Below are 57,671 nucleotides of genomic sequence, written 5' to 3'. Positions count from 1 at the left end.
CGTCGAGGTAGATGGCGCCCCCGCTGCCCCCGCCGGGAGAGCCGGAGCGGGCCGGGTTGGCGCCGCTGCCGATCGCCTTGTTGTCGCTGAACACGCTGTTGAGCACGACCCACGAGACGCCGATGCTGGACAGCGCCGCGCCGTTGGAGCACACCCCGCCCTGGAAGGTGCTGCCGACGACGTACACCGGCTGGCCGTTGAACTGGCTCAGCACCCGGATCGCCGCGCCGCCGAGGTCGGGGCCGGACGCGTCGCAGCGGTTGTCGGCGAACTTCGTGTTGACGGCCTTGAACCGACCACCGCGTACGAAGATGGCGCCGCCGCCACCGCCTTCGGTCTTGTCGCCCGTCGAGTTGCCGCCCGTGAACGTCAGGTTCTGCACGGTCAGCCGCGGGTGGTCCTGGTCCTGGCAGTGCGAGGTGGTGAAGCCCTGCGCCTCGTCGCACGTGTTCATGTAGAGGATCCGCCGCTTGCCGCCGCCGCTCAGCGTGACCTTGCCGCCGCCGTCGAGCACGATCTTCGGGCCGTTGGCGTTGCGGACCTTCGCGGTGGCGGTCATCGTGATGGTGACCGGGTCGGGGCCGCAGTCGAACGTGATCGTCCCGCCGGCGGCCACGGCCTTGACGACCGCGTCCGAGGTGCAACTGGCCTTCGTACCCGTGCCGATCTTCCGGGTCGGCCGGCTCGTGTTCTCCGCGCGGCCCTCGGCGGGCACCGCGGCCTTGCCGCCCGGGTTGCCGAAGCTCGCCGGCTTGGCCGGTGGCTTGGGCGTCGGGCCGCGGCCGATGCCCTCCTTGCCGGGTGCCGGGGTCGCCTGGTCGCTCGCCGGCGCGCTGGCTGTCTCGTCGGGCGTCCCGGCCGCGTTCGGCCCCGGCTGCTGACCCTGGCCACAAGCAGAGATCAACACCATGAGCAGCAGGGGTACGGCGGCCGCGCGGATCGTTCGCACCCGCACGACCTTAGGGCTTAGGCGTGGAAACGCGCGAGCCGCTCGCCTTCCGCGTGCAGCCGCTCGCGCTCGGTGGCGGTGAGCGGGCGGAACTCGTCGTAGGTGAGCGTGCCGTCGGCCGCCTTCCAGGTGCCGGCGACCGCGCCGTCGACGAGGAAGACCGGGAAGGACTGCGGTGCCCGGACGTGGAAGATCCGCTTGCGGAACTCCTCCGGCAGGATGCCCGACCGTCGTGCGTGGACCAGCAGGGCGGCGTCCCAGTTGGCGAGGAAGCGCGGGGGAGCGTCGGTGTCGCCGTCGACGATCGGCCCGCCGGCCAGGTCGACGAGCTCGGTGCCGGCCGTGTCGCGGTAGGTGACGGTGTCCAGCTCGGCGAGGGCCGTCTTCACGGTGGCGACCGGCAGGCCGGCCCAGTTGGCGATCTCCTTGCGGGCGGCCGGGCCGAAGCCGGTCAGGTACCGGCGGACGAGCTGGACCTGACCGTCCTCGACGGTGCCGTCCGGCGGGCCGACCCAGTCCTCGGCGAGGGTGTAGAGGTCGGCGCGGCGGCGTTCCCAGGTGCCGCTCGGCGGCTGGCGCACGAGGTCGAGCCAGAGCCCGATGCCGCGGCGCCGGTCGGCGCCGATCACCTCGTCGATCTCGCCCTGCTTGAGGGGGCCGTCGGCGAGGGCGGCCCGGAGGCTCTCGGCGGCCTGCTCCATCTCGTCGGCGGTCAGCGTGCCCTGCCAGGCGCGCAGGGCCTGGACGCGACGGTTTTCGCGAATGGCGAGTGCCCACGGCCAGTAGTCGCGCCGGCTGACGACGTGGATGGTCGACCGCAGCAGGGTGCCCTGGATGATCGCGCGATCGTGCAGCAGCTTCGTCACGGCGTCGCGTTCGATGCGCGCCGCGCGGGACCACAGGCCGATGTAGATCGCGGGGCTGTACTGCGCCTGGAGACCCGCCATCAGCTCCAGGACCTCGGGCGGATCGGCCTGGGAGCGTTCCAGCAGCAGCTGGCGGTGCAGGAGCGTCCGGTTGAGCTCCCGGTCGGTCAGGATGCGCTCCACGGGCTCCAGACTTTCATATCCGCCAGGTGGCTGATGTCTCGGTGGCGAGTTGCGTAGAGGCTGGTTTTCGTGCCAACCGGCCGCCCCACAAAACTGTGAGCGGCGGCAACCCTAGAGCGATCGGCCTCCGCAGGCGCCGATTCGATCAAAGGTTGCCGCCGCCCATGGTAGGGGTACGCCGGCCGTTTCCCCTGCCCGCAGACGTATTCAGCGGCTGGACCCCGTTGAATCCGTCACTGCCCGAGCCTTCCAGCGGGGGCTCGGGCGGGGCATCATTACATGTCGTGCCAAAGCTGACTGAAGCTGGAGGAGGCGCCAGCGGAAAAGTGTGACGCCGCAGAGCTTGCCGCAGAACCAGTGAAGATCGCCGCCGCGATTCCTACGATTGTGGCGCCTACGGCCAGGGCTCTGACCGCTAGTCTGTGTTTACGCGCAGGGTTCATCTTGGGCTCCTAAGTGGACGGTCAAGATACCCTGGCCAAGGGCCTAAAGTATCGAACACCTGCGCCGCTTAGTAAAGCGCAGTGTGACTGCATGGTCACAGCGTGTTGGCATTACGCCACCTGGCGGATCGTCACGTGGATGCCGGTTTTGGGTAAACTAGTTCGCGTTCTGCTTGCCTTACGGCATGCAATCTGCAACTTTCATGGCCGTAATTGCCAGAAACGTATGATTTATTGATTGCCGACTAACGGGCCGAAGTGACAGATTTCGATCGACGGCGCTGAGGAGGGAGTCGTGTCGTGACCGAGTCGCAGATTCCCTCGCGCCCGATCGGCCGTCATGCCGAGCGCGATCGTCTGCGCCGCCTGATCGGTGATCTCAGCGCCGGCCGCGGTCGCGCGATTCTCATCGAGGGCGAGCCGGGCATCGGCAAGACGTCACTCGTCCGCGCGGCGACCGCCGACGCACGCGGTGGCGGCGCCATCCGCGTCATCTGGGCGGTCTGCGACGAGCTGAGCCAGGCCTTCCCGTTGCTGCCACTGCTCGAGGCCCTCGACGGCTGCCCGGGTGTGCCCGAGGCCGAGCGGCAGCAGATCGTCCAGTTGCTACGGTCCGACATGGGCGTCGGCAACCGCGTCGACGTCATCCCGGCGGCGGCCGAGCAACTGCTCGCCCTGATCGACAACCTGTGCGCCGCGGCCCCGACGATGCTCGTCGTCGACGATCTCCAGTGGGCCGACCCGGCGACGGTGCTCACGATCGCCCGCCTGGTCCGCTGCCTCGACCAGCTGCCCCTGCTCATCGTCGGCCTGACCCGCACGATCCCGCGCCGCGACGACGTCGTCGCGCTGCGCCGGGCGATCGAGCCCGAGGTCGTACGCCTGGAGAACCTCGACGGCACCGAGGTCCAGGAGTTCGTGGGCGAGCTGGTCGGTGGCGCGCCGGGGCCGCGGCTGGCCGAGCTGGCCGCCGGTGCCGCGGGCAACCCGCTCTATCTCACCGAGCTCGTCGACGTGCTGGTCCGCGCCGGCGCCCTGGCCCACCTCGACGACTGCGTCGAGGCCGAGGAGACCTCGACGCCCGGCTCGCTCTCCGGCGCCATCTCCGACCGGCTCGAGTTCCTGCCGCCGCACGCCCGCGAGGTGCTCCGGGTCGCCGCCCTGCTCGGCATCGACTTCTCCGTGCGCGAGCTGGCCGTGGTGTCGGGCCGGCGGGTCCCGGAGCTGCTGCCCATCCTCGACGAGGCGATCCTGGCCGGGGTCGTCGTCGAAAACGGCAGTGAGATGGCCTTCCGCCACCCGCTGATCCGCGACTGCCTCTACGACAGCATGCCGGCCGCCGTCCGGGCCGCCTGGCACCGCGACGCCGCCCGGGCCCTCGCCGACGACGGCGCACCCGCCGAACGCGTGGCGCGCCAGCTCCGCCCGACGGTCGAGGAGGACGACACCGGCGGCACCGTCGACACCTGGGTCGTCGGCTGGCTCACCGAAAACGCGCCGCGGCTGGTCGGGCAGGCGCCCAAGGTGGCGATCCCGATGCTGCGCTGGGCGCTGAGCGGCACCCCGCCGGGCGCCGGCTCGCACGACGTGCTGGCCTCCCGGCTCGCCGACGCGCTCTACCGGGTGGGCGACCCGTCCGGCGCGGCCGAGGTCGCGACCGCGGCGCTGGTCGAGGTCAAGCGGCCCGACGCGCTCGTCGAGCTGCTCTGGACCTTGACGCAGTGCCAGGCGCTGGCCGGCCGCACGCAGGAGTCGCTCGACCCGCTCAAGCGCGCGCTCAAGATGCCCGGCATCGGCCTGCACCACCGGGCCCGCCTGCTCGTGCTGATCGCCCGCGCGCATCGCACGCTCGGCCGGGTCGACGCCGCCGCCAAGGTCGCCGAGGAGGCGCTGGCGACCGCCACCGAGGCCGGCGACCGGTGGGGGATGGGCTGGGCCCTGCTGGTGCAGACCATCGTGCACGGCATGCGCGGCGAGTCCCGCAAGGCGCTGCCGCTCTACGACCGCGCCCTGGCGGTCAGCGAGGGTGACCCGTCGCTGGCCGACCTGCGGCTGCTGCTGCAGATCAACCAGGCGATCGCCCTCGGCGTGCTCGACCGCTACGAGGAGGCGATCCAGGTGGCCGAGACGGTGCGCCAGTCGGCCGACCGCGCGGGCAACGTGTTCCGCCTCGCCCAGGCCCAGACCGCGCTGTCGGAGCTGCTGTTCGACAACGGCAAGTGGGACGACGCGCTGGTCGAGATCGACCTGGCCATCGGTGTCTCCAAGAACCCGCTGGTCGACTGCGCGCAGCACGGCCTGGCCGCCACGATCCAGCTGCACCGCGGCACCGGCGAGAGCGAACGCCACCTGCTGGCGGCTGACCACTTCAACGACCGGGTCGGTGGCCGCACGTGCCGGGCCTTCGCGATGGCCAAGAGTTTGCAGCGTGAACGCGAGGACGACCCGGCGGCCGCGCTGCAGGTGCTGCTCGACCTGCTGTCGAGCGTCCAGGACGACGAGGAGACGGTCGACCTGCTGGCCGACGCGGTGCGGCTGGCGATGACGGTCGACGACAAGCCCCTGGCGGCGACGATCGTCGCCCGGGCGGTCGCGTTCGGCGAGGGCTCACCGGTGCCCCACCGGCGTGCGGTAGCCCTGCACTGCCAGAGCCTGCTGGCCAACGACCCGGCTGGGTTGTTGGAGGCGGCCAACGGCTACCGCGCGGCGGGTCGCCCGCTGCCCCGCGCCCAGGCGCTCGAGGCGGCGGCGCTGGCCCTGGCCGAACGCGGCGCGCTCACCGAGGCGCGCAACCTGTTCACCGACGCTTACTCGCTCTACGCCAAGCTCGGCGCCGAATGGGACCTGCTGCGCACGCAGGCGCGGTTCCGCTCCTTCGGCATCCGCCGGGGCCCGCGCGTCCGCCACCGCCAGGCACGCCGCGGTTGGGACTCTCTGACGCCGACCGAGATCAAGGTCGCGGGCCTGGTAGCCCAGGGCATGTCCAACCCGGCGATCGCGGCGCAGCTGTTCCTGTCGCGGCGCACGGTGCAGACGCACGTCTCCCACATCCTCGCGAAGCTGGAGCTGGGCTCCCGCATCGACATCGCCCGCGAGGCAAGCCAACGCGCCCACACGGTCACCTGACCCATCCGCCACCTAGCGGACAACCGACCCACCCCACGCCGCCGCGGCTGGCGTAATGGCCCGTGACGCGGATGCCGGTCGACCGGTGCCGCCGAGGGAGTCATCGCGCGGTATCGCCCGCGAGGCGAGCCAAACGCGCCTACACGGTGACCTCACCCGTCCGCCACCTGGCGGACAAACCCTGCGCCGCCGCGGCTCGCTCGGCGTCATGGTCCGCGGCGCGCACGCCGGTCGGCCGGTGGCGCCGAGAAGGTCACCGCGCGCGAAAGAACCGCCACGCGTGCGCGAGATATCCGCCACCACGCGGCGCGGTTTTGGGTGCGCACATGGAGACGCCACATCGGGTGGAGGCGGCCCGATGTGGCGTCAGTTCCACGTCCGTGGAGTTGTCGAGTCGTGGAGGCGGTATGGCTACAGGGGTGGGGCGCCCCGTTGGCCAGGGATGCCTGGGCGGCCCGGGCGGCACGTGCATTCCCAGCCGGCGAACCGCCGGCGGGTGCGGTAGGCGCCCAGGCGCGGGGGGTTCGCTCCGCAGGCGCAGCGGCGGCACGCGCGGCCCGCCGTGGTGGATCGGCGCCGGCCGAGCCATCGCCCGACCGGCACCGATCCGTACCCGCGACCCAGGGTCGTCAGCCGGCGCGGCGACATGACCTGGTTGCGCTCGCCTCAGGGGTCGGCTTGGAGGCGCCGCGCTGCCGCGGGATGTAGGCGCGCGGCAGGTCGATCTGGTCGACCTCGTCGCGTCCGCCCATGGTGAGCAGGTGACGACCCAGGTGTGCGCGGAGGCTCGCCTCCCAGACGCCCTGCTCGATGTGTGGTGGCGCTACCCAGCGGTGTGAGGAGTCGCTGTAGTGCAGATGTTCGTCACCACGACCAAGGATGCTCATTACCTTCTCCGAAGGTCCGGCGCCGGCGGCCCCGGCGCTCACCAAAGAGCTTCGTCGGGGCGGGTGGCGGAGATAACGGCCAGCGGACCTACTTCTGGGTGCTGTCGCGGACCCCGAAATGGCGTACGTATGCAAATGGCCTTCCAGACATGCGCCACCTGGCGGATGTCCGGGTGGCGTTTGGGCGGCAGGCTCGATACAACCGAGCGCGAAGTCCTCGCCGGCGTACTGCCAAGGGGCTGCGGTGGTGAGAGACGAAGACAAGGGGACGTGACCGACCCCCCGACGGTCACGCCCCCTGCTCGGGAAGCCGTGAAGCGGCCCACACCCACCCCCACCAAGATCCGCACGGCAGTGCAGGATGGAGGAGGACAGGGTGAGGGGAGCGCATGGCAGGCCGGATCCGCGAGGAAGACATCGCGCTGGTTCGCGAGCGGACCGCGATCGCCGACGTCATCTCGGAGCACGTGACGCTCAAGAGCGCCGGCGGCGGCAACCTCAAGGGCCTGTGTCCGTTCCATGACGAGAAGACCCCTTCGTTCACCGTCGCCCCGGGCCGCAACGTCTTCTTCTGCCACGGCTGCGGCAAGGGCGGCGACGCGATCTCGTTCCTGATGGACGTCGACCACCTCACGTTCGTCGAGTCCGTCGAGCGGCTCGCCGGTCGCGCCGGCATCCAGCTCCGCTACGTCGAGGGCGGTCCGGCTCCGGCCCGCGCCCAGCAGCAGGGGGTCAAGCAGCGCCTGGTCGCCGCGCACGCGGCCGCCGCCGAGTTCTACGCCGGCCAGCTGACCACGCCGGGCGCCCGGCTGGCCCGCGAGTTCCTCGCCCAGCGCGGCTTCAACCGGGCCGCCGCACAGGACTTCGGCTGTGGGTTCGCGCCCGAAGGCTGGGACCCGCTCACCCGCCACCTGCGCCAACAGGGCTTCACCAGCCAGGAGCTCGTCACCGCGGGGCTGGCCCGCGAGGCCCGGTCCGGTTCGCTGATCGACCGGTTCCGGCGCCGCCTCGTCTGGCCGATCCGGGAGCTGTCCGGCGACATCATCGGGTTCGGCGCGCGCAAGCTGTTCGACGACGACGACGGCCCCAAATACCTCAACACGCCCGAAACGCCGCTCTACAAGAAGTCCCACGTGCTCTACGGGATCGAGCACGCCAAGCGGGAGATCGCCCGCCAGGGCCGCGCCGTGATCGTCGAGGGCTACACCGACGTGATGGCCTGCCACCTGGCCGGCGTCAAGACCGCGGTCGCGACCTGCGGCACCGCGTTCGGCGGCGACCACATCAGCGTGCTGCGCCGGCTGCTGATGGACACCGACGCGTTCGCCGGGGAGATCATCTTCACCTTCGACGGCGACGCGGCCGGGCAGAAGGCGGCGTTGCGGGCGTTCGACGAGGACCAGCGCTTCGTCGGCCGTACCTTCATCGCGGTCAGCCCCGACAACATGGACCCGTGCGACCTGCGCCTGGCCAAGGGTGACCTGGCCGTGCGCGACCTGGTCGCGCGCCGCGAGCCGATGGTCGACTTCGCGCTGCGGCAGATCCTCGGCAAGTTCGATCTCGACACCGTCGACGGCCGGGTCGAGGCGATGCGCCGGGCCGCGCCGCTGGTGGCCAAGATCAAGGACCGGGAGAAGCGTCCCGAGTACGTCCGGAAGCTGGCCGGCGATCTCGGCATGGAGATCGAGCCGGTGCAGCGGGCCGTGGCCAACGCGGGCGCGCCGGCGGCCACCGCGACGGCCGCCGCCAACGCCGCGACCGTTCGCGCCGACACCCCGCAGGCCCGGGTCGAGCGCGAGGCGCTCAAGCTGGCGATCCAGGTGCCGGTGCTGGCCGGGCCGATGTTCGACGCGATCGGTGACGAGGCCTACTCGACGGTCGAGCTGCGTACCGTGCGCGCCGCGATCGCCGAGGCCGGCGGTGCGGTCAGCGGCACGAGCGGCGCGGTCTGGATCGAGCGGGTACGCGACGCGTGCGGCGACCTGACCGGCAAGGCCCTGGTCGGCGAGCTGGCCGTCGAGCCGATGCTGCGGGACACCGAGCCCGATCCGCACTACGTCTCGGTGCTGCTCGCGCGGCTCCAGTGGGGCGCCACCGACGCCCGGATCCGCGACCTCAAGTCGAAGGTGCAGCGGATCAACCCGGTGACGAGCAAAGACCAATATCTCGCGCTGGCCGGCGAGCTGTTCTCCCTGGAGCAGCACGCGCGAGCCCTGCGCGAACAGGCGGCGGGTGGATTGTGACGAGCATCTGGGACGTGTTCCGCAGGCGGGTCAAGCTGCCGGCCGACGCCGGTGTGACGCTCGAGCCCGACGAGCGGGTGATCGCCTGGTCGCGCACCGAGGCCGGCCCGCTCGTGGTCGCCACCGACCGCGGCCTGCGCCTGCCCGACCGTGACCGGCTCGACTGGCACCGGATCCACAAGGCGGTCTGGTCCGGCCGTGAGTTGACCGTGACGCCGGCCGAGGTGGTCGAGGAGCGCGACGAGTACGAGGTGCTGGCCGACGCGACGCCGCAGTCGGTGCTGCTGCTCGAGCCGAAGGAGATCCCGCAGCAGGTGCGGGCCCGGGTGACCGGCTCCGTCTCCTACACCTCGCACCACGCGATCGACGGCGGCGGTGTGCGGGTGGTCGCCCGCAAGGTCCGTGGCCGCAACGGTCTGGCCTGGTCGGTGCGCTACGACCCCGGCACCGAGACGTCCACTCCGGAGGTCGTCGAGACCACCGGCGCGCTGGTGGCGGAGGCCCGCTCGGCGACCACCCCCAGGGACCTCTGACCGTTTTTCATCAGCGGCCGCCGATATCCGCTGTCTTCTGTCGTACCCCCTGGCTATGGTCCGCCTGTGACTGACGGCAGGCCGCTCATCGAGGCGACGGGGCTGGTGAAACGCTTCGGCGGGTTCACCGCCGTCGACGGCATCGACGTGTCCGTGCGGGCCGGCGAGGCCTTCGGCTTCCTCGGTCCCAACGGCGCGGGCAAGAGCTCGACGATGCGCATGATCGGCTGTGTGTCGCCGGTGACGGCGGGCCGGCTGCGGATCCTGGGCATGGATCCGGCCCGCGACGGCCCGGCGATCCGGGCGCGGCTCGGCGTCTGCCCGCAGACCGACAACCTCGACCCGGAGCTGACGGTCGCCGAAAACCTGACGACCTACGCGCGGTTCTTCGGCATCCCGCGCAAGGTGGCCCGGGCCCGCGCCGCCGAGCTGCTGCGGTTCGTCCAGCTCAGCGAGCGGGCGGGCAGCAAGGTCGACCCGCTCTCGGGCGGCATGAAACGCCGGCTGACGATCGCCCGCGCGCTGGTCAACGAGCCCGACGTGGTGCTGCTCGACGAGCCGACCACAGGCCTCGACCCGCAGGCCCGCCACCTCGTCTGGGAGCGGCTGTTCCGGCTCAAGCGGCAGGGCGTGACGCTCGTGCTGACCACGCACTACATGGACGAGGCCGAGCAGCTCTGCGACCGGCTCGTGGTGATGGACGGCGGCCGGATCGTGGCCGAGGGTTCGCCGCGCGAGCTGATCGAGCGCAACTCCACCCGCGAGGTGGTCGAGCTACGCTTCGCGGCCGACTCCCAGGAGGCGTTCGTCGACAAGCTGGCAGGCATCGGCGAGCGGATCGAGCCGCTGCCCGACCGGGTCCTGCTCTACGTCGACGACGGCGACGCGGCCGTGGCCGAGGTGCACGGGCGCGCGCTCGCGCCGGCCAGCGTGCTGGTCCGCCGCAGCACGCTCGAAGACGTCTTCCTGCACCTCACCGGCCGGACCCTGGTCGACTAGCGATGACCGGGCAACGGACGTCACGACGGAGTGCCGCGCTCCCGGCGACGGTGAGCGGCCGCCGAGGCCAGATAGCCGACCCCCAGCAGCACCGTGATCACCGCGAGCACGACCCGCGCGACCCAGAGCGCACCACCGTCGCCGCCGAAGGCCAGGGTGATCACCTGCCCGAGGCCGAGCACCGTCCAGATCCCGCCCAGGGCGAAGGCCATCGTCGGGGTCTCCGCCAGCATCCACCAAGGTTTGCCACGCGCGGCCATGCGGCGGGATCTACCCCACGAGCCGCGTCCGCACACCCGGTGACGGCGGCGCCGGGTTCGCGGTGGCCGGCGCGCCCGCGACCGCCCGCGCCGCGCTGTCGCCGGTCGACCTCGCACCGCGGCCGGACGATCCGGCATCAGGGGTGCCGCGCACGACCCCGAACGGGGGTGTGGGGGTGACCGCCACCGTGGCCGTTTTCGAATACCACCTGGTGGGCTATCGGCGCACCTGGCGCGGGTCGGTGTTCGGGTCGTTCCTGTTGCCACTGCTGACGATGCTGGGCTTCGGGGTCGGGGTGGGCGCCTACGTCGAAGGCGGCGTCGGCGGAGTGTCCTATCTCGACTGGGTCGTCCCCGGCCTGATCGCATCGGCGGCGTTGCAGGTCGGCGTCGGCGAGGCCACCTGGCCGGTGCTCGGCAACTTCGAGTGGCACAAGATCTATTTCGGCCAGGCCGCGGCACCGCTGCGGGTCGCCGACGTGCTCGGCGGCCACCTGGCGTTCGTGGTGTTCCGGGCACTGCTCTCGGCCGCCGCCTTCCTGCTGGTGGCCACGTTGTTCGGGGCGGTCCACTCCGTGTGGGCGCTGGCCACACTGCCCCTGGTCGTGCTGCTCGGCTGCGCGGTGGCGGCGCCGACCTTCGCCTACAGCGCGAGCATCACCTCCGACAGCTACCTCGCGCTGCTGTTCCGCTTCGCGGTGCTGCCGATGTCGCTGTTCGCGGGCGTCTTCTTCCCGGTCGAGGCGATGCCGGTCGGGCTGCGCTGGGTCGCCTACGCGACGCCGCTCTGGCACGGCGTCGACCTGTGCCGGGCCGCCACGCTCGGTGTCGCGCCGCAGTGGTCGGCCCTTGGCCATCTTGCCTACCTGGCGTTGTGGGCGGTCGGTGGTTGGTGGCTGGCGCACGCCCGGTTCCGGAAGCGGTTGGTGTTCTGATGGTCGCGCTGCTGCTGCCCCGGCTCGTCGCGTTCGAGGGCCCCGTCCGCCGCTCGGCCTCCGTAGCCGCACGCAACGCCGCCGCGCTGCGCTCCGCGTACTGGCTGGTGATGATCTCCGGTTTCGTCGAGCCGGTGGTCTACCTGCTCTCCATCGGCGTCGGCGTGGGCGGCCTGGTCGGCGACCTGACGCTGCCCGACGGCACGGTCGTCGGCTACGCGGCGTTCGTCGCGCCGGCGATGCTGGCCTCGGCGGCGATGAGCGGCGCGCTCGCCGAGACCACCTTCAACTTCTTCGGGAAGATGAAATACATGCGGCTGTACGAGGGGATGCTGGCCACCCCCGTGCGGCCCTTCGAGATCGCGCTCGGCGAGCTCGGCTGGGCGATGGTGCGCGGCTCGCTCTACTCCGCGGCGTTCCTGATCGTGATGGCCGCCCTCGACCTGATCTCCGTGGGTCGCGCGCTGCTGGCCTTCCCCGCGGCGGTCCTCGTCGGCTTCGCGTTCGGCGCGCTCGGCATGGCGCTGAGCACGTTCATGCGCAGCTGGCAGGACTTCGATCTGATGGGTTCCATCCAGTTCGCCCTGTTCCTGTTCTCCGGCACGTTCGTGCCCGCGGAGAGCTACCACCCGGCGCTGCGCTGGCTGGTCGAGGTGACGCCGCTCTACCGCGCGGTCGACCTGATCCGGGGCATATCGACCGGCGCCGACGAAGTCCTAGGCGGATTGATCGACGTCGGTTATCTTCTGCTCGTCACCGCCATCGGGCTGGTGGTCGCCGGCCGGCGCATGACGACCCTCCTATGTAAGTAGCGCGTCACCGCACGTCAGGGCGTTTTGACCGGACGAAACCGGCATCTCCGCAGCACTGCCGCGAAGATTCACTAGCCGTGCCAACAGCTTTTGTTCCTTCCAGCAAAAGTTATCGCCAAGAGATCCGAAGCTCTTTACACCTACAGCGGAAGCTCATACTGTGTCGTGCACAACACCCGGACGTTGCGCCGGTGTGAACGGGTCGACCAAAGGATGGGTGCCGTGCGGGCTGTTGAGCCACTGCACCTGCGGCTATTGCGGCTGCTGCGCGACAACGGTGCGGTCTCCCGCGCCGAGCTCGCCGACCGGCTGGAGATGCCGCGGCCGCGGCTGCTCGCCGAGCTCGAGCGGCTGGTCTCCCTGGGTTACGTCGCCGAGGCCGGCCTGGCCGCCTCCCGCGGCGGTCGTCGGTCCACATTGGTCGAGCTGAGCCCCGACCTGCGCTTCGCCGCCGTCGACCTCGGCGCCAGCTCGATCGACGTCGAGATCGTCAACGGGCGCCTCGAGCCGGTCAAGGCCTACGCCGAGCCGGCCGACATCCGCAGCGGCCCGAAGGGCACCCTGCTGCGGGTCAACGAGCTGCTGCACAAGGCCAAGGTGGACGGTGCCTACGAGCGGCTCGACGCCGTCGGCATCGGTGTCCCGGGGCCGGTCAGCTTCCGCGACGGCGTCCCCGTCTCCCCGCCGATCATGCCGGGCTGGGACCGTTTCCCGGTCCGCGAGCTGCTCACCCGCGAGCACGGCTGCCCGGCGGTGGTCGACAACGACGTCAACATCATGGCCATCGGCGAGCGGCACGGCGGTGTCGCCCACTCGGTCGACGACTTCCTGTTCGTGAAGATCGGCACCGGCGTCGGCTGCGGCATCTACCTGGGTGGCGAGGTCTACCGGGGCACCGACGGGTGCGCCGGCGACATCGGCCACATCCAGGTCGACTCGCACGGCCCGATGTGCTCGTGCGGCAACGTGGGCTGCCTGGAGGCGCTGTTCAGCGGCGCCGCGATCGCCAAGGACGCGACCGCCGCGGCCCGCGCCGGCGGTTCGCCCGCCCTGGCCGAGCGCCTCGCCGCCAACGGCCTGGTCACCGCCGTCGACGTCGCCGAGGGCGCGATCGAGGGCGACGTGGTCTGCATCCGCCTGATCCGCGACGGCGGCCGCCGCGTCGGCGGCGTGCTGGCCGGCCTGGTCAGCTTCGCCAACCCGTCGATGATCGTGATCGGCGGCGGCCTGGCCCAGCTCGGCCACATCCTGCTGGCCGAGATCCGCAGCGTCGTCTACCGGCGCTCCCTCCCGCTCGCCACCGGCAACCTGCCCGTGGTCCTCTCCGAACTCGGCAGCCGCGCGGGCGTGACCGGCGCGGCGGTGCTGGCCAGTGACATGGCCTTCATGGAGGCGTCATGACCGAGCGCACCGCCCCTGAAACCGGCACGCCACCCGGCGCTGCCGCCAACGAGAAACCAACCCCCAACGGCGCCGCCACCCCCGATCCCGCCGGCGCCGCTTCTGTAACCCCCGCTTTGCAAACGGACGCCGACGGCACCGCTTCGGCGGCCGTCACCCCGGAAGCGGGTGCGGCGGCCGTCGACGCCGACGGCTCCGCTTCCGCATCGAAGGTTGTTGCCACCGCGAAGGCGGACGGCACCGGGTCGGCTGCCCGCACCGCGGAGACCGGCGCGGCGGCCGCGAGGGCCGACGGCGCGGGTTCCGCAAGCTCCGCGGGCGAGTCGGAGGTTGCCGCCGCGAAGGCGGACGGCACCGGGTCGGCTGCCCGCACCGCGGAGACCGGCGCGGCGGCCGGGAAGGCTGACGGCGCGGGTTCCGCAACCGCTGCCGGCGAGTCCGAGGTTGCCGCCGCGAGGGCGGACGGCACCGCGCCGGCTGCCCACACCCCGGAAACCGACGCGGACGCTGCCAAGGCCGACGGCGCGCCCACATCCGGGGTTGCCGCCGCGACGGCGGGCGACAGCGACGCGGTCCCGGCGAAGGCCGACGGCGTGGGCGAGGGGAGTGCCGCTCGGGTGCCCGAGGCGCGGCACGCCGCTCCCGACGAGGTGGTGGACGCCGCCGACGGTGACGTGGGCACGGACGACGACGGCGACGCCGGCGCGGTCGACGACGACCGGACGGCGGCCGCCGGCCCCGTCGGGCCCGATGCCGACGCGGCCGCCGGTGACGGGGCCGAGCGCCCCGTCGTCCTGCGGCTGACGGACGTCGTCAAGACCTTCCCCGGCGTACGCGCGCTCGACGGCGTCCAGCTGGAGGTGCGCGCCGGTGAGGTGCACTGCCTCCTCGGCCAGAACGGCGCCGGGAAGTCGACGCTGATCAAGGTGCTCTCCGGCGCCCACCAGCCCGATTCCGGCACCGTCGAGTGGCTCGGCGAGGCCGTCCGGTTCGCCAACCCGCAAGCCGCCAACAAGGCCGGCATCGCCACCATCTACCAGGAGCTCGACCTCGTCGACGACCTGTCGATCGGCGAGAACGCGTTCCTCGGCCACGAGCCGCGGGTCGCCGGGTTCGTGCGCCGCGGCACCATCAACAAGCGCACCCGCGACATCCTCGCCCGGCTCGGACACGGCGAGATCGCGCCCAACCGGATGGTGCGGACCCTGCCCGCCGCGGGCAAGCAGGTGGTCAGCATGGCCCGCGCGCTGTCGCACGACGCCAAGCTGATCATCATGGACGAGCCGAGTGCCGTGCTCGCGCACGACGAGGTCGAGAACCTCTTCCGGATCATCCGGGAGTTGACGGCGCAGGGCATCGCGGTCATCTACATCTCGCATCGGCTCGAGGAGATCCGCGAGATCGGCGACCGGGTCACGGTCCTCAAGGACGGCCGGACCACCGCGGCCAACCTCGCGGCCCGCACGACGCCGACCCGCGAGCTGGTCAGCCGGATGACCGGCCGGACCATCGAGTACGTCTTCCCGGACCGCGCAGACAAGCCGCCGGTGGCCGACGAGCTGTTGCGGGTCGAAGGGCTCGGCCGCCCGGGCGAGTTCACCGACGTCTCGTTGACCGTCGGCAAGGGCGAGATCGTCGGCATCGCCGGCCTCGTCGGCTCCGGCCGGTCCGAGCTGCTGGAGACGATCTTCGGCGCGCGCCAGGCGCAGAGCGGCAAGATCTACGTCAACGGCAAGGCGTTGCGGCCGGGTGCGGTCGGCGCCGCCGTACGCGCCGGCATGGGCATGGCCCCCGAGGAGCGCAAGACCCAGGCGCTGCTGCTCGGCGAGCCGATCTACCGCAACATGACGCTCTCGACGTTCAGCCGGATCGCGAAGTTCGGCTTCACCGACGCGGGCAAGGAGCGGGTCGAGGCCGGCAAGGTGGCCGACCGGCTCGAGCTGCGCCCGCGGGACGTGCGCCGGCCGGTGGGCACGCTCTCCGGCGGCAACCAGCAGAAGGTGGTGGTCGGGCGCTGGCTGCTCGGCGACACCCAGCTGCTGCTGCTTGACGAACCCACCCGCGGCGTCGACGTCGGCGCCCGGGCGGAGCTCTACCAGGTGATTCACGCGCTCGCGGCGCAAGGCGTCGGGGTGCTGCTGGTTTCCAGCGAAGTTCCGGAGGTCCTCGGTCTCAGCGACCGGGTGGTGGTGATGCGCGAAGGCCGGGTCGTCCGCCAGGCGCGTGCCGGGGAACTCGACGAAGACACGGTGCTCGACCTCGTCATGGCGGGGTCCTTGATGGAAGGTGCGCCCGCATGACCGACATGATCAGCGGAGCGACAGGAGACCAGACATGACCGGGCTCCCGGCACAGACGGCCCCGGCGGTCAAGGAGGCGCTGGGCGGCGGCCCGGAGCCCGAGGGGCCGCGCGGCAACGGCTGGTGGAAGAGCGACGCCGGCGAGTCGACCCGGCGCAACCTGGCGCTGATCGCCGTGCTGGCCGGCCTGATCCTGATCGGCATCATCACCAAACCTGACCTGTACGGGCAGGAAGGCTGGTGGATCAGCAACGTCTGGGCGATCCTCAAGCTCGGCTCCACCGTCGGTGTGATCGCGGTCGGCATGACCTTCGTGATCATCGGCGGCGGCATCGACCTCTCGGTCGGCGCCATCATCGCCCTGGCGGGTGTCTGGTCCACCACGGTGGCGACACAGGAGATGGGCACCTTCTTCATGATCCTGACGGCGCTCACGGTGGGCGTCGGCGTCGGACTGATCAACGGCTTCCTGATCTCGTACGGACGCCTGGTGCCGTTCATCGCCACGCTGGCGATGCTGGTCGCCGCCCGCGGCCTGGCCGCCTGGATCTCCAACAAGCAGACCCAGCAGACCGACAACCGGACGATCAACGCCATCGCGGCGGAGAGCTTCCTCGGTGTGCCGCTCCTGGTCTGGATCCTCGGCATCGTGGTGCTCCTCGGTTGGGTCCTGCTCAACCGCACCACGTTCGGCCGCCGGACGGTGGCGATCGGCGGCAACGTCGAGGCCGCCCGGCTCGCCGGCATCAACGTCCGACTGCACACCATGATGCTGTACGCCCTGGCGGGGCTCTGCTGCGGCATCGGCGCCATCATGCTCACCTCGATCGGCACCTCGGCCCAGGCGGCCATGGCCACCAACTACGAGCTCGACGCCATCGCCGCGGTGATCATCGGTGGCACGCTGCTCAGCGGCGGCCGGGGCACCATCGTCGGCTCGCTGCTCGGCGTCGTCATCTTCTCCACCATCACCAACCTGTTCACGCTCAACGCCCTGTCGAGCGAGGTCCAGAACATGGTCAAGGGCGGCATCATCGTCGCGGCCGTGCTCATCCAGCAGTTCCGCTTCAACTCGGTGTCCCTGTTCTTCAAACGGAACCGGGTCACCGCACCAAGTTGACAGACGCAGATCGTCCACGGTGGCCGTCCGATCTGGATGGTCGCCAGGAAATGCACATCCTGTTACCCCCGCAAGTTGAGAATCCAGGAGGTCGTCAATGACCCAGCACGACCCGGTCCGCCGGCGGTTCCTGCTCGGCGGTGCCGCGCTCGGCGCCGGTGCACTCCTCGCCGCCTGCACCAGCAACGAGTCCGGTGGCGACAACAACAACGCGCAGACGCAGGGCAACAACAACGCGTCGCCGAACGCCAACTCGGCGCCCGGCAAGAAGGTCACGATCGGCTTCTCGGCGCCCGCCGCCGACCACGGCTGGATCGCGGCGATCACGAGCAACGCCAAGGCGCAGGCCGCGGAGTACTCGGACGTCACGTTCAGCACGGTCGAGGCCGGTGCCGACGCGGCCGCCCAGCGGTCCGCGCTGTCGACGATGATCTCGCAGAAGCCCGACGTCATCGTGCTGCTCCCGCACGACGGCAAGGAGCTCAACGCGTTCGGCCTCGAGGCCATGAAGGCCGGCATCCCGGTCGTCAACCTCGACCGCGCCTTCCCCGACGCGCTCGCCTACCGCCTGCAGATCAAGGGCGACAACTACGGCATGGGCGTCGCGGCGGGCAACTACATCGCCGCGCAGATGAAGGCCAAGGGCGTCAGCGCGCCGATCATCGGCGAGATCGCCGGCATCGACAACCTGGAGCTGACCCAGGAGCGCACCGCCGGCTTCAACGCGGCCCTCGCGGCCAACGGCATGAAGGTCGCCAACCGGCGTGCCGCGCAGTTCACCGTCGACAGCGGCCAGGCCGAGATGAGCCAGCTGCTCCAGGCGCTGCCGAAGATGGACGCGCTCTGGAACCACGACGACGACCAGGGCATCGGTGTCCTGGCCGCGGCCAACCAGGCCAACCGCAAGGAGTTCCTGATGGTCGGCGGTGCCGGCTCGAAGGCCGCCATCGAGGCGATCCAGGCCGACAACTCGGTCCTCAAGTGCACCGTCACGTACAGCCCGTCGATGGCCTCCTCGGCCATCTCGCTCGCCCGGCTCATCGCCCAGGGCAAGGGCATGTCCGACCTGGTCGAGCTCCAGGTGCCGAAGGAGATCATCCTGGCCTCGGAGACGATCACCAAGGAGAACGCGAGCACCTACCTCCCGCTCGGGTTCAGCTAAATAGGGAGACCCACCTTGTCCACTGATTCACGTTCCCCCGAGGACCGCGAGCTGCGGGTCGGCATGGTCGGCTACGCGTTCATGGGCGCCGCGCACTCCACCGCGTGGCGCACGGTGAACGTCGCCTTCGACCTGCCGGCGCGCGCCCGGATGGCCCTGATCTGCGGCCGGGACGAGTCGAAGGTCGCCGGTGCGGCCGCGAAGCTCGGCTGGGACGCGCACACGACCGACTGGCGCGAGGTCGTCGAACGCGACGACATCGACATCGTCGACGTGTGCACGCCCGGCGACAGCCACGCCGAGATCGCGATCGCGGCGCTGGCGGCTGGCAAGCACGTGCTGTGCGAGAAGCCGCTGGCGAACTCGGTCGAGGAGGCCCGCGCGATGGTCGCCGCGGCGGCCAAGGCGCAGGCCGACGGCATCCGGTCGATGTGCGGGTTCAACTACCGCCGCGTGCCGGCGGTCGCGATGATGCGTCAGCTCATCGCGTCCGGCCGGATCGGCGTGATCCGTCACGTCCGCGCGGTCTATCTGCAGGACTGGATCGTCGACCCGCAGTTCCCGCTGGTCTGGCGGCTCCAGAAGGACAAGGCGGGTTCCGGTGCGCTCGGTGACATCGGGGCGCACATCATCGACCTGACCCAGTACGTGACGGGCCAGAAGATCACCGGGGTCAGCGCGTTGACCGAGACGTTCGTCAAGGAGCGCCCGTTGCCGACCGAGTCGAGCGGCCTGGCCGCCTCGTCCGGCAACGGGGGCGACGCTCCGGCCACGGGCCAGGTCACCGTCGACGACGCCGCGCTGTTCCTGGCGCGGCTCGACGGCGGGGCGATCGCCACGTACGAGGCGAGCCGTTTCGCGATCGGCCGCAAGAACGGCCTCCGGGTCGAGATCAACGGCTCGCTCGGCACGCTGGTGTTCGACCTCGAGCGCCTCAACGAGCTGGAGTTCTACGACTCGGCGGCGCCCTCCGCCGAGCAGGGCTTCAACCGGATCCTGATCACCGAGGCCGACCACCCGTACATGGCCGCCTGGTGGCCGCCGGGCCACATCATCGGCTACGAGCACTCGTTCACCCACGAGATGCGGGACTTCATCGAGGCCATCGCCACCGGCACCGACCCGGCGCCCTCGTTCCTCGACGCCCTCCAGGTCCAGCTCGTGCTGGACGCGGTGGCGCGCTCGGCGGACCAGGGCACGGTCTGGACCGAGGTCGAACCGGCCCTCGTCGAAGTAGCCGCCTGACCCCTCGGGCCGACCCGCGAGGGTCCCGCCGCGGTTGCGCCCCGCGGTGGGACGGGTCGCCGGAGGTATCCGGTCGTCCGGTGCGACCGGACCGGGATTCCCGGTCGCACCGGACACCGACCGCACCACCGAGAAGCACCACCGAGAAGCACCACCGAGAAGCACCACCGAAAACGAGCAAGCACCGAGAACCCCGACAACTGCACGAACCTTGGCGAACGAGGCATCTCGCCACGGGTCAGCCACTCCAGCGTCACACCGTTCGCGCCCACGAGCCGGTGCCCTATGGCGCCCGCCCCACTGACCCCGGAGGGCACCATGAGCCGTCCGCCACACCCCCTCCACTCTTCCTCCGGCGCGGTCGCGAGCCCGCCACCTTATTGACCCCCGGCATGAAGCGGGGGAGGCAGGGCCGCGACGCCGACCGGCCCTGTCTGCCAAAGCCCCGTCCGCCCGGGTCCGACCGGGTCCGGATCCGGCGTCGTTGCCGCCGACTCCGACGCCGTTTCCGGGGTGCCATCCCGAGCCGGTCCGGGCGGGCGGGGCCCATGCCGACGCACCACGAGCGTTTCGCACACGGGGGACAAGACCTAGCACAGCGAGCAGGAGGGACACCATGAGCACGGGTGTCTGGCTGGTAGGCGCGCGCGGATCCGTCGCGACCACCAGCATGGTCGGGGCCTTGGCGCTACGCGCCGGGCTCGCCGAGCCGACCGGATGCGTGACGGAGCATCCCGATCTGCGCGGATCAGCGTTGCCACCGATCGCCGACCTGGCGTTCGGCGGTCATGACGTCGTCACCACATGCCTGGCCAAGAAGGCCGAGACCCTCGGCGAGGCGGGTGTCGTCCCGCCCCGGCTGGTCGCCGCCGTCGCCGCGGACCTGGCCGCCGTCGAAGAGAACATCCGCACCGTGCCCGTCGGCGGGACGCAGGCCGAGACGGCGGCCGCGCTGGCCGCCGACATCACCGCGTTCCGCGACCGGTTGGGCCTGGAGCGGGTGGTGGTGGTCAACGTCTCCACGACCGAGTCGCTGCCCGAGCCGCTGCCCGCGCACGGCGACCTCGACCTGCTCCGCGCGGAGCTCGCCGCCGGCAACGCACCGCTGCCGGGCAGCTCGCTCGCCGCGTACGCCGCCTTCACGGCGGGTGCGTCCTACGTGGACTTCACCCCGTCCACCGGCGCGCGGCTGCCGGCCCTCGACGCGCTCGCGCGGGAGACCGGCCTGCCGTACGCCGGGCACGACGGCAAGACCGGCGAGACGCTGGTCAAGTCGGTGCTCGCGCCGATGTTCGCCCACCGCAACCTCGCCGTGCGCAGCTGGTCCGGCCTCAACCTGCTGGGCGGCGGCGACGGCGCCAACCTGGCGGCACCCGGCCCCAACGCCGCCAAGTCGGCGAGCAAGCAGCGGGTCCTCGCGGAGACCCTGGGCTACGAACCCGAGGGCAACACCCGCATCGAGTACGTCGACGACCTCGGCGACTTCAAGACCGCCTGGGACCTCGTCAGCTTCGCCGGCTTCCTGGGTGTCCGCATGCGGATGGAGTTCTCCTGGCACGGCTGCGACTCGGCCCTGGCCGCGCCGCTGATCCTCGACCTCGCGCGGCTCACCACCGCCGCACACCGGGCCGGCCGGCAGGGACCCCTGACCGAGCTGGCCTTCTTCTTCAAGGACCCGATCGGCGACGTGCCGCACGGGCTCACCGAGCAGTGGAACCTGTTGCGCACCTTCGTCGCCGGGCTGGCGGAGCAGGAGCGCTGAATGCCCACCCTCGCGGACTACGCCGAGCTGGTCCGGGCACCGGCCGGGCTCTCGGTGCCCGGTGACGTGGTGGCCGGCGCGGCGGCCGCGGGCGTGCTGCGCGCCCGCACACCCGCCCTCGCCGGCTCCTCGGTGCTGCTCTACTGGGCCGGCATGGCCGCCAACGACTGGGCCGACCGGGAGCTCGACGCCAAGGAGCGCCCGGAACGCCCGATCCCCAGCGGCCGGGTCACGCCCGCCCAGGCGCTCGCCGTCGCGGTCGGGTTGACCGCGGCAGGCGTCGGCCTGGCCGGGCTGACCGGCGGCCGGCGGGCCCTGTCCGTCGCCGTGCCCCTGGCCGCCGCCGTCTGGGCGTACGACGTCAAGGCGAAGAACACCCCGGCCGGCCCGGCGGTGATGGCCGCCTGCCGGGGCCTGGACGTGCTGCTCGGCGCGTCCGGCGGCCGGGTCGCTCGGGCGGTCCCGGCCGCGGCGCTGGTCGCCGCGCACACGTACACGGTCACGGCCCTCTCCCAGAAGGAGGTGTCCGGCGCCGACCACCTGCTGCCGGTCGTCACGCTGGCCGGCACCGCGGCGGTGACCGCCGCCGCGGTGCGCCCTGGGCGGCAGCGGGGCTGGCGGGCACTGGTGCCGGCCGCGCTCGCCGGCTGGTACGCCGCCCGCTACGGCGCCGCACAGCTCCGGGCGGCGGCCGACCCGTCGGCCCCGGTCGTCCGCGCGGCCGTGGGTGCCGGCATCACCTCGCTGCCGGCCCTGCAGGGCGCGCTGGCCGCGGGCGCCGGCGCACCGGCACCGGGCGCGCTCGTCGCCGCGGCCGCGCCGCTGGCCCGGCGGCTGACCCGGAAGGTGGCCGCCACATGAGGTTCGGCTACGGCACCAACGGCTTCGCCAACCACCGCCTGGACGACGCCCTCGCGGTGATCGCCGACCTGGGCTACGAGGGTGTCGCGCTGACCCTCGACACCGACCACCTCGACCCGTTCGCGCCGGGCCTGCCGGCCCGGGTGGCCGCGGTCGGCAACCGGCTCGCGGAGCTCGGGCTCGGGGTCGTCATCGAGACGGGTGCCCGCTACCTGCTCGACCCCTGGCACAAGCACGCGCCGACCCTGCTGCACGACGACCCGGCGCCGCGCCTCGACTTCCTCCGCAGGGCCGTCGCGGTCGGCGCCGACCTGGGCGCCGAGGCGGTCTCGTTCTGGAGCGGCATCCGCCCGCCGTCGGTCGACCCGGACACCGCCTGGCAGCGCCTGGTCGACGGCTGCGCGGCGACGCTGGCGGCGGCCGAGGAACGGGACGTCACGCTCGGCTTCGAGCCCGAGCCCGGCATGTTCGTCGAGGACATCGGCGACTGGCGCCGGCTGCACGCCGCGCTCGGCGCGCCGCCCCGCTTCGGCATCACCCTCGACATCGGACACTGCCGCTGCCTCGAGCCCGACCCGGTGCCCGACTGCGTCACCGCGGTCGCCGACCACCTGGTCAACGTGCAGATCGACGACATGCGCCGGGGCACCCACGAACACCTGGAGTTCGGCACCGGCGAGATCGACTTCCCGCCCGTGCTGCGCGCCCTCGACGAGGCGGGCTACACCGGCCTGGTCGCGGTCGAGCTGCCCCGGCACTCGCACGCGGCCCCGGACGTCGCCGCCCGCTCCATCGACTTCCTCCGCAGAGCCTTCGAAACCCGGACCGCCGCCAGTACGGGAGGAGCGTTCCGATGAAACCCGACGAACTCCGTGCCCCACTGCCACCCGCCGCGGTCGACTGGGTCGACGAGGCCGTCCGCCAGGTCGAGGCCGACCCTGGTGCCGTCGCCCGGCTGTTCCCGCGCGCCGCCCGCGCCTGCGGCCGGGCACCGCTGGCCGGCCTGCCCGGCTGGACCGCCGACGAGGCGGCCCGCGCGCTGCTGCTGGCCGCGCTACCCGGTGACCGGGTCGCGGCCGAGGCGGAACGGCTGTACCGCTACGGCGACGCCAACGAGAAGCGCGCCGTGCTGCGGGCGTTGCCGCTGCTGCCGATCGGCGACGCGGCCGTGCCCCTGCTGCACGACGCGATCCGCACCAACGACACCCGCCTGGTCGGCGCCGCCCTCGGCCCGTACGCGGCCCACCTGGACGCCGCCACCTGGCGGCAGGCGGTGCTCAAGTGCGTGTTCATGGGCCTCCCGCTGTCCATCGTGGACCAGCTCGACGCCCGCGCCGACGAGGAGCTGCGGGTGATGCTCGCCGGGCTGGCGGAGGAACGGGCCGCCGCCGGGCGGCCGATGGCACCCGACGCCACCGGACTGCTCAACCGGCTGTCCGGCACGGCGTTGCGGAAGGAGGCGTGATGCGCATCTTCGACCCCCACATCCACATGACCTCGCGGACGACCGACGACTACGAGCGGATGGCCGCAGCCGGGGTGCGGGCGCTCGTCGAGCCCGCGTTCTGGCTCGGCCAGCCGCGCACCTCGGTGGGCTCGTTCACCGACTACTTCGACGCGCTGGTCGGCTGGGAGCCGTTCCGGGCCAGCCAGTTCGGCATCCGCCACCACGCCACCATCGCGCTGAACCCCAAGGAGGCCAACGACCCGCGCTGCGCGGACGTCCTCGAGGTGCTGCCGCGCTATCTCGAGAAGGACCGGGTCGTGGCGGTCGGCGAGATCGGGTACGACTCGATGACGGCCGAGGAGGAGACCGCGTTCGCCGCGCAGCTCCAGCTCGCGATCGCGCACGAGCTGCCGGCCCTCGTCCACACGCCGCACCGCGACAAGGCGCGCGGCACCGAACGCAGCATCAAGGTGGTCGCCGAGTCCGGGATCGAGCCCGGTCGGGTCGCCATCGACCATCTCAACGAGGTGACCGTAAGAACCGTCAAGGAGTCCGGCTGCTGGGCCGGCTTCTCGATCTACCCGGACACCAAGATGTCGCCGCCGCGGATGGTCGAGATCCTCAAGGAGTTCGGCACCGACCGGGTGCTGGTCAACTCGGCCGCCGACTGGGGCCGCTCCGACCCGCTGCTGACCCGCGAGACGGCCGACCTGATGCTCGCCCAGGGTTTCACCGAGGACGACGTGGACCTGGTGTTCTGGCGCAACCCGGTCGAGTTCTACGGCCAGTCCGGGAAGCTGGAGCTCGAGGACGACCAGGCCGAGCGGGGCCCGCTGTTCGAGGGCAACTCGATCCTGCGCGGGGGCAGCTGATGCGCCTGCGCCACCGGGACGGCCAGACCGTCCATCTCAGCTACTGCACCAACGTGCACCCGGCGGAGGACTTCGCCGGGATCGTCGGCCAGCTCGACACGTACGCCGTGAAGGTGCGCGAGCGGCTCGGCGCCGACCTGCTCGGCCTCGGGCTCTGGCTGCCCGCCCCGGTCGCCGCGGAGCTGGCGAACTACGGCCGGCTGCGCCGCCAGCTCCGGGCCGAGCTGGACGCGCGTGGCCTGGAGGTGGTGACGCTCAACGGCTTCCCGTACCAGTCGTTCCACGCGCCCGTCGTCAAGCAGGCCGTCTACCACCCTGACTGGACCACGCCGGCGCGCCTCGACTACACCCTCGACCTCGCCCGGATCCTGCTCGACCTGATGCCGGACGACGCCAGCCGGGGCTCCATCTCCACGCTGCCGTTCGCCTGGCGCGAGCCCTGGGACCAGACCCAGGCGAACGCGGCCGAGGGGATCCTCGGGCGGCTGAGCACCGGCCTCGCCCGGATGGCGTGGGAGACCGGCCGGGCCGTACGCGTGGCCTTCGAACCCGAACCCGGCTGCGTCGTCGAGTCGACCGCGCAGGCGGTGCGGCACCTCGCGAACATCGACACCGACCGGATCGGCGTCTGCCTCGACCTGGCCCACCTGGCCTGCGCCTGGGAAGACCCGGCCGAGGCGGTCGGGCGGCTGCGCGCGGCCGGCATCCCGGTGGTCAAGGTGCAGGTCTCCGCCGCGCTGGAGGCCATCGACCCGGTCGCCGCCCGCGACACCCTGACCGAGTACGTCGAGCCCCGGTTCCTGCACCAGACCCGGTCCGCCGCGACCGCCGGCGCCACCGACCCCGCCGACCCGACGAGCGCGGCCGACGACCTCGACGAGGCGCTCGACCGCGACCTGTCCGGCGCCTGGCGGGTGCACTACCACGTGCCCCTGCACGCCGACCCCGTGCCGCCGCTGACCTCGACCGTGCCGGTGCTCGATGCCGCCCTCGGCGAGCTGGTCGGCGGCCCCACCGCGCTCTGCGACCACCTGGACGTCGAGACGTACACCTGGGGCGTGCTGCCCCCGGCCCGCCGCCCCGACGGCGACGCGGCACTGGCCGACGGCATCGCCGCCGAGCTCGCCTTCGCCCGGGACACCCTGGTCGGCCTGGGCCTGTCCGAGACCGCAGGAGCACGCTCATGAGCCCCACACCACTGGTCGTCATCAACGTCGTCGGCCTGACGCCGCGGCTGCTGGAGCGCATGCCACGGCTGCGCGGGGTCGCCGAGCGCGGCTTCCAGGCCGAGCTGGGCACCGTGCTGCCCGCGGTCACCTGCTCGGCGCAGGCCACGTTCCTGACCGGCGAAACGCCGTCCGGGCACGGGATCGTCGGCAACGGCTGGTACTTCCGCGACCTCGGCGAGGTCTTCCTCTGGCGGCAGCACCACGCCCTGATGGGCGGCGAGAAGGTCTGGCAGGCCGCCCGCAGGGCCCATCCCGGCTACACGGTGGCCAACGTCTGCTGGTGGTACGCGATGGGCGCGGACGTGGACTGGACCGTCACGCCCCGCCCGATCTACTACGCCGACGGCCGCAAGGAGCCGGACTGCTACACCGACCCGCCGGAGCTGCACGACGAGCTGACCGGCGCGCTCGGCGAGTTCCCGCTGTTCACCTACTGGGGCCCGAACGCCGGCATCGCCTCGTCCCGGTGGATCCGCCGCGCGGCCGAGCAGCTGCTGGCCACGCACCTGCCCGACCTGACGCTGGTCTACCTGCCGCACCTCGACTACGACCTCCAGCGGTACGGCCCGGGTGCGTCCCAGGCCGCGACGGCCGCCTCGGCGCTCGACGCGGAGATCGGCCCGCTGCTCGACGCGGCGCAGCGGCGCGGCGCGACCGTCGTGGTGCTCTCGGAGTACGGCATCACCGACGTGTCCCGCCCCGTCGACGTCAACCGCCTGCTCCGCTCCGAGGGCCTGCTGCGGGTCTACACCCAGGACGGCATGGAATACCTGGACCCGTGGACCTCACGCGCGTTCGCGGTCGCCGACCACCAGATCGCCCACGTGTACGTGAAGGACAAGGCCGACGTCCCGGCGGTACGCAAGCTCTGCGAGGCGCTGCCGGGCGTGGCCGAGGTGCTCGACGGTGACGGCAAGGCGGCCGCCGGCCTCGACCACGAGCGGGCCGGCGAGCTGGTGCTGGTCGCCGAGCCGGACGCCTGGTTCACCTACTACTACTGGCTCGACGACGCGAAGGCGCCCGACTTCGCGCGGCTCGTGGAGATCCACCGCAAGCCCGGGTACGACCCGGCGGAGCTCTTCTTCGACCCCGAGAACCCGGGGAAGGCCAAGGGCCGCGCCGCGGTCGCGCTGGCCCGCAAGAAGCTCGGCATGCGCTACCTGATGAGCGTGGTCGGGCTCGACGCGGGCGCCCGCGCGGTGAAGGGCTCGCACGGCCGGCTCCCGGCGGATCCCGCCGACGGGCCGGTGCTGCTCTGTTCCGACCCCACCGTGGCCGAGGAGCGGTTCGCCGCCACCGAGGTCAAGGATCTGTTGCTGCGCCTCGCCGGAGTACTGCCGGCTGGTCCCAAGGAGGGATGATGACGGTCGACGTCCGCCCCGTGGACGCCGCGGAGCTGCGCGCGCGTTTCGACGCCGAGCTGGCCGCGTTCCTGGAACGCCAGGACCCGGACTGGCCCGACGGTGCGCCGCGCGGCGTCTTCACGACGCTGCACCGCTTCGTGCTGGCCGGCGGGAAGCGGCTCCGGCCGCTGTTCTGCTACTGGGGTTGGCGTTCGGCCGGGGGTGTCGACGGCACCCCGATCATCGCGGCGTCGGCGGCGCTGGAGCTGTTCCACGCGTTCGCCCTGATCCACGACGACATCATGGACGGCAGCGACCGCCGGCGCGGCGAGCCGTCGGTGCACCGGCTCTTCGCCGACCTGCACACCCGCTCGTCGTGGCGCGGCGACCCCGCCTCCTACGGGCGCAACACCGCGCTGCTCTGCGGCGATCTCTGCGCGGCCTGGGCCGACCAGATGTTCCACGAGTGCGGGCTGGGCGCCGAGCAGGTGCACCAGGGGTACGGCGTGTTCGCGATCATGCGTACCGAGGTGATCGCCGGCCAGTACCTCGACCTGGTGTCGGGCGTCGGCGACGGCTCGGTGGCCAGCGCCCTGACCGTCATCCGGATGAAGGCCGCCCGCTACACCGTGACCCGGCCGCTGCAGATCGGCGCGGCGCTGGCCGGTGCCGGCGACGAGGCCCTGGCCGCGCTGGCGGCGTTCGGCGACCCCCTGGGCGACGCGTTCCAGCTCCGGGACGACGTGCTGGGCGTGTTCGGCGACCCCGCCGTGACCGGCAAGTCGATCCTCGACGACCTGCGTGAGGGCAAGCCGACCGTGATGATGGCGCTGGCCCGGGGCAGCGCCGACCGGGACCAGCAGCGCCGCCTCAAGGAGCTGTTCGGCAACCCCGACCTCGACCCCGAGGGCGCGGCCGAGTTGCGGCAGATCATCATCGACACCGGCGCCCTGGACCGGATCGAGCAGATGATCAAGGTGCGGACCGACGCGGCGCTCGGCGCGCTGGCGGACGCCCCGGTCTCCGCGGAGGCCCTCCCGGTGCTCACCGCCCTGGCTTCCGAGGCCGTCAACCGGCAGCTCTAGACCAACTTTTCGCCGGCTCGGCAAAAGTGATGCCATCTGCGACAGAAGCTATAGACACATGTCCCTGAACTAATTTACTGTGTCGTCCACCGCGGTTTACAGATTTGGAATCCGCTACGGCACCAGGCGCGACGGCGCGCGCCCTGCCTGGCAAGAAAAGTCAGGAAGGGACTGTCCATGTCTGCAATGGACACTCGTCGAAAGCTGCGCCGCCGAGCCGCCGGCTCCGCGTTGCTGCTCGTCGCGGCCGCGCTGAGCGGCATCGTCTCCACCGCACCGGCCGCCTCGGCCCACCCCATCAACGCCACCGACTTCCAGCAGGTCACCCTGGCCAAGGGCGTCGCCGAGGTCGGCGAGCCGATGTCGCTGGCGGTGCTGCCGGACCGCTCGGTCCTGCACACCGCCCGCGGCGGCCAGCTCCGCCGCACCGACGCCAACGGCACGACCACCCTGATCGGCACCATCCCCGTCTACACGCACGACGAGGAGGGGCTGCAGGGCGTCGGCGTCGACCCGGGCTTCGCCACCAACCGGTTCATCTACCTCTACTTCGCACCGCCGCTGTCGACCCCGGCCGGCGACGCGCCCGCCACGGGCACGAGCTGGACGGCCTGGCAGGGCGTCAACCGGCTCGCCCGGTTCACCCTCAACGCCGACTTCACGCTCAACACCGGCAGCCAGGTCACCGTCCTCGACGTGCCGGCCGACCGGGGCATCTGCTGCCACGTCGGCGGCGACATCGACTTCGACGCCGCCGGCAACCTCTACCTGTCGACCGGCGACGACAGCAACCCGTTCGACTCGGCCGGCTACGCGCCGATCGACGAGCGGACCAACCGCAACCCGGCGTACGACGCGCAGCGCAGCGCGGGCAACACCAACGACCTGCGCGGCAAGATCCTGCGGATCAAGGTGAACGCCAACGGTTCCTACTCGATCCCGTCGGGCAACCTGTTCGCGCCGGGGACCGCGCAGACCCGGCCGGAGATCTACGCGATGGGCTTCCGGAACCCCTTCCGGATCAGCGTCGACAAGGCGACCGGCGTCGTCTACGTCGGTGACTACGGCCCGGACGCCGGCTCCACCGCCGCCAACCGCGGCCCGTCCGGCCAGGTCGAGTTCAACCGGGTCACCTCGGCCGGCAACTACGGCTGGCCGTACTGCACCGGCTCCAACACCAGCACCGAGACCTACAACGAGTGGAACTTCGCGACCAACGCCACCGGCCCCAAGTACAACTGCACCGGCGGGGCGACCAACAACTCGTTCCGCAACACGGGCCAGGGCACGCTGCCGCCGGCCCGCGCCGCCTGGATCAAGTACGGCGGCGACAGCGGCACCCCGGCCGAGTTCGGTGGCGGCTCCGAGTCGCCGATGGGCGGCCCGGTCTACCGCTACAACGCCTCCAGCACCTCGACGACCAAGTTCCCGCAGAGCTTCGACGGCCAGTTCTTCGCCACCGAGTTCGGGCGGGGCTGGATCAAGCCGATCCACGTCAACGCCGACGGCACCCGCGGCACGATCGACACCTTCCCCTGGGTCGGCAAGCAGGTGATGGACTCGGCGTTCGGGCCCGACGGGGCCTACTACGTGCTCGACTACGGCACCGGCTACTTCAACGGCGACGCGAACTCGGCGCTCTACCGGTTCGACTACGTCGCCGGCGGCAACCGGGCGCCGACCGCCGTCGCCAGCGCCCAACCCACCTCCGGGCAGGCCCCGCTCACCGTCGCGTTCTCGTCGGCCGGCTCCACGGACCCCGACGGCGGTGCGCTGACCTACTCGTGGGCGTTCGGCGACGGCACCACGTCGACGGCGGCCAACCCGTCGAAGACGTACACCTCGAACGGCACCTTCACCGCGACGCTGACCGTGCGGGACCCGCAGGGCGCGACCGGCACGGCCAGCGTGCAGATCGGCGTCGGCAACACGGCGCCGACCGTCAACATCACGGTGCCCGGCAACGGGCAGCTGTTCAGCTTCGGCGACACGATCCCGTTCACGATCTCCGCGAGCGACCCCGAGGACGGCACGATCAACTGCGCCCGCGCGAAGCTGACGTACGTCCTCGGGCATGACCAGCACGGGCACCAGATCACGTCCGTCACCGGGTGCTCCGGGTCGATCACCGTCCCGACCGACGGGGAGCACGACGCGGCGGCGAACATCTTCGCGATCTTCGACGCCGAATACACCGACAACGGCGGGCTGACCACGCACAAGCAGTTCACCCTGCAGCCCAAGCACCGGCAGGCCGAGCACTACAAGAACGCGTCCGGCGTCTCGCTGATCACCAAGACCGCCGCCGAGGGCGGCCGGACGGTCGGCGACGTGCACAACGGCGACTGGATCTCGTTCGATCCCTACAAGATCAATAACGCCACCTCGGTGACCGCCCGGGTCTCCTCCGGCGGCGCCGGCGGCACCCTCCAGGTGCGGGCGGGCTCGGCGACCGGCACGGTCCTCGGCTCGGTCGCGGTGCCCAACACGGGCTCCTGGGAGACGTTCACCAACGTCACCGCCAACCTGACGGGCCTGCCCGCCGGCACCACCACGCTGTTCCTGACCTTCGCCGGCGGCACCGGGGCGCTGTTCGACCTGGACGCCTTCACGTTCAACACCAGCGGCGGCGGCACGGGCGGGGGTCCGATCGTGGGCCTGGCCAGCAAGTGTCTCGACGTGCGCAACGGCGCCACCGCCGACGGCACCCAGATCCAGCTCTACACCTGCAACGGCACCGCCTCGCAGAGCTGGACCCGCACCGGTTCGACGCTGCGGGCGCTGGGCAAGTGCCTGGACGTCAGCGGCGCCGGCACCGCCGACGGCACGAAGATCCAGCTCTACACCTGCAACGGTACGGGCGCCCAGAACTGGGCCCCGGGTGCCAACTCGTCTTTGGTCAACGCCAGTTCGGGTAAGTGCCTGGACGTGAGTGGCAACAACTCGGCCGACAGCACGGTGGTCCACCTGTGGACCTGCAACGGCGCCGCGAACCAGCGGTGGACATTGTCCTAGCCCGTAAGGGCTCGGGTTCTCCATGCCGACTGTCAGTCCAGGCATCGGGAATCAGCCCAGCGGGGGCGTCCGCCCAGGCGCCCCCGCACCGTCCCTGGGAGAGCAGATGCGCAGACTCATCAGGACCGCCATCGGCGCGATCACCGCCGCCCTGGCCGTCATCGCCTGTACGGCACAGGCCGGCCCGGCGAGTGCCGCCGACGCCGCGTACGACGTCCTGGTCTTCTCGAAGACCGCCGGTTTCCGGCACGACTCCATCCCGGCCGGCATCCAGGCCATCCGCGAGCTCGGCACGGCCAACAACTTCACCGTCACCGCCACCGAGGACGCCAACACGTTCACCGCTTCCGGCCTCGCGCCGTACGAGGTCGTGGTCTTCCTCTCGACGACCGGCGACGTGCTCAACGCGACGCAGCAGACGGCGTTCGAGAACTTCATCCGCTCCGGTCGCGGCTACGTCGGCGTGCACGCGGCGGCCGACACCGAGTACGACTGGGCCTGGTACGGCAACCTGGTCGGTGCCTACTTCAACTCGCACCCGGCGATCCAGCAGGCCAACGTCAAGGTCGAGAACCGGGGCACCGCGGCGACCGCCCACCTGCCGCAGACCTGGACCCGCACCGACGAGTGGTACAACTACCGGACCAACCCCCGGTCGACCGCGCGGGTGCTGGCCACGCTCGACGAGTCCTCCTACTCCGGCGGTGGGATGGGCGCCGACCACCCGATCATCTGGTGCAAGGCGTACGACGGCGGCCGGTCGTTCTACACAGGACTCGGGCACACGCAGGCCTCGTACACGGAAGCGAACTTCCGCTCGATGCTGCTCGGTGGCATCCGCTACGCGGGCGCCCGGACCGACGCCGACTGCCGGCCCGAGACGGGCTACACGGCCATCTACAACGGCTCGACGACCGGTTGGTCGCAGGCCGGCCCGGGCTCGTTCACGAACAGCGACGCCACGCTCAAGTCGACCGGCGGCATGGGGCTCTACTGGTACTCCGCGAAGCAGTACACGTCCTACTCGCTGAAGCTCGACTGGAAGATGGACGGTGACGACAACTCCGGCATCTTCATCGGCTTCCCGCCGTCGACCGACCCGTGGTCGGCGGTCAACAACGGCTACGAGATCCAGATCGACGCGACGGACGCGGCCGACCGTACGACGGGATCGGTCTACACGTTCAAGTCGGCGGACATCGCGGCCCGCGACGCGGCGCTGAACCCGCCGGGGGAGTGGAACACCTACGAGCTGCTGGTCGAGGGCGAGCGGCTGCAGATCTTCCTGAACGGCGTGAAGATCAACGACTTCACCAACACCGTGCCGGCGCGGTCGCTGGCGGGCCACATCGGCCTCCAGAACCACGGCACGGGTGACGACGTCTCGTTCCGGAACGTGCGGATCAAGGAGCTGGGCACGCCGCCGGTCGGTGACGTCACGGTCCAGGCCGAGTCCTTCTCGTCGGCGTCCGGCGTGCAGGCGTTCACCAAGGCCGGGGCCAACAACGGCCAGACGCTGGGCTACATCGAGCCGGGCGACTGGGCGGCCTACAACGGCGTGAACGTCGGCGGCGCGACCTCGTTCCGGGCGCGCGTGGTGTCCGGCGGGGCGGGCGGCACGATCCAGGTGCGCAACGGCTCGACGACCGGCCCGGTGCTGGGCTCGGTCGCGGTGCCGAACACGGGCTCGTGGGACACGTACGCGAATGTCTCCGGTTCGTTGTCGGGTGTGCCCTCGGGCACGGCCAACGTGTACCTGACGTTCACGGGTTCGGGGACCGGACTGTTCGACGTGGACGACTTCACCTTCGTGAAGACCTCCACGCCGCCCACCGGCACGGGCCCGGTCGTCGGCCTGGCCAACAAGTGCCTGGACGTCCGCAACGGCGGCACGGCCGACGGCACGCAGATCCAGCTCTACACCTGCAACGGCAGCGCGTCGCAGACCTGGACCCGCAACGGCGCGACGCTGCGGGCGCTGGGCAAGTGCCTGGACGTCAGCGGCAGCGGCACGGCCAACGGCACGAAGATCCAGCTCTGGACCTGCAACGGCACCGGGGCCCAGAACTGGTCGGCCGGGGCGAACTCGTCGCTGGTCAACGCGACCTCGGCGAAGTGCCTGGACGTGAGCGGCAACAACTCCGCGGACAGCACGATCGTCCACCTCTGGGCCTGCAACGGCGCGGCGAACCAGCGCTGGACGCTGCCGTAGTCGGTCCTCCGGACCGCGGGGGCCGGCACGGGACGCCCACAACCCGTGCCGGTCCTCGCCCCCGGCATTCCTGTTCCGGGGGCGACCCCCGGAGACCCCACGTTTCACGCCTGACCTCGTTGTCGGACGACCATCCTCAGGACTGACAAGAGGGACGCCCGGGAGGCGGCGGACTGGCTGGTCGACCGGTTCTCGCGGCTGGTGCCCGGACTGCCGGTGACCGCGAGCGTCGACGAGGGTGGCGGGCAGTACCTGGTCGCCCTGGCCGCCGGCCGCCGCTGAACCGCGCGCGCCGGCTCCCGGAAAAGTGCCAACACCGACCCGCCCGGGCCGGATCGGGTCCGGGCTGCCGGATCGTGGCACGATGAATCGATCTCTGTGGATCACTTCCACTCTCGCTGTCATCGTCGGGGCTCTGCTCGTGCCGTCCGCGGCCGGCGCCACCGACGCCGGGCGGGGCCGCTGTGCGGCCGACCGGCCCGGCACCGACTTCTACGCGGCCGGCCGGGTTGCCTCGGTTCCGGTCGCCGTTCACGGCTGCGGCAGCATCTCCGTCTCCCACGTCCGGGACGTCCGCGCACCGAACGATCGCTGCCAGACGTTCCTGCTGATGCTCCAGGCCCCGGGCGGCGGCGAACCGGTCTACACGACGCCGGTCCGGGCGTGTGCGACCCCGCCGCACCGGCGGACGGTGCTGGCCACCGGCCTGCCCGACGGCACCGTCTTCCGGGTGCTCTACGAGGTCGATTACATCGATCCCGAACCGCAGCGCGTCGCCTTCACCGTCTGGAGTTGACGAGCCCGCCGCCAAGGCGGCGACCCGGCTGCGCATCCTGCGCGCGGCGCCGGCCCTGGCCGAGGAGAAGCTGACCATCGAGATCACCCTCGACGAGGTCGCGGCCAGGGCCGGCACCACCGTGCAGACAGTCCTGCGCCACTCCGGCAGCCGCGACGGCATGTTGGACGCCGCCGTCGAGGTCGCGTCCGCCGAGGTCGTCGACGAGCGGCGGGCGCCCGTCGGTGATCCGGCCGCGGCGGTGCGGGTGGTGGTCGCGCACTACGAGCGGCGCGGCGACCTCGTGCTGCGGATGCTCAGCCAGGAGCACGACCCGCGGATCGCGGCCGTCGTCGGGCCCGGCAAGCTGCTCCACCGCGCCTGGGTCGAGGAGATCTTCGGGCCTCTGGTCGGTGACCGCGAGGACCCCGTCGACCTGCTGGTCGTCGCCACCGACGTGTACGCCTGGAAGCTGCTGCGCTGCGACCGCGGCCTGGCTCGAGGCCGCCGGGTTCGTGTTCGAGCCCGTCCGGGAGGGCCTGCCCTACGACTCGGCCGCGCCGCGGAGCACGCTGTCGGGCCTGCGCGACATGACGGCCATCTTCGCCGACCGCGGCATCGGCGCCGACGCGGTGCGGCTGGCGGCCGCGACCAGGACCGACGTGGTCGTCGTCGACTGCCTGCTGCTCGGCGCGCTGCGCACGGTCCGCGCGGCCGGCCTGCCCACCGTCTCGCTCGTCCACACGCTCTGGAGCTTCTTCGCCGCGGAGGCACGCGGCCCGATCGGCGCGATCATGCGGATACGCGGCATCCGGATGCGCCAGGCGCTGGAGTCACCGAAGCTGAGCCTGGTCACCGTCCGGCCGCGGCGCTGCCGGCCGGCGTCCGGCACGTCGGCGTCGTCTGGCGGGACGAGCCCATCCCCGCGCCGCCGCGCACCGACCCGCCGCGGGTGCTGGTCAGCCTGACGGCCAGGAGAAGGCGTTGCAGTCCATCCTGGACGGCCTGGCCGACCTGCCGGTCGAGGTCGTGGTGACGACCGGGCCGGCGATCGACCCGGCCGTGCTGCGGGCGCCCGCCAACGCGACCGTCCACCGGTGGGCCGACCACGGCGCGCTGCTGCCGGGCACCGCCCTGGTCATCGGCCACGGCGGGCACAGCACGACAGCCCGGGCGCTGGCGCACGGCGTACCCCTGCTGGTCCTGCCGATGCACCCCATGATGGACCAGCCGGCGATCGGCGCGGCCGTGACCCGACTGGGGGTCGGCCGCGCGCTGAGGAAGAGCGCCGGTCCGGCGGAGATCCGCGCCGCGGTCACGGCCCTGCTCGCCAGCACCGCCGACCGCACGGCGGCGACCCGGCTGGGCGCCGAGATCCGCGAGCACGACGGCGCGGTCCGCGCGGTGGACCTGGTCGAGGCCTACGTCGGCGCGGGTGCCAGCCCCCGCTCGTAGACCGCCAGGTTGACGTCGGCTGCCGCGAGCAGCGGGGTGGGCACCTCCAGGTCGCGGGCGCGGCGCACCAGGTCGCCGACGATCGCGTCGCGTTCGACCCGGCGGCCGGCGCGCAGGTCGCGGTAGACCGACGAGGTGGTCGTGCCGCCGGTCGCCGTCAGGGTGCCCAGCAGGCCCCGGGTGGCTTCCGGGCGCGGCGGGAAACCGGCCGCCCGCGCGACCCGGCCCGCCTCGTCGGCGATCGCGGTGGCGAGGTCGGCGCCGCCGGGCACCGCGTTGACGTCGCCGACGGTGCCGCGGCCCAGGCAGTTCACCGCCGTGACCGAGGCGAGGAAGACCCACTTCTCCCACATCTCCGTCTCGATCGCGTCGGAGAGCGCGGAGTCGAAGCCGGCATCGCTCAGCGCCTCGTGCACCTCCTGGGCGCCCTGCGCCGGCGCGCCCGAGAGCGGGCCGTAGCTCATCCGGACCGGGCCGCCGAGCCGCACGATCTCGCCGTCGTCGGTGAGGGTGGTGGCGACGTAGCAGACGCCGCCGTACACCTTGACGCCGAACGCCGCGACGAGCGTGTCGATGTGCGCGAGACCGTTGAGGAACGGCACGATCGTGGTCCGCGGGCCGACGGCGGGCGAGAGGTCGCGGATCGCGCCGTCCAGGGCATAACCCTTGACGGCCAACAGGACGATGTCGTACGGCTCGGCGACCCGCTCGACGGTCGTGACGTCGACCCGCTCCGGCGCGCTGTCGGGCTCGCGGATCCGCAGGCCCCGCTCGGCGAGATCCGCCGCGCGCCGGGGCCGGACCAGGAAGGTCACGTCCCGCCCGGCCCGCGCCAGCCGCGCGCCGAAGTAGCCGCCGACCGCGCCGGCGCCGATGACCAGAATGCGCATATCGCCCCCCGATGCCACACTCCACCCTAGTCAGCGCGGTGGCGACCCGCCGCGATCCGCGAGTGCTCCTCGAGGCGCGCGGCGGCGCCGTCGCGCACCGTGTCGCCGATGTCCGTCGGCGCCTCGGCCGCGGCCGAGGTCCAGGGCGACGTCGGCTCCTCGTCTTCCGGCAGCGCGGCGAGCGGCGGCAGGTGCACCCGGGCGTCGGCGGCCTCGGCCAGCAGCAGCGCCGCCGCGAAGCTGGTCGGGCGCGGGTCCGGCTCGGGGTCCAGGCAGGACAGGCAGACGTCGGCGACCTCGGCCGGCAGGTCCGGGATCGCCGGGAGCCGCACCGGGAGCAGCGCGGGCGGCGCGATCACGTCGCCGTTGCGGGGCGGTGGCGGGAATGGCAGGCGACCGGTGAGGCAGAGGTAGAGCAGCACGCCGAGGGCGTACATGTCGGTGGCCGGGGCCGCGGGCAGCCCGCGGAACCGTTCGGGGGCCATGAACGCCGGCGTGCCCGTGATCGTCCCGTCGGCGAGGCGGTCGTCGCTGCCGGCCAGCACCGAGATGCCGAAGTCCAGCACCTTGGCGCCGTACGGCGTGAGGATGACGTTGGCCGGCTTGACGTCGCGGTGCACGAGTCCGGCGACGTGCGCGGCGGCCAGGGCGGCGCTCACCTCGGCGCAGACCCGCACGGCGATCCGCCAGTCGAGCGCGCCGGCGCGCAGGTGCTGCGCGAGCGTGCGCCCGTCGGCGAACTCCATGACGATGTAGCGCAACGGCGGACACACCCCGACGTCGAACACCTCGGCGACGTTGGGGTGCGCCAGCGCGGCCACGGCCCGGGCCTCGGCGAAGACGAGGTCGTCGGGCGTCGCGGGGTCGTCGGCGTCGCCGTGCATGACCTTGACCGCGACCGTACGGCCGAGCATCTCGTCGCGCCCACGCCACACCTCGGCGGCACCGCCCATCGCGATGCGCCGCTCCAGCCGGTAACGACCGCCCAGCAGCCGCGTGACCTCGTCCTCCATCGGGGGAGGGTTTACCCATCTGGCGGCGGCGGACACACCCCGTACCCCTCCGGTGTGATCGGACGGCGCGTCGGCGGGGTTTCCACGGGCGGCGCGTCGATCTAGAGTGAAGCCCGCAGCCGCGGAAGCGGCCGGCAACCGGGCGGGAGGCGCAACCCGCCCGGTCGCACGGGCTCTGCCCGGCCGGCTCGTCGACGTGGCGGCGAAGACCGCACGGACGGTCTCCTCGCGCCTGTCCACCACCAGGATCCCGGGTCATCTACAGGGAGAAGAAGGACAATGGCGCGACCCATCACGCTCTTCACCGGCCAGTGGGCCGACCTGCCGTTCGAAGAGGTGTGCCGGCTGGCCTCCGAGTGGGGCTACGACGGGCTCGAGATCGCCTGTTGGGGCGACCACTTCGACGTCGACAAGGCGGTCAACGAGGACGGCTACGTCGACCGCAAGCGCGAGACCCTGGCGAAATACAACCTGCAGGTGTTCGCGATCTCCAACCACCTGGTCGGCCAGGCGGTCTGCGACCACCCGATCGACGAGCGCCACCAGGACATCCTGCCGGCCCGCGTGTGGGGCGACGGCGAGCCCGAGGGGGTCCGGCAGCGGGCCGCCGACGAGATCAAGACCACCGCCCGCGCGGCCGCCAAGCTGGGCGTCAAGACCGTCGTGGGCTTCACCGGCTCGTCGATCTGGCACACCGTGGCGATGTTCCCGCCCGCGTCGGCCAGCATGATCGACCGGGGGTACGAGGACTTCGCCAACCGGTTCAACCCGATCCTCGACGTGTTCGACGAGGTGGGCGTCCGGTTCGCGCACGAGGTGCACCCCAGCGAGATCGCGTACGACTACTGGACCACCAAGCGCACCCTCGAGGCGATCGGCAACCGGCCGGCGTTCGGGCTCAACTGGGACCCGTCGCACTTCGTCTGGCAGGACCTCGACCCGGTCAACTTCATCTTCGACTTCCAGGACCGGATCTACCACGTCGACTGCAAGGACGCGAAGGTACGCACGGGCGACGGCCGCCGCGGCCGGCTCAGCTCGCACCTGCCCTGGGCCGACCTGCGCCGCGGCTGGGACTTCGTCTCCACCGGGCACGGCGACGTCCCGTGGGAGGACTGCTTCCGGGCCCTGAACGCGATCGGGTACGACGGCCCGATCTCGATCGAGTGGGAGGACGCCGGCATGGACCGTCTCGTCGGTGCCCCCGAGGCGCTCGAGTTCGTCCGCCGGCTCGCCTTCGACGCCCCGAGCGCGGCCTTCGACGCCGCGTTCTCCAGCAAGGAGTAGGCACAGCGAAGGCCCCGCGCCGGCTCGGCGCGGGGCCTTTCACAAGATCGTCAGGGCATGGGCTTGGTCGGGGCCGCCGACGAGGACGACGGTGTGGTCGCTCCCGTCGAGGCCCGCGACGAGCCGATGCTGCTGGTCGAGGACGAGCCGTTACCGGAACCGGAGCTCATCTTCTCGCCGATCTTGCTGTGGCTGATCTTGTCCTTACCCTCGGACACGAGGCGGTTGGCCTGGGCCTGTGCGGTGCCCTTGGCCTCCTGCACCGTCGGGTGGTCCATGACCTTGCGGGCCTGCTGGACGATCTCCTCGTACTTCTCCCGGCCCGCGCGGGCGCCCAGGACGAAGCCCGCGGCGAGTCCGCCGATGAACCAAAGCTTTCCGCGCATTGCGGCTCCTTCCCTGTGCCGGACGCGTCGTTCCACGTGCGCGGCAACGTTGCTGTCCCCGGTTACCTACCCATCGTGCAACCGAGCCATGCTTCGGAAGCACTATCTGACTAATTTGCCCTGTTTTCGGCACTCCCGGGCGTGAACCCACCCGGAACCCTCGGGCAGTGCGTGTCGTACCCCCACCCGATGACCCCGAAACGACGCGCATCCTGTAGTCTTCGTACCGGTCGCGCGGCGCCGGGGAACCGGCGAAGCACCCGATCCCCCGTAGCTCAATTGGCAGAGCAGCCGGCTGTTAACCGGCAGGTTTTTGGTTCGAGTCCAAACGGGGGAGCAACGAGTGGGCTGGGGCGTGTGTTCGCGGAAAGCGCGAACCTCGCCCCCTCGTATATCTGCTCAGGGGGCCGAGCCCCCTGAAAACCCACGTTGCGGTGCCTGCGGTGGGTTCTTTCGCTTACGCCAGCGGCAGCTCCCGCCGCACCGCGTCCGCGATGCTCTCCGCACCCAGGCCGCGCGCCGTCAGGATCGCGCTGCGCGAGCCGTGCGCCAGGAAGCGCTGCGGCAGCGCCAGCGACCGCACCGGCACCCGTACCCCGGCGGATCGCAGGGCCCGCGACACCGCGTCGCCGTAGCCACCGTGCGCGCCGTTGTCCTCGACCGTCACCACCAGCCGGTACGCCGCCGCGGCCGCCACCAGCTCCGGGTCCACGGGCAACAACCACCGCGGATCCGCCACGGTCACCGGCACACCATCGAGCGACAGCCGCTCAGCCGCCACGAGCGCCGGGGCCCCGAGGGGCCCGATCGCAAGAATGAGCACTCCGTCGGCGGCCACACCCACCGTGGTGTCCCGCATGCCGCCTGAGGCCGGGACGTGGTCCGTGCCCGCGCGGAACAGGCCGCCGGGGGCCGAGCCCGGGCGACGGCCGCCGGCCGGGCCCCAGCGGAGCACGTCGGCTGTGCCCAGCTTGCCGACCGCGGCCAGCGCCGGACCCACGTCCGCCTTGGGGAAGCGCAGCGCCGCCGGGCCGTGGTGGGCCACCGCCTCGCGCAGCAGCAGCCGGAGCTGCTCGCCGTCGCGCGGCGCGGCCACCCGCATGCCCGGCACCATGCCGAGCAGCGACAGGTCCCACATCCCGTGGTGGGACGGGCCGTCGCTGCCCGTGATCCCGGCCCGGTCGAGCACGAACGTCACCGGCAGGCGGTGCAGCGCGACGTCCATCAGCACCTGGTCCAGGGCCCGGTTCAGGAACGTCGAATAGACACAGACCACCGGGTGCAGACCGCCCGTCGCCAGCCCCGCGGCCGACGTGACCGCGTGCTGCTCGGCGATCCCGACGTCGAAGGCCCGCGACGGGTACGCGTCCGCGAACGCCCGCAGGCCCGTCGGCCCCAGCATGGCCGCGCTGATCGCCACCACGTCCGGCCGTTCGGCGCCCAGCGCCACCATCTCCGCGCCGAAGACCGAGGTCCAGCTCTGCGCGCCGGACGGCGGCCCGGCCGGGCCCACCGTGTGCATCCGGTCGGCCTCGTCCTGCTCCGCCGGCGCGTGGCCCAGGCCCTTGCGGGTCAGGCAGTGCACCACCACCGGCGTGCCGAGCGACCGCGCCTTGCGCAGCGCGACCTCGACCGCCGCGGCGTCGTGGCCGTCGACCGGGCCCAGGTAGGCCAGGCCGAGCTGCTCGAACACCGAGGCCGGCGGCCCGTCCCGCAATGCCGCCAGGTGGCGGCCGACGGCGCCCGCGGTCGGTGCGTACGAGCGGCCGTTGTCGTTGAGCACCACCACGATCGGCCGTTCCGGCGCGGCGGCGATGTTGTTCAGCGCCTCCCACGCCATGCCGCCGGTCAGCGACCCGTCGCCCACCACGGCCACGACGGCGCGGTCGGGCCGCCCACCCAGGGCGAACGCCTTCGCCAGCCCGTCGGCATAGGACAGCGCCGTCGACGCGTGCGAGTTCTCCACGAGGTCGTGCGCGCTCTCTGACCGCGACGGGTAGCCGGACAGCCCGCCCTCCTGGCGCAGGCTGTCCAGCGCGGCCCAGCGGCCGGTGAGCATCTTGTGCACGTACGCCTGGTGCCCGGTGTCCCAGACCAGCGCGTCGTGCGGCGAGTCGAACACCCGGTGCAGCGCGATGGTCAGCTCCACCACGCCGAGGTTGGGTCCGAGATGCCCACCTGTCCGGGTGACCGACGAGATCAGCAGTGAGCGAATCTCGAGAGCCAGGTCGGGCAGCGACGACTCGGGCAGCGCCCGCAGGTCGCCCGGGCAGTGGATGCGCTCCAGCAGGGCCATCGGTGTCACCGCCCCACGGCCGCCCGCATGGTCTCCTTGAGCGATCCCAGCGTGGCGATCACCGCCGTGGGCTCGTAGCCGCAGTGCGCCATGCAGTTGGCGCAGCGCGGGTCCTTGCCCCGGCCGAAGGCGCTCCAGTCGGTCTCCTCGATGAGCTCCTTGTAGGTGGCCGCGTAGCTGTCGTCCAACAGGTAGCACGGCCGCTGCCAGCCCAGCAGCGAGTAGGACGGGATGCCCCACGCGGTGCACTCCAGGTCCCGCTTGCCCTCGAGGAAGTCGAGGAAGACCGGCGAGTGGTTGAGCCGCCACTTCTTCCGGCGCCCGTTGGCGAACGCCTTGGCGAACAGCTCGCGGGTCTCCGAGACGCCGAGCCAGTGCTCCTGGTCAGGCGCCTTCTGGTACGCGTACGCGGGCGAGATCTGCATGTTGTCGACCTCGACCACGTTGTTCAGGTAGTCGAGGACCCCGATGACGGTCTGCGGCGTGTCGGTGTTGAAGAACGTCGTGTTGGTCATCACCCGGAAGCCCGCGGCCTTGGCCATCTTGATGGCCTCGATCGCGCCCTCGAAGCCGCCCTCGTGGCTGACCGACAGGTCGTGCCGCTCCTTGAGCCCGTCGACGTGCACCATCCAGGCGAAGTTGCGGTGCGGCTTGAACTTGTGGAGGTGCTTGGGCATCAGCAGCGCGTTGGTGCACAGGAACACGATCTTGTTGCGATCCAGCAGCTGGCGCACGATCTCGTCGATCTGCTTGTGCATCAGCGGCTCACCACCGGCGATCGAGACCATCGGCGCGCCGCTCTCCTCGATCGCGGCCACCGCCTGCTCGACCGGCATCCGCTTCTTGAGCAGCGCCGCGGGCTGTTCGATCTTGCCGCAGCCGGCGCACTTCAGGTTGCACGCGAACAGCGGCTCGAGCTCCACCAGCAGCGGGAACTTGTCCCGGCGGAGCAGCTTCTGCTTCAACAGGTACCGGCCCAGCCGAACGCTCTGCCGAAAAGGCATCCCCATCGTTCAGCTCACCTCCTTGGGCAGTGTGAAACGCAGGACTTCCGGATCCGCGGCCGGCTCGGCCACGGTGAGGGGTCCGAGTCCGCTCAGGCAGTCGACGAGCTCGTCGACCAGGGTGGGCGGCGCGGACGCGCCGGCGGTGACGCCGATGCGGCGTACCCCGGCGAGCATGGACAGGCCGACGTCGGCGGCGTGGTCGACCAGCGTGGCGCGGACACCCTCCCGCCGCGCGACCTCGACCAGGCGGACCGAGTTCGACGAGTTCGCCGAACCCACGACCAGCATCAGGTCGCAGTCGGCGGCGATGTCGCGTACGGCGCGCTGGCGGTTGGTGGTGGCGTAGCAGATGTCGTCGCTCTTCGGCGCCTGGATCTCCGGGAATCGCGACCGCAGCACGTCGGCGATCTCGGTGGCCTCGTCGACGGCGAGCGTGGTCTGCATGGCGTACGCGACGTTCCCGGCGTCCCGCGGCACCACCCGGGCGGCGGCGGCCACGTCCTCGACCACCACCACGTCGGCGGGTGCCTCGCCGAGCGTGCCCTCGACCTCCTCGTGGTCGGCGTGGCCGATCAGCAAGACGGTGGCCGCGCGCGAGCTGTGCCGGCGCACCTCGGTGTGCACCTTGGTGACCAGCGGGCAGGTCGCGTCGACCACCCGCAGCCCGCGCGCCTCGGCCTCGGCCCGCACGGCGGGGGAGACCCCGTGGGCGGCGAACACCAGCACGCTGCCCGGCGGCACCTCGTCGACCTCCTCGACGAAGACCGCGCCGCGACCCTCGAGATCCCGCACCACGTGGGTGTTGTGCACGATCTGCCGGCGTACGTACACGGGGGCGCCGAAGCGCTCCAGCGCCCGGTCGACCACGTCGATCGCCCGCTCGACGCCGGCGCAGAACGAGCGGGGGTTGGCCAGCCGCACCTCGCGCTCACCGGTCGCGGCGGCCCAGGCGTCCAGCGCCGGGACGGCGCGGCGCAGCGCGGCCAGCGCGCGGATGCCCCGGGCGGCGGTGCCGGGTCGCAGCAGCGGCGCGTCGGCGGTGTCGACGATCGCGCGGACCACGGCGAACGGTGTCTGCGTCGGTGCCAGCCAGGCCGACTCGGTGTCGACGGCCAGCGCGCCGCTCGCGGCCAGCCGGCGGCGGGCCGCCTGCCCGGCCACCCGGCGCTGCGAGGCGATCGGGCCGAGGTGCACGACCAGCCCGAGCCGGCGCAGTTCGGCGGCGAGCAGCGGGGCCGAGGGGCACTGCCGGACGCTGCCGTCCGGGCCGCGTACCTCGGTGGCCACCACCAGGTCGCCGGGGCGCACGCCGGGCCCGAGCCCGCCGCCGACGCCCGCCACCAGCACGGGTCGCCCGCCGAGCGCGCCGGAGGCGTCGAACGCGCCGGCCGCCCGCCGCGGGCCCATGCCGACCCGCAGCACCGCCGTGGCCGCACCGCGCAGGGCGCGCCGCTCGACGCCGAGCGCGACACAGATGACGGGCGCGTGCCTGGTCACGGTGTGACCTTCAGATAGCGGCCCAGCGCCGTGATCGGGAAGACCAGCCGGTAGAGGTGGTAGTTGATGTAGAAGTCGCCCGGGAAGCCGGTGCCGGTGAAGTGGTCCTCGTCCCAGCACCCGTCGGCGCGCTGGGTGCCGATCAGGTGGTCGATGCCGGCCCGGGTCGCCGGGTGGTCGGTCTCGCCGGCCGCCAGCAGCGCGAGCAGCGCCCAGGCGGTCTGCGACGGGGTGGACGCGCCCTTGCCGGCCCAGTTCGCCGGGTCCTCGTAGGACCGCAGGTCCTCGCCCCAGCCGCCGTCGGGGTTCTGGTGCGCGACCAGCCAGTGCACCGCCGCGCGGACGGCCGGCGCGCCCGCGTCGACGCCGGCCTCGACCAGGGCGGGCACCGCGGCACCCGTGCCGTAGACGTAGTTGGCACCCCACCGGCCGAACCAGGAGCCGTCGGACTCCTGGTTGCGCAGCAGCCAGGTGACCCCCCGCTGGGTCACCGGATCGCCGGTGCGGCCCTCGTAGGCCAGCATCTCCACCACGTGCGCGGTGACGTCCGCCGACGGCGGGTCGATGACCTCGCCGAAGTCGCAGAACGGCAGCTTGTTGGCGAGCGTGCGGGTGTTGTCGGCGTCGAACGCGCCCCAGCCGCCGTCGCCGGACTGCATGCCCACGGTCCAGCCGACCCCGCGCGCGACCGCGCCCTCGATCTCGGCGCGCAGCGGGTCGTCCGCCGGCAGCCCGGCGGCGACGCGGCGCAGCGCGAGCACGATCTCCGCGGTGTCGTCGGTGTCGGGGTAGAGGTCGTTGGCGAACTCGAACGCCCAACCGCCCGGTGCGAGGCCGGGCCGGCGCACCGCCCAGTCGCCGGGCACCGAGATCTCCTCGCCGAGCAGCCAGACCGTCGCGCGGCGGACCGCCTCGTCGGTGGCCGGCACGCCGGCGTCGAGGAGCGCGACCAGGGCGAGCGCGGTGTCCCAGACCGGCGACTGGCAGGCCTCCAGCCGGCGCACCCAGCCCGCCTCGGTCTCCTCGCGGATCGTGAACGCGTCGAGGCCGGCGAACCCGGCCCGCAGCGCCGGGTAGTCGAGTGGATAGCCGAGCAGGTGCAGCGCGAGCAGCGAGTAGACCCACGGCGGCTGGATGCCGCCCCACGAGCCGTCGGCCTCCTGGCGGGCCAGGATCCACTCGGCACCGCGCCGCTGGGCCAGCTCGCGCAGGGGCTTGAACGCGTGCCGGCCGTAGAGCTTGAGCACCCGGTCGGTGCGCTGGAAGAAGCCCGTCCAGCTCCACAGTGGCGCGCCGGCCGGCGGGCGGGCGCCGCTGCGCAGCTCGTCGATGCCGATCGGCATCGGGCGCACGGGGCGCAGGCTGCCGACGATGGTCAGCGGCACCACGGTCTGCCGGGCCCAGCACGCCCAGTCGTAGACGTTGAGCGGGAACCAGCGCGGCAGAAAGATCATCTCGGGTGGCAGCTCGGGCAGGTCGTCCCAGGACCAGAGCCCGAACAGCGCCATCCAGATCCGGGTGAACACCCGGGTGCGCTCCAGCCCGCCCATCTCCATGACGAACGCGCGGGCGCGGGCCATGTGGGCCGCGTCCGGATCGTCGCCGGCGAGCTTGAGCACCACGTACGCCTCGACGGTCGTCGACAGGTCGCCGGGACCACCGTGGAAGTTGGCCCAGGTGCCGTCGTCGCGCTGCTGCGAGCGGATCCACCGGGCGGCTTCCTCGGTCTGCTGCTCGGTGCGGATGCCGAGGAACTGCCGCAGCAGCAGGTCCTCGGCGTCCATCGTCACGTTGGTGGCCAGCTCGCCCTTCCACCAGCCGGCCACGTCCTGCCGCCTGCGCAGGTGGTCGACGGCGGCGGTGAGCGTCGCGGCGAGCGACCGCGGCGGTTGGTCGAGCGCCGGCGTCCCGGCGACGGTCGTGCTCATGAGTCCCGGTCCACGATGAACCTCCCCAGGGCCATCAGTTCCGTTCGGGCTTCCTCGTCGATGTCGACGGTGGACAGTGCCTTCTCCGCCAGCGACATCCGTTCCCGCGCCTCGGACAGCGCCCATTCCCTGCCCCCGGCCAGCTCCACCAGGTCCGCGGCGCGGCGCAGGGCGGCGTCGTCCGGGTCGCCGGGCGCCCGCAGCCAGGTGGACAGCTCCGGGCCGTGCCGCGGGTCGCCGAGCGTGTAGGTGACCGGCAGCGTCTTCTTGCGGGAGCGCAGGTCGGAGAAGACCGGCTTGCCGGTCACCGCCGGGTCGCCCCAGATGCCCAGCACGTCGTCGACGAGCTGGAACGCCAGGCCGACCTGGGCGCCGAACGTCCGCAGCGCGGCCTCCGCCGGCTCGGCCGCGCCGGCCAGCACGGCGCCGATGGAGGCGCTTGCGGCCAGCAGCGAGCCGGTCTTCCCGCTGGCCATCTCGATGCACTCGTCGAGCGTCACGTCGTCGCGCGTCTCGAACGCCACGTCCTGCACCTGGCCGCGGGTCAGCTCGCGGGTGGTCGCGGCGAGCAGCAGCCCGGCCCGCGCGGCGGCCGGTGTGCCGGCCTCCAGCACCACCTCGTGCGCGAGCGCGAGCAGCGCGTCGCCGGTCAGGATGGCGGTGTCGCCGCCCCAGATGGCCCAGACGGTGCGCCGGTGCCGGCGTTCGACGTCGCCGTCCATCAGGTCGTCGTGCAGCAGCGAGAAGTTGTGCACGAGTTCCACGGCGACCGCGCCGGGCAGTCCGGTCCGGGCCGGCGCGCCGACCGCCTCGGCGGAGAGCAGCGCCAGTGCGGGCCGGATCGCCTTGCCCCCGTTGCCCTGGCCGGGCGTCCCGTCCGCCGCGCACCAGCCCAGGTGGTAGGAGGCGGCCAACCGGCTGGCCGGGTCGAGCCGGGCGACCGCGGCCCGCAACGCGGGGAGCAAGAGCTCGCGGCTGCGGTCCAACGCGGGCAGCGTCTGTGTCATGCCGGCACCCCCTGACGCCTCTGCGGGCCGGCGGCGGCGGGGCGGCCGGCCCTCTTGTCTACAGTGGACGCGTCGAGGGCGGCGTCGGCGGCGGTTTCGCCGCTACGCACGGCACCCTCCATAGTGGCCGGCCATCCGGTGTCCGTCCATGCCCCGGCCAGGAAAAGGTCCGGGACGGCGGTCACCGCCCGCGGCCGCAGCCGCTGGGTGCCCGGCGCCGCACGGAAGGTCGCGGTGCGTTCGCGGGTGACGAAGAAGTCGTCGACGGTCGCCTCCGCGAGCGTGGGGAAGAGCGCCACCAGGTCGGGCAGGAGCAGCTCGCGCAGCTCGGCGACGGGCAGGTCGACCAGCTCGGCGGCGGCCGACAGCGACACCGCGAGATATTGCGCGTCCGGTCGGCGCGCGGCCAGGCCCGACGAGGCGGACCGGTCGAACACCCACTGGATAGGGGTCCCGACGCCGGCCACGAACGGCTCGTCCAGCACCCGGCGGTCGACCACCAGGTGCACGTTGACGATCGGTGAGCTGTCGAGCGCGGTGACACCGAGGTCGGGCGCGAGCCGCGCGGCCACCGCCGGCGGCACCGCCAGCACGACCTGGCCGGCGTCCAGCGTCCCGGCGTCGCGCAGGCGCACCGTGAAACCCGCCTTGCCGCGCTCGACCGCGTCGACCTTGGTGCCGGTACGCACATCCACCCCGGCCGCGGCCAGCGCCGTGGCGGCCGCCTCGCCGTGCAGCTCGCGCAGCGGGACCGTGGCCCACCCGATGTCGGCGGCGTCGTTGTCGGTGAGCAGCCCCACCTGGAACACCATCGCGGCCAGGGCCAGCGAGGCCTCGTCGGCCGGCACGTTGAGCGTGGCCAGCCCGACCAGGTCCCACATGGCCCGCACGGTCTGCGCGTCCTGCCCCTGCTCGCGCAGCCAGTCGCCGAAGCTCCGGTCGTCGAGCGCCGGGTCGGCGCGGTCCAGCGCCTTCATCGCCAGCGCCGCCTTGGTGAACCTGAACCGCTGCATCGGGTTGAGCAGCCCGTAGCCGAGCAGCGCGCCGCCCAGGTGCAGGGGAGCCGGCAGGTTGTTGCGGCGCAGCCGCGCGCCGCCGGCGCCGGGCTGGCGGACGGCGATGTCCAGCCGGTCCTGCAGGTGGGTGCGGTCGGTCACGCCGAGCCGGTCGAGCAGTCCCCGGTACGCCGTGCAGCAGCGCAGGAACACGTGCTGCCCGTTGTCGACGTCCAGGTCGCCCCGGTGGAACGAGTGCGTGAGCCCGCCCAGCCACGGCTTGGTCTCGACGAGGGTCACCCGCCGGCCCGCGTCGGCCAGCCGGAGCGCGGCGGTGATGCCGGCGAGCCCGCCGCCGACCACCGCGACATCGGCCCGGGTCACGACACACCCGCCATGGCGCGCACCGCGACGGTCGCCTTCTGCCAGCCGGTCAGCGACAGCCGCCGGTCGTAGACCAGCCGCGGGTTCGTGGCGATCTGCTCGAGCAGCCGCCGGTAGATGCCGGACATGGCCGCGGCGCACGCGGCGCTGCGGCGGTCGAGCAGGGGGAGCAGGCGCAGGCCGCGCTCGTACCAGAGCCGGGCCCGGTCGGCGGCGAACGCGATGAACCGGGCCAGCCCGCCGTCGCGGTCGACCAGGTTGCCCTTGGCGTCCAGGGCCAGCCGCACGCCGAACCGGTGCAGGTCCTCGGCCGGCAGGTAGACGCGGTTGTTCGTCAGGTCCTCGCGGATGTCGCGCAGGATGTTGACCTGCTGCAGGGCGATGCCGAGGGCGTCCGCGTACTCGCTCGCCCGCGGGTCCGCCCGGGAGCCGAACACGCCGAGGCAGAGCCGGCCCACCGAGCCGGCCACGCACCGGCAGTAGCCGACGAGCTGGTCGAAGGTGTCGTAGCGGGTGCCGTCGAGGTCCATCTGCACGCCGTCGACGAGCTCGCCGAACGCGCCGACCGGCAACGGGTAACGCCGGGCGGTGTCCGCGACGGCCAGCAGCACGGGGTCGGTGCTGCGGTCGATGTCGGACAGGTCGGCCTTGAGCCCGGCCAGCGCCGTCGTCTTGGCGGCCGGCGCCAGGTCACCGTCGCCGATGTCGTCGATCCGGCGGGCCAGGGCGTAGACGGCGCACAGGCTGGTCCGCTTGGCCGGCGGCAGCAGCCGGATGCCGTAGTAGAAGTTGCGGGCCTCCGTGCGGGTGATCGTCTCGCAGGTCTCGTACGCGGTGGCGAGGGTGCTCATCGGGACATCACCCCCGAGCCCAGCGACGCGGCGACGGCCTGCGCGAGGACGTCGCGTTTCTTCGGTCTCGGTGTCGCCGCGAGGACGTCCCAGCCGGCGCGGCGCAGCGCGTAGAGGGTGGCCCGGCCGCCGGCGACGTAGCCGGTGACCGCGAGCCGGCCCCAGCCGCGCAGCGCGGGCAGCAGCGGGAGGCCCTCGTCGAGCAGGGTCCCGGCGCGCTGGGCCTCGAACTCGACGAGCCGGCGCACCGCCGGGGTGGCCCGGTGGGCGTCCAGGTCGGAGGGGCGCACGCCGAACCGGTCGAGGTCCTCGAGCGGCAGGTAGATCCGGCCGTTGCGGCGGTCCTCCGCGACGTCCTGGCAGTGCTCGACGATCTGCAGCGCGGTGCAGATGCGGTCGGAGAGCTGTTCGAGCCGCGTACCGGTGGCGCCGAAGACGGCGAGCACGATCCGGCCGACCGGGTCGGCCGACAGCCGGCAGTAGGCGACCAGGTCGTCGAACGTGCCGTAGGCGGCCTTCTCCTGGTCCAGCAGGTTGGCCGCGACCAGGTCGTGGAACGGCTTGGCGGTCAGGCCGCGGTCGGCCACGGTGGGGCTCAGCCGCTGGAGCACCGGGTGGCGTGGCGTCCCGCCGCCGAACAGCACGTCGATGTCCTCGTCGAACGCGCGCAGGGCCGGGCGGCGGTCCCCGTGGCCGGTGTCGCCGAGGTCGTCGATGACCCGGGCCACGTCGTACACGGCGAGCAGGTGCGCCCGGTGACGGCGCGGCAGGATCCGCAGTGCCACCGGGAAGTTCTCGGCTTGCTCCTTGGCGCGCAGGTACGCGTCGCCGGCGCCGGCCGGGTCAGGGAGGGAGGTCATGTCCGCCATGCTCCCCCGGATCGAGTCGATTCCGCCGCCGCCGGGTCGCCTTTCGGCGATCATGACGGACGTCACCTCGCTCGATTGATCCCCCTGTATCGAGCCCATCTTTTGGTGCTGCCCCCTTCGTCCGCGGTGCCCAGGCCACCCGCGGCGATTGCCGTCGATCGACTCGTGTCGCCGGCCCGTGGGTCTGGTGCGCCGGTTAGCCCATATCTTTACGGACAGGTATGCCTTCTTCGCGGAAAACAGGCCAGAATGGTCCAAATTCCTCGCTTGATCTGCCGCGTGGTCCGGAGTCGGGTGCGCCCGACCGCCGGGACAGCTCGTCGATGACCGCCACCAGCGCGGCGGCGAGCCGATGCGCGTCGACGCCGAGCGCGGGGTCGACGCTGACCCCGATGTCCAGGCACCGGTCCCAGCCGAGGACGCCGATCGCCAGCGGTGTGCCCGGTGCCGGCGGGACGACCGGATACACCCAGCGCACGGTGCTGCCCGCCAGCCGGAAATCGCCACTCGGGCCAGGCCGGTCGGCAACGACGCCTTCGATGAGCTTCCCGTGTACGACCTGGGCAAACCGCCGCTGCACGGGCGGCGGCACACCGCCCGCGGCGGTGCCGACCAGGAACCGGACGGCCCGCGCGCGGGTGCCCGAGCGCAGCCGCTCGCCACGGCGCACGGTCTCCCGCAGCCGGTCGACCTCGTCGAGCGGCGCGAGCGGCAGGGCGATCGGCACGGTCGTCGTGGCAATGCCCTGGCCGGTGGGCGCCGGCATCGTCACCCGCACGCCGACCTGGAGATCGCCGCCGGCCGGCAGCATCCGCCGGAGCGCGCCGGCGCAGGCCGAGCGGAGCAGGTCGGCCGGGGCGACGCCGTAGGCCCGGGCCGCCTCCTCGACCAGCGCGGTGGGCACCTGGCCCAGCGCGAAGTCGCGGTCGCCGGGCGCGCCCACGGGCAGCCGGCGCCCGACCTGACCCTCCCGGGCGAGTTGGCCGATCCCGGTGAGCACCGCGCCGGCCCGCTTGACCGCGCCGAGCGGGCCCAGGTCGGTGCCGGTCGCCCGGGGACGGGGCTCGCACAGCTCGAAGATCGTTTCCAGGCCGTCGGCGACCGTGCGGTGCGCGACGAACACGACGACCACCTCGCCCGGTGCGACTCCCGACACCGTCCAGCAGCGCCACAACGGCCGGTCGCGGGGGAGCGGCGTGCCCTGCACGGCGGCCACGAACGCCGCCAGCGCCGCCGGGCCGCCGGGGGTGCCGTTGCCCCGGGCCACGTCGTGCACCGGCAGGTGCCAGTCCCAGTCGAGGTCGCCGGTTGGCTCCCAGCGTGGCCGCCGCCAGAACGAGCCCGCGGCCACCCGGTGCCGGAACCGGGGCATGCGGTCCAGCCCGGCCCGGAGCCGGGCCGCCACGTCCGCCCGGACCTCGGCGGCCGGGCGCCGGTCGCGCAGCACGACGACGCCGCCGGCGTGCTGCGCGGCGCCGGTGAGGGTCTCGCCGAGCAGGACGAACGCGTCGGCCGGGGCCAGGCGTGGCCGTTTCGCGTCGGGCTTGTCCGTCACCACCGCCATCAGGCCGACCGAGACCAGGGTGACCAGGGCGCCGCCGACGGCGTCGAGGATGTAGTGGTTGGCGGTCGCCATGATGACCGTCGTGGTGAGGCAGACGTACAGGCCGCAGATCGCCTTCACCCACCATTTCCCGGCGAAGATCGAGCTGACCACGATGGAGAACCACAACGCCCACCCGACGTGCAGCGACGGCATCGCCGCGAGGTGGTTGGCGTCGGCGGTCAGCGGCGAGCCCCAGGAGCCGAAGGTCTTGCCGGCGGTGACGGTGTCGACGAAGCCCTCGCCCGGCAGCAGCCGCGGCGGCGTCGCCGGATAGATCGCGAAGATGGAGATGCCGATCAGGTTGATCAGCAGGAACGAGCTGCGCGCCCAGCGGTACCACGTCGACCGGGTGAGATAGAGGATGATCAGCAGGCCGAACGAGGTCGTGACATAGCCGAACGCGTACTCGTAGTTGGCCAGCACCGAGAGGGTCCCGCGCGGCGCCAGCCAGGCGTTCAGCGCCGGCTCGACGTCGATGTGCAGGAACCGTTCGAGGCCCAGCAGGTCGCGGCCGTGCGCGAGGGCGATGCTGTCGCGCGACATGCCGCCGCCGCGGGAGATGGCCACGTAGAGCACCACCACCGCGGCGACGAGCACCAGCTCCCGCAGCAGCCGGGGCCGGGGCCGCTGGACGCGCACGTCAGCTTCGCCGTCCGGGCTCCCCCACGCGGTCGGCTCAGGCCCCTTGTTCAGGTGCACAGTTCCAGATTGCGTCGCCGCCCCCGTTTCCGGGCCGAAACGCGCAGCTCGGCCCGTGGCTCAGTGGCTCGTCTGGGGGCGCGGAGGGCCGTGGGACCGGCCCGTCCGCACCCGTGCTTCCTCGTCCTGTTCGGCCCGCACGCTGGGCGAATGCGCGAGACCGATCGCTCCCGCCGATATCAGCACGGCCGCGATCGCCAACGCTGTGAGCTGCGTCGCACTTTGCGGAAGTGTGACGTTGAACGCGAAGATGCCGATCAGGTAGCTCGCGACCGGATTGGTGATGTTCATCGCGGACACGGCCGGAGGGAGCGAACCGGCCGCGAACGCTCCCTGCTCCAGCAGCAGACCGGTCAGGGTCGAGACCGCCAGGGCGTACCCGGGCCAGTCCGTGGCGGTCGCGGCGATGCCGCGGTGCACGAGGTCGTCCACGGTCAGGCTCAGCGCCACCGCGCTGTAGGCGAAGCAGAGGCCGGCCGCGATCGCGACGAGCGTGGAGTGCAGGCCCGGCCGGCGACCGGTGGCCAGCCCGACGATCACGACGACCGCGACCGCCACGACCAGCCCGGCGAGGATCGCCCAGCCCCGGTTGGCCACGTCCGCCCGGGGCGCCACACCCCGCACGGAGAGGAACAGCGCGAGGCCGCCGCAGATCACCCCGGCCGAGGCCAGGTCGCGCCAGTTGGGCCGCTGGTGCCGCAGCGACAGCGAGATCGGCAGCGCGAACAGGAGTTGGGTCACCAACAGCGGCTGGACGAGCGCGACGGAGCCGAAGTGCAGCGCGGCCGCCTGCACGCCGAACCCGAAGAGGTTGGCGCACCAGCCGATCAGCCACAGGGGCCGGCGGAACAGGCGCCGGATGAGCCGGATCAGCGAGACGACGACCACCACGTGCTTGGGTGTGCCGGCCTCGCCCGGGTGGGCCGGGGCGTAGTCGGTCTCGCGGGCCGCGTGTTGCTGGAGAGCGGCCGAGGTGCCGAAGAGGAACGCCGCGAACACCGCGAAAGCTACCGCTAAGGCCACACCCGATCCCTACGTCCTATGCCACCGTCGCTCTGGCGTACCGGGCCATCCATCGAGCTTCGCACAGATCGACGGGCAGCCCCTCAACTGCCGCCGAACCGGCTGGCCAGGGCGCGGTAGGCGCCGGGAAGGGTACTCCGGACCGCGACCGGCAACCGGAGCCACCCGGGCCGATAGAGTTCCGCGCCACCCGTCGCGATCAGCCTGACCAGGTCGCGGCCGACCGGCCCGGGATCGAGTGGGGCGGGCCGCACCCGGGCGTACGGGCGGCCGCGGCGCGCGAAGAACTGGGTATCGACGACACCGGGCACCAGAACACCCACGTCGACGCCCGTCCCGCGCAACTCCAGCCGCAGGCTCTCGGCGAAACCGTCCAGCCCCGCCTTGGTCGCCGCGTACACCGCCTCGCCGGCGACCCCGGTGCGGCCGGCGATCGAGGTCACATAGGCGAGGTAGCCCCGGCCCCGCTCGCGCATGCCCGGCAGCAGCACACCGGTCAGCGCGATCGGCGCCGCGAGGTTGACCGCCAGCAGCCGGTCGCGGTCGCCGTCGGGCATCTCCTCGAAAGGTCCGGCCCAGCCGCCGCCCGCGCTCGCGACGAGGATGTCGACCCGCCCCGCGCGGTCCAGTGCCGCCCGGCCGAGCTTCTCCGCCTCGCCGGCCGTGCCCAGCTCGGCGACCAGGGCGTGGCCGTCGAGCCGGGCGGCGAGCGCCTCCAGCGCCGGCCGGTCGCGGCCGTGCACGACGACGTTCGCGCCCGCCTCGGCCAGGGCGAGCGCGGTGGCTCGGCCGATGCCCGACGAAGCGCCGGTCACCAGGGCGACCGCTCCGGAAATCCGCATCACCCCATCTTCGGGTACGACGGTCCACGGCGGACGGAAGCGGTAGGATTCCGTTGCGTCGATTGACTGCGTCGATCCAGGGAGACCGATGCCTGCTGACCTGCCCGGCTCCGCCGACGTGGTCATCGTCGGTGGTGGCCTGGCGGGTTTGGCCGCCGCCCGCCGGCTGCACCGCGCCGGGCTCGACTGGGTGCTGGTCGAGTCGGCCGACCGGCTCGGCGGCCGGGTCGCCACCGACCAGGTCGACGGCTACCGGCTCGACCGGGGCTTCCAGGTGCTCAACACCGCCTACCCGCGGCTGGCCGCGCTGGTCGACCTGGCCGCGCTCGACCTCTGCCCGTTCACGCCGGGCGTGCTGGTCCGGCGCGGGCCCGACCTGGTCCGGCTGGCGGCCTCGCTGCGCCCGGGGGTGCTCGGCGCGTCCCTCGGCGCGGCCAGCCGGCTCGGCTCCCGGCTCGACCTCGTCCGGTTCGCGGCGCTGGTGGCCCGCGACGCCACGCTGCCGCCGGCCCGCCTGCTGGCCGCCCCGGAGACCACCACGGCCGCGGCGCTGAGCCAGGCCGGCCTCTCCCACGCGTTCGTCGAGGAGCTGGCCCGGCCGTTCCTGTCCGGGGTGCTCGCGGACCGGTCGCTGGAGACGTCCAGCCACGTGCTGGCGATGATCGTGCGCTCGTTCGCGCGCGGCCGGATCGCCGTGCCGGCGGCCGGGATGGCCGCGCTGCCCGCCGCGGTCGCCGCGCCGCTGCCGGCCGACCGGCTGCACCTGTCGGCGCCGGTCGGCGCGGTCGCGCCCGGCACGGTGTCCCTCGTGGACGGCGCCGTCGTGCGCGCCCGCGCGGTGCTGGTCGCCGCCGCGACCGACCTGCTGCCGGCCGTGCCGATGCCCCGGATGCACGCGCTGACGACCTACTACCACGCCAGCCCGGAGCCGCCGCTGGCCGAACCGACCCTGGTGCTCGACGGTGACCGGCGGGAGCTCGTCGCCAACACCGTCGTGGTGTCGGCGGCCGCGCCGTCCTACGCGCCGCCCGGGCAGGCGCTGATCTCCACGTCGGTGGTCGGCCCCGACGCGCCGCCGGAGCCGGTGGTCCGGGCCGAGCTCGCCCGTCTCTACGGCGTGTCGGCCGCCGGCTGGACCCACCTGACCACCGTGCCGATCCCGGCCGCCCTGCCCGCCGCGCCGCCGCCGCAGGGCCGGCTGCGCAAGCCGGTCGCGCTCGGCGAGGGCCTGTTCGTCGCGGGCGACCACCGGGACAGCCCGTCGATCCAGGGCGCGCTGGCCAGCGGCTGGCGCGCGGCCGGCGCGGTCGTCAGGTCCCTGCGCTGACCTCCGCCACGGCCCGGTCGAGGCCGAGCGCCTCGCCCTGCGCCCACGCGGCCGCGTACGCGTCGGCGCCCAGCCGGGCCTCCGCCAGCGACCGGTCCAGCTCCAGCGCCGGCCACGGTGCCACGCAGGCGCGCATCCACAGCTCGGTCGACGGGATCCGCAGCGCGGTGGCCGCGGCCGTCAGGCGGACGGCCTTCACCGGGTCACCGGCGCGGCCGGCGAGCTCGGCGAACGCCGCCAGGAACGTGCTGACGACCGCCTCGTCCCGGCCCTCGGCCGCGAGCCCGATGCCGTCGACCAGGTGCCCGCGGGCCCGGTCGGGATCGTCGAAGGCCAGGCAGCAGATCGCCGCCGTGTAGTTGGCCAGCAGCGCGGCGAACGGCTCCTGGCCGCCGGCCGACGAGCCGAGCGCCACCCGCAGGTGGTCCCGCGCGTCCTCCGGACGGCCGTCGCCGACGGTGAGCAGCGCGAGCCGGCTGTGCACGTAGCTGACCTGCCAGCTGTCGCCCAACCGGGCGGCGCTGGCCAGCGCCTCAGCCCGGTAGCGCGCGGCGAGCTCCGGATCGTCGGCGACCGCGAACGGGCCGAGGGTGGCAGTCGCGAGCGCCAGGCCGCCGTCGTCGCCGGCCGCGCGCAGCAGCGGCAGCGCCCGCTCCAGCATCGGCAGGGCCTGGTCGACCCGCCCCGCGGCGAACGCACCACCGCCCGCGAGCACGAGCGCCAGCCCGGTCGACTGGTCCGGCAGCCTGCCGGCACCGTGGTGCATGATGTCGGCCAGGTGCCGGTTGACCTCGTCGATGTGTCCGCGCCGCCACCAGAACAGCCAGCTGACCCGCAGCAGGTCCAGGGCCACCGCCGGGTCGTCGTGCGCGAGGATCCAGTCCAGCGCGACGTTCGCGTTGTCGTGCTCCAGCTCCAGCCGGCTCAGCCAGTCCGGCCCGGCCGGGCCCTCGAGGTGCGGCTGGGCCGCCCGCGCCAGCCCCAGGTAGTGCCGCGCGTGGTCCCGGTGCGCCGCGTGCCAGCCGTCGCCGGTCCGCAGGCGCTCCAGCGCGAACGACCGGATGCTCTCCAGCATCGTGAACCGGGGCGTGCCGGTCCCGGTCGTGTGCTGCCCGACCAGCGCCGACTCGACCAGCGCTTCGAGCCGCGGCAGCGGGTCGCCGCCCGCGACCGCCGCGATCGCCTCGAGGTCACAGCCGCCGGCGAAGACGCCCAGCCGCTCGAGCAGCGCCTGCTCGGCCGGTTGGAGCAGGTCGTAGCTCCACGCGATGGTGTCGCGCAGGGTGCGCTGCCGGGCGGGCAGGTCGCGGGCACCGCCGGTGAGCAGGGCGAGCTGGTCGCTCAGGTGGTCCACGATCGCCTGCGGGCTGAGCATCCGCACCTTCCCCGCCGCCAGCATGATCGCCAGTGGCAGCCCGCCGAGTCCGCGGGCGATCGCGGCGACGGCACCGACGTTCGCCGGGGTCAGCGCGAAGTCGGGGACCGCGGTGCGGGCCGCCGCGACGAACAGCCGGACGGCCGCCGAGCCCGCGACGACGGTCTCCGGGTCGGTGGAGTCGGGCGGCCCGGACAGCGGCGGCACCGCGTAGACCCGTTCGGCGGTGAGGCGCAGCGGCGCCCGACTGGTGACCAGCGCGGTCACCCCGCGCGCGGCCCGGACGAGCTCGCCGATCTCCGGTGCGGCCTCGATGAGCTGCTCGAAGTTGTCGACGACGAGGAGCAGCCGCCGGCCGCGCAGCCAGGACCCCACGTCGCTGCCGGTGCGCAGCCCGAGCCCGCGGGCCAGGGCCTCGCCGAGCAGGCCGGCGGACGTGACCATGGACAGGTCGACGAAGCGCGCGCCGTCGGGGAACCGGTCCGCCAGCTGCTCGGCGACCGCCACGGCGAGCCGGGTCTTGCCGATGCCGCCGGTGCCGGTCAGCGTGACCAGCCGGACGTCCGCCTCGACGAGCAGGCCCGTGAGCTCCGCCAGCTCCGCCTCGCGGCCGATGAGCGCGGTCCGGTACGCGGGCAGCCGGCCGGCCGCCGCGGTCGGCGGCACGGTCGGCTCGACCTGCCCGAAACGCTCCGAGAGCAGCACGGCGAGGTCGTGCAGCACGTGGTCGTGCAGCTCCGCGACGGTCCGGAAGCCCCGGTACGACACCGTGCGGTCCTGCCGGACCCGGTCGAGCATGGCCGACAGGCGCGGGTCGCGCGCGACCGGCTCGCGCACGTAGAGGAGCCGCGGGAGGGCCTGGGCCAGCT

Annotated in this window: 46 protein-coding genes, 1 tRNA gene and 1 pseudogene (1 of these 48 running past the window's edge); 27 read left to right on the top strand and 21 right to left on the bottom strand. The window is 72.7% G+C overall.

The annotated features are described in order from the left end of the window. Both Asi02nite_RS17175 and Asi02nite_RS17170 read right to left on the bottom strand, forming a co-directional pair. Positions 1 to 949: the 5' portion of a hypothetical protein gene (locus Asi02nite_RS17175; protein WP_239126772.1), read on the bottom strand. The gene continues 230 nt to the left of window position 1, outside the view; 949 of the gene's 1,179 nt are visible here — the first part of the coding sequence; the start codon lies at positions 947 to 949; the stop codon falls past the left edge of the window. A 17-nt stretch (positions 950 to 966) separates the two neighbouring features. After that, complete coding sequence (locus Asi02nite_RS17170) at positions 967 to 1,998, bottom strand: winged helix DNA-binding domain-containing protein (RefSeq protein WP_203714067.1); 1,032 nt, start codon at positions 1,996 to 1,998, stop codon at positions 967 to 969. Positions 1,999 to 2,741: 743 nt separating this feature from the next. On the opposite strand from Asi02nite_RS17170, the gene Asi02nite_RS42335 reads away from it, so the two are divergent. Further along, positions 2,742 to 5,567 (top strand): ATP-binding protein, encoded by a 2,826-nt coding sequence (locus Asi02nite_RS42335; protein ID WP_203714065.1) that lies wholly within the window; start codon positions 2,742 to 2,744, stop codon positions 5,565 to 5,567. A 629-nt stretch (positions 5,568 to 6,196) separates the two neighbouring features. On the opposite strand, the gene Asi02nite_RS17160 is transcribed toward Asi02nite_RS42335, so the two are convergent. Then, positions 6,197 to 6,454 (bottom strand): hypothetical protein, encoded by a 258-nt coding sequence (locus Asi02nite_RS17160; RefSeq protein WP_203714064.1) that lies wholly within the window; start codon positions 6,452 to 6,454, stop codon positions 6,197 to 6,199. A 389-nt stretch (positions 6,455 to 6,843) separates the two neighbouring features. Between Asi02nite_RS17160 and dnaG the strand changes: the two genes are divergently transcribed. The 3 genes from dnaG (at position 6,844) to Asi02nite_RS17145 (ending at position 10,229) form a co-directional block, all read left to right on the top strand. Continuing rightward, positions 6,844 to 8,697, top strand: coding sequence for a DNA primase (gene dnaG / locus Asi02nite_RS17155; protein WP_203714062.1), 1,854 nt, complete (start codon positions 6,844 to 6,846; stop codon positions 8,695 to 8,697). Continuing rightward, positions 8,694 to 9,230 carry a hypothetical protein gene (locus Asi02nite_RS17150; protein ID WP_239126771.1) on the top strand — a complete coding sequence of 179 codons (537 nt, stop codon included), beginning with the start codon at positions 8,694 to 8,696 and terminating at the stop codon, positions 9,228 to 9,230. The genes dnaG and Asi02nite_RS17150 overlap by 4 nt, the downstream gene beginning before the upstream one ends. 66 nt (positions 9,231 to 9,296) lie before the next feature. After that, the gene (locus Asi02nite_RS17145) at positions 9,297 to 10,229 is read left to right on the top strand and encodes an ABC transporter ATP-binding protein (protein WP_203714060.1); all 933 of its coding nucleotides are present in this window, start codon (positions 9,297 to 9,299) and stop codon (positions 10,227 to 10,229) included. A gap of 20 nt (positions 10,230 to 10,249) precedes the next feature. Here the strand turns inward: Asi02nite_RS17145 and Asi02nite_RS17140 are convergent, their stop codons facing one another. Further along, positions 10,250 to 10,462 carry a hypothetical protein gene (locus Asi02nite_RS17140; protein WP_203714059.1) on the bottom strand — a complete coding sequence of 71 codons (213 nt, stop codon included), beginning with the start codon at positions 10,460 to 10,462 and terminating at the stop codon, positions 10,250 to 10,252. Between the two features lie 170 nt (positions 10,463 to 10,632). On the opposite strand from Asi02nite_RS17140, the gene Asi02nite_RS17135 reads away from it, so the two are divergent. From Asi02nite_RS17135 to Asi02nite_RS17050, 18 genes are all read left to right on the top strand, one after another. After that, the gene (locus Asi02nite_RS17135; RefSeq protein WP_373312273.1) at positions 10,633 to 11,424 is read left to right on the top strand and encodes an ABC transporter permease; all 792 of its coding nucleotides are present in this window, start codon (positions 10,633 to 10,635) and stop codon (positions 11,422 to 11,424) included. Next, positions 11,424 to 12,236, top strand: coding sequence for an ABC transporter permease (locus tag Asi02nite_RS17130; protein ID WP_203714055.1), 813 nt, complete (start codon positions 11,424 to 11,426; stop codon positions 12,234 to 12,236). The genes Asi02nite_RS17135 and Asi02nite_RS17130 overlap by 1 nt, the downstream gene beginning before the upstream one ends. Positions 12,237 to 12,458: 222 nt before the next feature. Beyond that, positions 12,459 to 13,637, top strand: a complete 1,179-nt coding sequence (locus Asi02nite_RS17125) for an ROK family protein (RefSeq protein WP_373312272.1) — start codon at positions 12,459 to 12,461, stop codon at positions 13,635 to 13,637. Between the two features lie 794 nt (positions 13,638 to 14,431). Further along, positions 14,432 to 15,937 (top strand): sugar ABC transporter ATP-binding protein, encoded by a 1,506-nt coding sequence (locus Asi02nite_RS17120; RefSeq protein ID WP_239126776.1) that lies wholly within the window; start codon positions 14,432 to 14,434, stop codon positions 15,935 to 15,937. A 34-nt stretch (positions 15,938 to 15,971) separates the two neighbouring features. Next, positions 15,972 to 17,057: an ABC transporter permease gene (locus Asi02nite_RS17115; RefSeq protein WP_203714052.1), complete on the top strand. Its 1,086-nt coding sequence runs from the start codon at positions 15,972 to 15,974 to the stop codon at positions 17,055 to 17,057. Between the two features lie 97 nt (positions 17,058 to 17,154). After that, positions 17,155 to 18,219 carry a substrate-binding domain-containing protein gene (locus tag Asi02nite_RS17110; RefSeq protein ID WP_203714050.1) on the top strand — a complete coding sequence of 355 codons (1,065 nt, stop codon included), beginning with the start codon at positions 17,155 to 17,157 and terminating at the stop codon, positions 18,217 to 18,219. Positions 18,220 to 18,282: 63 nt separating this feature from the next. Then, positions 18,283 to 19,464, top strand: a complete 1,182-nt coding sequence (locus Asi02nite_RS17105; protein ID WP_203714124.1) for a Gfo/Idh/MocA family protein — start codon at positions 18,283 to 18,285, stop codon at positions 19,462 to 19,464. 616 nt (positions 19,465 to 20,080) lie between these two features. After that, the gene (locus tag Asi02nite_RS17100) at positions 20,081 to 21,226 is read left to right on the top strand and encodes an inositol-3-phosphate synthase (protein WP_203714048.1); all 1,146 of its coding nucleotides are present in this window, start codon (positions 20,081 to 20,083) and stop codon (positions 21,224 to 21,226) included. Continuing rightward, positions 21,227 to 22,087, top strand: coding sequence for an SCO3242 family prenyltransferase (locus tag Asi02nite_RS17095; protein ID WP_203714046.1), 861 nt, complete (start codon positions 21,227 to 21,229; stop codon positions 22,085 to 22,087). Next, the gene (locus Asi02nite_RS17090) at positions 22,084 to 22,944 is read left to right on the top strand and encodes a sugar phosphate isomerase/epimerase family protein (RefSeq protein WP_203714044.1); all 861 of its coding nucleotides are present in this window, start codon (positions 22,084 to 22,086) and stop codon (positions 22,942 to 22,944) included. Before Asi02nite_RS17095 ends, Asi02nite_RS17090 begins: the two co-directional genes overlap by 4 nt. Further along, on the top strand, positions 22,941 to 23,552 hold the full coding sequence (locus Asi02nite_RS17085) for an EboA domain-containing protein (RefSeq protein WP_203714042.1): 612 nt from the start codon (positions 22,941 to 22,943) through the stop codon (positions 23,550 to 23,552). The genes Asi02nite_RS17090 and Asi02nite_RS17085 overlap by 4 nt, the downstream gene beginning before the upstream one ends. After that, complete coding sequence (locus Asi02nite_RS17080) at positions 23,552 to 24,406, top strand: TatD family hydrolase (protein WP_203714040.1); 855 nt, start codon at positions 23,552 to 23,554, stop codon at positions 24,404 to 24,406. Before Asi02nite_RS17085 ends, Asi02nite_RS17080 begins: the two co-directional genes overlap by 1 nt. Continuing rightward, complete coding sequence (gene eboE, locus Asi02nite_RS17075) at positions 24,406 to 25,593, top strand: metabolite traffic protein EboE (RefSeq protein ID WP_203714038.1); 1,188 nt, start codon at positions 24,406 to 24,408, stop codon at positions 25,591 to 25,593. Before Asi02nite_RS17080 ends, eboE begins: the two co-directional genes overlap by 1 nt. Then, positions 25,590 to 26,996: an alkaline phosphatase family protein gene (locus Asi02nite_RS17070; protein WP_203714037.1), complete on the top strand. Its 1,407-nt coding sequence runs from the start codon at positions 25,590 to 25,592 to the stop codon at positions 26,994 to 26,996. The genes eboE and Asi02nite_RS17070 overlap by 4 nt, the downstream gene beginning before the upstream one ends. Continuing rightward, entirely contained in the window at positions 26,996 to 28,063 is a 1,068-nt protein-coding gene (locus Asi02nite_RS17065; protein WP_203714035.1) for a polyprenyl synthetase family protein, read from the top strand. The genes Asi02nite_RS17070 and Asi02nite_RS17065 overlap by 1 nt, the downstream gene beginning before the upstream one ends. 186 nt (positions 28,064 to 28,249) lie before the next feature. Then, positions 28,250 to 31,078: a PQQ-dependent sugar dehydrogenase gene (locus Asi02nite_RS17060; protein ID WP_239126770.1), complete on the top strand. Its 2,829-nt coding sequence runs from the start codon at positions 28,250 to 28,252 to the stop codon at positions 31,076 to 31,078. A 106-nt stretch (positions 31,079 to 31,184) separates the two neighbouring features. Then, a complete protein-coding gene (locus Asi02nite_RS17055; protein ID WP_203714032.1) occupies positions 31,185 to 33,290 on the top strand; it encodes a ThuA domain-containing protein in 2,106 nt (701 codons plus the stop codon). A 364-nt stretch (positions 33,291 to 33,654) separates the two neighbouring features. Then, the gene (locus Asi02nite_RS17050; protein WP_203714030.1) at positions 33,655 to 34,086 is read left to right on the top strand and encodes a hypothetical protein; all 432 of its coding nucleotides are present in this window, start codon (positions 33,655 to 33,657) and stop codon (positions 34,084 to 34,086) included. Here Asi02nite_RS17050 and Asi02nite_RS17045 read toward each other — a convergent pair. After that, a complete protein-coding gene (locus Asi02nite_RS17045) occupies positions 34,070 to 34,441 on the bottom strand; it encodes a hypothetical protein (RefSeq protein ID WP_203714028.1) in 372 nt (123 codons plus the stop codon). The genes Asi02nite_RS17050 and Asi02nite_RS17045 overlap by 17 nt on opposite strands. Before the next feature lie 37 nt (positions 34,442 to 34,478). Here Asi02nite_RS17045 and Asi02nite_RS17040 point away from each other — a divergent pair, with 37 nt between their 5' ends. Continuing rightward, the gene (locus Asi02nite_RS17040; protein ID WP_203714026.1) at positions 34,479 to 35,033 is read left to right on the top strand and encodes a hypothetical protein; all 555 of its coding nucleotides are present in this window, start codon (positions 34,479 to 34,481) and stop codon (positions 35,031 to 35,033) included. Positions 35,034 to 35,049: 16 nt separating this feature from the next. Further along, entirely contained in the window at positions 35,050 to 35,520 is a 471-nt protein-coding gene (locus Asi02nite_RS17035; protein ID WP_203714025.1) for a glycosyltransferase, read from the top strand. Here Asi02nite_RS17035 and Asi02nite_RS17030 read toward each other — a convergent pair. After that, complete coding sequence (locus tag Asi02nite_RS17030; protein ID WP_203714024.1) at positions 35,487 to 36,410, bottom strand: ketopantoate reductase family protein; 924 nt, start codon at positions 36,408 to 36,410, stop codon at positions 35,487 to 35,489. The genes Asi02nite_RS17035 and Asi02nite_RS17030 overlap by 34 nt on opposite strands. A gap of 26 nt (positions 36,411 to 36,436) precedes the next feature. Next, on the bottom strand, positions 36,437 to 37,423 hold the full coding sequence (locus Asi02nite_RS17025; RefSeq protein ID WP_203714023.1) for a serine/threonine-protein kinase: 987 nt from the start codon (positions 37,421 to 37,423) through the stop codon (positions 36,437 to 36,439). A gap of 279 nt (positions 37,424 to 37,702) precedes the next feature. Between Asi02nite_RS17025 and Asi02nite_RS17020 the strand changes: the two genes are divergently transcribed. Then, on the top strand, positions 37,703 to 38,710 hold the full coding sequence (locus Asi02nite_RS17020) for a sugar phosphate isomerase/epimerase family protein (RefSeq protein ID WP_203714022.1): 1,008 nt from the start codon (positions 37,703 to 37,705) through the stop codon (positions 38,708 to 38,710). Positions 38,711 to 38,760: 50 nt separating this feature from the next. Here Asi02nite_RS17020 and Asi02nite_RS17015 read toward each other — a convergent pair whose 3' ends face one another. Then, entirely contained in the window at positions 38,761 to 39,096 is a 336-nt protein-coding gene (locus Asi02nite_RS17015; RefSeq protein ID WP_203714021.1) for a hypothetical protein, read from the bottom strand. Between the two features lie 264 nt (positions 39,097 to 39,360). Between Asi02nite_RS17015 and Asi02nite_RS17010 the strand changes: the two genes are divergently transcribed. Further along, positions 39,361 to 39,433 (top strand) — tRNA-Asn (locus tag Asi02nite_RS17010). A gap of 120 nt (positions 39,434 to 39,553) precedes the next feature. Here Asi02nite_RS17010 and Asi02nite_RS17005 read toward each other — a convergent pair. The 12 genes and pseudogenes from Asi02nite_RS17005 to Asi02nite_RS16955 form a co-directional block, all read right to left on the bottom strand. Further along, positions 39,554 to 41,392: a 1-deoxy-D-xylulose-5-phosphate synthase gene (locus tag Asi02nite_RS17005; RefSeq protein WP_203714020.1), complete on the bottom strand. Its 1,839-nt coding sequence runs from the start codon at positions 41,390 to 41,392 to the stop codon at positions 39,554 to 39,556. Positions 41,393 to 41,397: 5 nt separating this feature from the next. Then, positions 41,398 to 42,402: an adenosyl-hopene transferase HpnH gene (hpnH, locus tag Asi02nite_RS17000; protein ID WP_203714019.1), complete on the bottom strand. Its 1,005-nt coding sequence runs from the start codon at positions 42,400 to 42,402 to the stop codon at positions 41,398 to 41,400. 3 nt (positions 42,403 to 42,405) lie between these two features. Then, on the bottom strand, positions 42,406 to 43,356 hold the full coding sequence (gene ispH, locus Asi02nite_RS42990; RefSeq protein WP_444541773.1) for a 4-hydroxy-3-methylbut-2-enyl diphosphate reductase: 951 nt from the start codon (positions 43,354 to 43,356) through the stop codon (positions 42,406 to 42,408). Positions 43,357 to 43,437: 81 nt separating this feature from the next. Further along, positions 43,438 to 43,821 (bottom strand): annotated as a pseudogene (locus tag Asi02nite_RS42985) (phosphorylase family protein); the annotation flags it as partial. A gap of 71 nt (positions 43,822 to 43,892) precedes the next feature. After that, positions 43,893 to 45,824: a squalene--hopene cyclase gene (shc, locus tag Asi02nite_RS16990; protein WP_203714017.1), complete on the bottom strand. Its 1,932-nt coding sequence runs from the start codon at positions 45,822 to 45,824 to the stop codon at positions 43,893 to 43,895. Then, positions 45,821 to 46,831, bottom strand: a complete 1,011-nt coding sequence (locus Asi02nite_RS16985) for a polyprenyl synthetase family protein (protein WP_203714015.1) — start codon at positions 46,829 to 46,831, stop codon at positions 45,821 to 45,823. Before Asi02nite_RS16985 ends, shc begins: the two co-directional genes overlap by 4 nt. Then, positions 46,828 to 48,210 carry a hydroxysqualene dehydroxylase HpnE gene (hpnE, locus tag Asi02nite_RS16980; protein WP_203714013.1) on the bottom strand — a complete coding sequence of 461 codons (1,383 nt, stop codon included), beginning with the start codon at positions 48,208 to 48,210 and terminating at the stop codon, positions 46,828 to 46,830. Before hpnE ends, Asi02nite_RS16985 begins: the two co-directional genes overlap by 4 nt. Then, the gene (gene hpnD / locus Asi02nite_RS16975; RefSeq protein ID WP_203714012.1) at positions 48,207 to 49,061 is read right to left on the bottom strand and encodes a presqualene diphosphate synthase HpnD; all 855 of its coding nucleotides are present in this window, start codon (positions 49,059 to 49,061) and stop codon (positions 48,207 to 48,209) included. Before hpnD ends, hpnE begins: the two co-directional genes overlap by 4 nt. Continuing rightward, complete coding sequence (hpnC, locus tag Asi02nite_RS16970) at positions 49,058 to 49,921, bottom strand: squalene synthase HpnC (RefSeq protein WP_203714011.1); 864 nt, start codon at positions 49,919 to 49,921, stop codon at positions 49,058 to 49,060. Before hpnC ends, hpnD begins: the two co-directional genes overlap by 4 nt. A gap of 205 nt (positions 49,922 to 50,126) precedes the next feature. Further along, positions 50,127 to 52,235 carry a bifunctional phosphatase PAP2/O-acyltransferase family protein gene (locus Asi02nite_RS16965; protein ID WP_203714010.1) on the bottom strand — a complete coding sequence of 703 codons (2,109 nt, stop codon included), beginning with the start codon at positions 52,233 to 52,235 and terminating at the stop codon, positions 50,127 to 50,129. A 60-nt stretch (positions 52,236 to 52,295) separates the two neighbouring features. Continuing rightward, positions 52,296 to 53,258: a DMT family transporter gene (locus tag Asi02nite_RS16960; RefSeq protein ID WP_203714009.1), complete on the bottom strand. Its 963-nt coding sequence runs from the start codon at positions 53,256 to 53,258 to the stop codon at positions 52,296 to 52,298. Between the two features lie 83 nt (positions 53,259 to 53,341). Further along, positions 53,342 to 54,100 (bottom strand): SDR family NAD(P)-dependent oxidoreductase, encoded by a 759-nt coding sequence (locus Asi02nite_RS16955; protein ID WP_203714008.1) that lies wholly within the window; start codon positions 54,098 to 54,100, stop codon positions 53,342 to 53,344. A gap of 100 nt (positions 54,101 to 54,200) precedes the next feature. Between Asi02nite_RS16955 and Asi02nite_RS16950 the strand changes: the two genes are divergently transcribed. Continuing rightward, complete coding sequence (locus Asi02nite_RS16950) at positions 54,201 to 55,427, top strand: FAD-dependent oxidoreductase (RefSeq protein WP_203714122.1); 1,227 nt, start codon at positions 54,201 to 54,203, stop codon at positions 55,425 to 55,427. Here Asi02nite_RS16950 and Asi02nite_RS16945 read toward each other — a convergent pair. After that, positions 55,411 to 57,671, bottom strand: a 2,261-nt coding sequence (locus Asi02nite_RS16945) for an ATP-binding protein (protein WP_444541772.1), incomplete at its 5' end; no start/stop codon positions are given. The genes Asi02nite_RS16950 and Asi02nite_RS16945 overlap by 17 nt on opposite strands.

It is taken from the genome of Asanoa siamensis, from assembly GCF_016862555.1.
Taxonomy (GTDB): domain Bacteria; phylum Actinomycetota; class Actinomycetes; order Mycobacteriales; family Micromonosporaceae; genus Asanoa; species Asanoa siamensis.
The sequence above is the reverse complement of the archived record's forward strand: the minus strand, read 5'-3'. Positions and strand labels throughout refer to the sequence as shown.

Coding starts and splice junctions, on each gene's coding strand:
- Asi02nite_RS17160 (WP_203714064.1), bottom strand. CDS start 6,454: ATGAGCATCCTTGGTCGTGGTGACGAACATCTGCACTACAGCGACTCC.
- dnaG (WP_203714062.1), top strand. CDS start 6,844: ATGGCAGGCCGGATCCGCGAGGAAGACATCGCGCTGGTTCGCGAGCGG.
- Asi02nite_RS17140 (WP_203714059.1), bottom strand. CDS start 10,462: ATGCTGGCGGAGACCCCGACGATGGCCTTCGCCCTGGGCGGGATCTGG.
- Asi02nite_RS17130 (WP_203714055.1), top strand. CDS start 11,424: ATGGTCGCGCTGCTGCTGCCCCGGCTCGTCGCGTTCGAGGGCCCCGTC.
- Asi02nite_RS17115 (WP_203714052.1), top strand. CDS start 15,972: ATGACCGGGCTCCCGGCACAGACGGCCCCGGCGGTCAAGGAGGCGCTG.
- Asi02nite_RS17110 (WP_203714050.1), top strand. CDS start 17,155: ATGACCCAGCACGACCCGGTCCGCCGGCGGTTCCTGCTCGGCGGTGCC.
- Asi02nite_RS17105 (WP_203714124.1), top strand. CDS start 18,283: ATGGTCGGCTACGCGTTCATGGGCGCCGCGCACTCCACCGCGTGGCGC.
- Asi02nite_RS17100 (WP_203714048.1), top strand. CDS start 20,081: ATGAGCACGGGTGTCTGGCTGGTAGGCGCGCGCGGATCCGTCGCGACC.
- Asi02nite_RS17095 (WP_203714046.1), top strand. CDS start 21,227: ATGCCCACCCTCGCGGACTACGCCGAGCTGGTCCGGGCACCGGCCGGG.
- Asi02nite_RS17090 (WP_203714044.1), top strand. CDS start 22,084: ATGAGGTTCGGCTACGGCACCAACGGCTTCGCCAACCACCGCCTGGAC.
- Asi02nite_RS17085 (WP_203714042.1), top strand. CDS start 22,941: ATGAAACCCGACGAACTCCGTGCCCCACTGCCACCCGCCGCGGTCGAC.
- Asi02nite_RS17080 (WP_203714040.1), top strand. CDS start 23,552: ATGCGCATCTTCGACCCCCACATCCACATGACCTCGCGGACGACCGAC.
- eboE (WP_203714038.1), top strand. CDS start 24,406: ATGCGCCTGCGCCACCGGGACGGCCAGACCGTCCATCTCAGCTACTGC.
- Asi02nite_RS17070 (WP_203714037.1), top strand. CDS start 25,590: ATGAGCCCCACACCACTGGTCGTCATCAACGTCGTCGGCCTGACGCCG.
- Asi02nite_RS17065 (WP_203714035.1), top strand. CDS start 26,996: ATGACGGTCGACGTCCGCCCCGTGGACGCCGCGGAGCTGCGCGCGCGT.
- Asi02nite_RS17060 (WP_239126770.1), top strand. CDS start 28,250: ATGGACACTCGTCGAAAGCTGCGCCGCCGAGCCGCCGGCTCCGCGTTG.
- Asi02nite_RS17055 (WP_203714032.1), top strand. CDS start 31,185: ATGCGCAGACTCATCAGGACCGCCATCGGCGCGATCACCGCCGCCCTG.
- Asi02nite_RS17050 (WP_203714030.1), top strand. CDS start 33,655: ATGAATCGATCTCTGTGGATCACTTCCACTCTCGCTGTCATCGTCGGG.
- Asi02nite_RS17030 (WP_203714024.1), bottom strand. CDS start 36,410: ATGCGCATTCTGGTCATCGGCGCCGGCGCGGTCGGCGGCTACTTCGGC.
- Asi02nite_RS17025 (WP_203714023.1), bottom strand. CDS start 37,423: ATGGAGGACGAGGTCACGCGGCTGCTGGGCGGTCGTTACCGGCTGGAG.
- Asi02nite_RS17020 (WP_203714022.1), top strand. CDS start 37,703: ATGGCGCGACCCATCACGCTCTTCACCGGCCAGTGGGCCGACCTGCCG.
- Asi02nite_RS17015 (WP_203714021.1), bottom strand. CDS start 39,096: ATGCGCGGAAAGCTTTGGTTCATCGGCGGACTCGCCGCGGGCTTCGTC.
- Asi02nite_RS17005 (WP_203714020.1), bottom strand. CDS start 41,392: ATGGCCCTGCTGGAGCGCATCCACTGCCCGGGCGACCTGCGGGCGCTG.
- hpnH (WP_203714019.1), bottom strand. CDS start 42,402: ATGGGGATGCCTTTTCGGCAGAGCGTTCGGCTGGGCCGGTACCTGTTG.
- shc (WP_203714017.1), bottom strand. CDS start 45,824: ATGAGCACGACCGTCGCCGGGACGCCGGCGCTCGACCAACCGCCGCGG.
- Asi02nite_RS16985 (WP_203714015.1), bottom strand. CDS start 46,831: ATGACACAGACGCTGCCCGCGTTGGACCGCAGCCGCGAGCTCTTGCTC.
- hpnD (WP_203714012.1), bottom strand. CDS start 49,061: ATGAGCACCCTCGCCACCGCGTACGAGACCTGCGAGACGATCACCCGC.
- hpnC (WP_203714011.1), bottom strand. CDS start 49,921: ATGACCTCCCTCCCTGACCCGGCCGGCGCCGGCGACGCGTACCTGCGC.
- Asi02nite_RS16955 (WP_203714008.1), bottom strand. CDS start 54,100: ATGCGGATTTCCGGAGCGGTCGCCCTGGTGACCGGCGCTTCGTCGGGC.